This is a genomic window from Castellaniella sp. (genome assembly GCF_041675725.1).
Classification (GTDB): domain Bacteria; phylum Pseudomonadota; class Gammaproteobacteria; order Burkholderiales; family Burkholderiaceae_B; genus Castellaniella.
In genome coordinates, this window is the sequence record NZ_JBAYTI010000022.1 from 1 (window position 1) to 43,302 (window position 43,302).

35 protein-coding genes and 1 pseudogene are annotated in these 43,302 nt (G+C 64.6%); 24 read left to right on the top strand and 12 right to left on the bottom strand.

The genetic code is table 11. The annotated features are described in order from the left end of the window. From WCZ84_RS06300 to thpR, 13 genes and pseudogenes are all read left to right on the top strand, one after another. Positions 1-1,041: LuxR C-terminal-related transcriptional regulator (locus WCZ84_RS06300; protein WP_372685410.1), on the top strand; the 1,041-nt coding region annotated here is incomplete at its 5' end. 109 nt (positions 1,042-1,150) lie between these two features. Then, positions 1,151-2,233, top strand: a complete 1,083-nt coding sequence (locus WCZ84_RS06305) for a TRAP transporter substrate-binding protein (protein ID WP_372685411.1) — start codon at positions 1,151-1,153, stop codon at positions 2,231-2,233. Position 2,234: 1 nt separating this feature from the next. Then, the gene (locus WCZ84_RS06310; protein ID WP_372685412.1) at positions 2,235-3,545 is read left to right on the top strand and encodes a TRAP transporter large permease; all 1,311 of its coding nucleotides are present in this window, start codon (positions 2,235-2,237) and stop codon (positions 3,543-3,545) included. Positions 3,546-3,556: 11 nt separating this feature from the next. Beyond that, on the top strand, positions 3,557-4,099 hold the full coding sequence (locus WCZ84_RS06315) for a TRAP transporter small permease (RefSeq protein ID WP_372685413.1): 543 nt from the start codon (positions 3,557-3,559) through the stop codon (positions 4,097-4,099). Positions 4,100-4,103: 4 nt separating this feature from the next. Next, positions 4,104-5,150 carry a phosphotransferase family protein gene (locus WCZ84_RS06320; protein WP_372685414.1) on the top strand — a complete coding sequence of 349 codons (1,047 nt, stop codon included), beginning with the start codon at positions 4,104-4,106 and terminating at the stop codon, positions 5,148-5,150. A 25-nt stretch (positions 5,151-5,175) separates the two neighbouring features. Beyond that, positions 5,176-6,423, top strand: a complete 1,248-nt coding sequence (locus WCZ84_RS06325; RefSeq protein ID WP_372685415.1) for an acyl-CoA dehydrogenase family protein — start codon at positions 5,176-5,178, stop codon at positions 6,421-6,423. A gap of 11 nt (positions 6,424-6,434) precedes the next feature. Next, a complete protein-coding gene (locus WCZ84_RS06330) occupies positions 6,435-7,247 on the top strand; it encodes an enoyl-CoA hydratase/isomerase family protein (protein ID WP_372685416.1) in 813 nt (270 codons plus the stop codon). A 26-nt stretch (positions 7,248-7,273) separates the two neighbouring features. After that, positions 7,274-8,254, top strand: coding sequence for an NAD(P)H-dependent flavin oxidoreductase (locus tag WCZ84_RS06335; protein WP_372685417.1), 981 nt, complete (start codon positions 7,274-7,276; stop codon positions 8,252-8,254). A gap of 101 nt (positions 8,255-8,355) precedes the next feature. Then, positions 8,356-9,108 (top strand): annotated as a pseudogene (locus WCZ84_RS06340) (AMP-binding protein); the annotation flags it as partial. Between the two features lie 61 nt (positions 9,109-9,169). Further along, a complete protein-coding gene (locus tag WCZ84_RS06345) occupies positions 9,170-9,877 on the top strand; it encodes a class I adenylate-forming enzyme family protein (RefSeq protein WP_372685443.1) in 708 nt (235 codons plus the stop codon). After that, positions 9,874-10,677, top strand: coding sequence for an enoyl-CoA hydratase/isomerase family protein (locus WCZ84_RS06350; protein WP_372685444.1), 804 nt, complete (start codon positions 9,874-9,876; stop codon positions 10,675-10,677). Before WCZ84_RS06345 ends, WCZ84_RS06350 begins: the two co-directional genes overlap by 4 nt. Positions 10,678-10,697: 20 nt before the next feature. After that, entirely contained in the window at positions 10,698-11,690 is a 993-nt protein-coding gene (locus WCZ84_RS06355; protein WP_372685418.1) for an NADPH:quinone oxidoreductase family protein, read from the top strand. A gap of 19 nt (positions 11,691-11,709) precedes the next feature. Next, entirely contained in the window at positions 11,710-12,279 is a 570-nt protein-coding gene (thpR, locus tag WCZ84_RS06360) for an RNA 2',3'-cyclic phosphodiesterase (RefSeq protein ID WP_372685419.1), read from the top strand. A gap of 73 nt (positions 12,280-12,352) precedes the next feature. Here thpR and WCZ84_RS06365 read toward each other — a convergent pair whose 3' ends face one another. The 11 genes from WCZ84_RS06365 to WCZ84_RS06415 form a co-directional block, all read right to left on the bottom strand. Continuing rightward, entirely contained in the window at positions 12,353-13,369 is a 1,017-nt protein-coding gene (locus tag WCZ84_RS06365; RefSeq protein WP_372685420.1) for a histone deacetylase family protein, read from the bottom strand. 18 nt (positions 13,370-13,387) lie between these two features. Further along, positions 13,388-13,675, bottom strand: coding sequence for a cupin domain-containing protein (locus tag WCZ84_RS06370; protein WP_372685421.1), 288 nt, complete (start codon positions 13,673-13,675; stop codon positions 13,388-13,390). Next, positions 13,672-15,342, bottom strand: a complete 1,671-nt coding sequence (locus WCZ84_RS06375; protein ID WP_372685422.1) for an ABC transporter ATP-binding protein — start codon at positions 15,340-15,342, stop codon at positions 13,672-13,674. The genes WCZ84_RS06370 and WCZ84_RS06375 overlap by 4 nt, the downstream gene beginning before the upstream one ends. Before the next feature lie 9 nt (positions 15,343-15,351). Continuing rightward, positions 15,352-16,191 carry an ABC transporter permease gene (locus tag WCZ84_RS06380; protein ID WP_372685423.1) on the bottom strand — a complete coding sequence of 280 codons (840 nt, stop codon included), beginning with the start codon at positions 16,189-16,191 and terminating at the stop codon, positions 15,352-15,354. Further along, entirely contained in the window at positions 16,188-17,195 is a 1,008-nt protein-coding gene (locus tag WCZ84_RS06385; protein ID WP_372685424.1) for an ABC transporter permease, read from the bottom strand. Before WCZ84_RS06385 ends, WCZ84_RS06380 begins: the two co-directional genes overlap by 4 nt. Before the next feature lie 110 nt (positions 17,196-17,305). After that, on the bottom strand, positions 17,306-18,883 hold the full coding sequence (locus WCZ84_RS06390; protein WP_372685425.1) for an ABC transporter substrate-binding protein: 1,578 nt from the start codon (positions 18,881-18,883) through the stop codon (positions 17,306-17,308). 232 nt (positions 18,884-19,115) lie between these two features. Then, on the bottom strand, positions 19,116-20,375 hold the full coding sequence (locus WCZ84_RS06395; protein WP_372685426.1) for a Zn-dependent hydrolase: 1,260 nt from the start codon (positions 20,373-20,375) through the stop codon (positions 19,116-19,118). Positions 20,376-20,459: 84 nt separating this feature from the next. After that, entirely contained in the window at positions 20,460-21,239 is a 780-nt protein-coding gene (locus tag WCZ84_RS06400) for an SDR family oxidoreductase (protein ID WP_372685427.1), read from the bottom strand. A 31-nt stretch (positions 21,240-21,270) separates the two neighbouring features. After that, complete coding sequence (locus WCZ84_RS06405; protein WP_372685428.1) at positions 21,271-23,019, bottom strand: thiamine pyrophosphate-binding protein; 1,749 nt, start codon at positions 23,017-23,019, stop codon at positions 21,271-21,273. A 71-nt stretch (positions 23,020-23,090) separates the two neighbouring features. Further along, positions 23,091-23,849, bottom strand: a complete 759-nt coding sequence (locus WCZ84_RS06410; RefSeq protein WP_372685429.1) for a FadR/GntR family transcriptional regulator — start codon at positions 23,847-23,849, stop codon at positions 23,091-23,093. 135 nt (positions 23,850-23,984) lie between these two features. After that, positions 23,985-25,019 carry an AraC family transcriptional regulator gene (locus WCZ84_RS06415; protein ID WP_372685430.1) on the bottom strand — a complete coding sequence of 345 codons (1,035 nt, stop codon included), beginning with the start codon at positions 25,017-25,019 and terminating at the stop codon, positions 23,985-23,987. 211 nt (positions 25,020-25,230) lie between these two features. Between WCZ84_RS06415 and WCZ84_RS06420 the strand changes: the two genes are divergently transcribed. The 11 genes from WCZ84_RS06420 to WCZ84_RS06470 all read left to right on the top strand — a co-directional run bounded on the left by WCZ84_RS06420 (position 25,231) and on the right by WCZ84_RS06470 (position 37,941). Continuing rightward, positions 25,231-26,064, top strand: a complete 834-nt coding sequence (locus WCZ84_RS06420) for an ABC transporter ATP-binding protein (RefSeq protein WP_372685431.1) — start codon at positions 25,231-25,233, stop codon at positions 26,062-26,064. A 4-nt stretch (positions 26,065-26,068) separates the two neighbouring features. Next, complete coding sequence (locus WCZ84_RS06425; protein WP_372685432.1) at positions 26,069-26,953, top strand: branched-chain amino acid ABC transporter permease; 885 nt, start codon at positions 26,069-26,071, stop codon at positions 26,951-26,953. After that, positions 26,953-27,993 carry a branched-chain amino acid ABC transporter permease gene (locus WCZ84_RS06430; RefSeq protein WP_372685433.1) on the top strand — a complete coding sequence of 347 codons (1,041 nt, stop codon included), beginning with the start codon at positions 26,953-26,955 and terminating at the stop codon, positions 27,991-27,993. The genes WCZ84_RS06425 and WCZ84_RS06430 overlap by 1 nt, the downstream gene beginning before the upstream one ends. Before the next feature lie 22 nt (positions 27,994-28,015). After that, positions 28,016-29,188 (top strand): ABC transporter substrate-binding protein, encoded by a 1,173-nt coding sequence (locus WCZ84_RS06435; RefSeq protein ID WP_372685434.1) that lies wholly within the window; start codon positions 28,016-28,018, stop codon positions 29,186-29,188. A 4-nt stretch (positions 29,189-29,192) separates the two neighbouring features. Next, complete coding sequence (locus WCZ84_RS06440) at positions 29,193-29,999, top strand: ABC transporter ATP-binding protein (RefSeq protein WP_372685435.1); 807 nt, start codon at positions 29,193-29,195, stop codon at positions 29,997-29,999. Between the two features lies 1 nt (position 30,000). Continuing rightward, the gene (locus WCZ84_RS06445; protein ID WP_372685436.1) at positions 30,001-31,818 is read left to right on the top strand and encodes a long-chain fatty acid--CoA ligase; all 1,818 of its coding nucleotides are present in this window, start codon (positions 30,001-30,003) and stop codon (positions 31,816-31,818) included. A 12-nt stretch (positions 31,819-31,830) separates the two neighbouring features. Further along, positions 31,831-32,961, top strand: a complete 1,131-nt coding sequence (locus tag WCZ84_RS06450) for an acyl-CoA dehydrogenase family protein (protein WP_372685437.1) — start codon at positions 31,831-31,833, stop codon at positions 32,959-32,961. Positions 32,962-33,062: 101 nt separating this feature from the next. Beyond that, positions 33,063-33,608, top strand: a complete 546-nt coding sequence (locus WCZ84_RS06455; RefSeq protein WP_372685438.1) for a MarR family winged helix-turn-helix transcriptional regulator — start codon at positions 33,063-33,065, stop codon at positions 33,606-33,608. Positions 33,609-33,709: 101 nt separating this feature from the next. Further along, positions 33,710-35,179 carry an efflux transporter outer membrane subunit gene (locus tag WCZ84_RS06460; RefSeq protein ID WP_372685439.1) on the top strand — a complete coding sequence of 490 codons (1,470 nt, stop codon included), beginning with the start codon at positions 33,710-33,712 and terminating at the stop codon, positions 35,177-35,179. A 6-nt stretch (positions 35,180-35,185) separates the two neighbouring features. Next, positions 35,186-36,391 carry an HlyD family efflux transporter periplasmic adaptor subunit gene (locus WCZ84_RS06465; protein ID WP_372685440.1) on the top strand — a complete coding sequence of 402 codons (1,206 nt, stop codon included), beginning with the start codon at positions 35,186-35,188 and terminating at the stop codon, positions 36,389-36,391. Then, positions 36,388-37,941, top strand: coding sequence for a DHA2 family efflux MFS transporter permease subunit (locus WCZ84_RS06470; protein WP_372685441.1), 1,554 nt, complete (start codon positions 36,388-36,390; stop codon positions 37,939-37,941). The genes WCZ84_RS06465 and WCZ84_RS06470 overlap by 4 nt, the downstream gene beginning before the upstream one ends. A gap of 112 nt (positions 37,942-38,053) precedes the next feature. Here WCZ84_RS06470 and WCZ84_RS06475 read toward each other — a convergent pair whose 3' ends face one another. After that, positions 38,054-43,057: an autotransporter domain-containing protein gene (locus WCZ84_RS06475; protein ID WP_372685442.1), complete on the bottom strand. Its 5,004-nt coding sequence runs from the start codon at positions 43,055-43,057 to the stop codon at positions 38,054-38,056. Positions 43,058-43,302: the final 245 nt, after the last annotated feature.

Here is a 43,302-nt window from a genome sequence, read left to right on the forward strand (position 1 = left end):
CAGGCAGAGCCCATCTTGCGCGAAGCGCTGGCCCAGGCCGAAGCGGCGCTGGGCCCGTACAGCGAATCGGCTTGCAACGCGGCCGCCTATTTATCGGCTGTGCTGTATGAAACCAACGAGCTCGAGGCGCTCGATCGCCTCCTGGAGGGCCGGCTGGACACCATCGAGCGCGTCGTGCTGCCCGACGCGCTGGTCACCGTCACCCTGGCCTATGCCCGCCTGCGCTGCCAGGCAGGCAACCCGCTCGAAGCGCTGGAAAGCCTCGAACGCCTCGAGGACATGGCCTCGAGGCGGTCCCAGCACCGCCTGCTTGCGTTTGCGTTGCGGGAACGCTTGCGCTGCCTTCTGGTCATGCAAGACTGGCGCAGCGCCCACGACACCTTGCAGCAGCTGCTGTTGCTGGGTGGGCGGCATGCCGATGCGAACGGCGTCGTCAGCCGACGCATCCTGGGGCTGGCCCGGCAGGCAGAGGCACTGTATGACATGGCCACAGGCGACGACCAGGCCGCACTGGGCCCCTTGTTCAACCTGGAGGGTGCGCCTTCCTTTGGCCAGGACATCCACGGCGTGCGTCTACAGCAGGCTCTTCTGCTCGAGCGCCTGGGCCAGCCGCAGCGCGCACTGGAGATCCTCTATCCCACCCTGCTGCAGTGCCAGGCCCACGGTCTGGTACGCACGCTGCTGGACATGGGTGCGGCACTGCTGGGCCTGGCCCAGCGCTGCGCGCTGCATTATCGGGAACAGGATCCGCTGCTGGGCTACTATCTGGAACAGCTGGATGCGCAGGCCCGCCGCAGCGCCGACGCCCCTGCCATCCACCCGCCCACCCTCATCGAACCGCTGTCCGAGCGTGAACTCGACGTACTCGACGCGCTGTCCTACAGCATGTCGAACAAGCGCATTGCCCAGGTGCTGGGCGTATCGCCGGAAACCATCAAGTGGCACCTGCGCAATATCTACGGCAAACTGGGGGTCGCAGCCCGCGACGACGCCGTGGCCCGCGCGCGCGATCTCAAGCTGCTGAGCGACAGGATCCGCTGATCCGCCGACCCCGCGCCCGCCGACCTACCCGTTAGAGGGGGGGCATCTCTCCGGCGCGGACGATACCATCAGGCGCACCCCACTCAAAACAAACAACCGGAGACACATCATGCTCAAGCGCCTTGCCACAACCACTGCGGCTGCAGTCATCCTGGGCCTGGCCGGCCCGGCCCAGGCCACCGACCTGACCATTGCCGCCAGCCTGCCCGAAGTCCATTTCTGGGTAGGCAACTACCTGAATCCTTTTGCCGACGCGATGGAAAAGGAATCCGACATCGAATTTCAACGCTTCTACGCCGGCGCCCTGACCAGCGTCGGGCGCGAGCTCGATGCGCTGCAGGGCGGCACCATCGACGTCGCCGCCCCCCTGCTGGCCCCGTATCACGAAGGCCGGTTTGCACTCTCCGACGTGACCCAGCTGCCCACCTATGACACCACCTCGGTGATGGCCACCCGGGCATTCCAGAACCTGCTGGACTCGGACGCCAAGCTCAAGGACGGCAAGACCTTCTATGAATACGAAATAGCAGACAAGAACATCCACGCCTGGCCGCTGGGCGCAACGGGCGCCTATGCCATCTCGACCACCGGCAAGGCCCTGAAGTCTCCCGCAGACCTGCAAGGCATGCCGCTGCGCGCCGGCTCCGCGCTGCATACCATCGTGCTCACCGAGCTGGGCGCCACGCCGGTGACCATGCCTTCGGCCCAAGCCTATGAAGCCCTGTCGCGGGGCACCATCGACGGCATGGTCTCGTCGATCGGCGACTGGAAATCCTATTCGTTCCAGGAGCTGCTGAAATACACCATCACCGGCGTCTCTCTGGGTCACTGGGAAAGCTACCTGGCCACCACGGACGACGTCTGGAACAGCCTGTCGGAAGACGAACGGGCCACCTGGGACAAGGTCGCCCGCCAGACCGCGCTCGATAACGCCGCCGGTATCGACCGCCAGGATGAAGAAGTCAGGGCCGCAGCCGAAGCCGATGGCAGCGAATTCGTCGCGATCGGCGACCTGTCCGAAGCCATGCAGAACCATATCGCCAAGGCAGCCGCCGACACCTGGATCAAATGGATCGAGCAGACGGACGCCAAAGGCCACCCAGGCAAGGCGACCGCGCAGCTGTGGATGGATCTGATCACGGAACAAGGCGGCAAAGTGCCCGTAGGGGTTGCGGAATACCTGGCCAACTGAGATGGATCACTCCGTCATCCTCCTGCTGGTCGGGGGCTGGTTCACGCTGTTCCTGCTGCTCGGCCAGAACGTCTCCACGGTATTGCTGGGATCGGGTCTGGTGGGCATTGCCTTATGGACAGGGCCGCGCGTGTTCAATGGGATCATCGGCCCGGACATCTTTTTTACGGCGTCCATCTATTCCCTGTCCATCATCCCCCTGTACCTGGCCATGGCACAACTGCTGCTGCGTGGCGGAGTGATCATCGATCTGTTCCGGGTCGCCTATCGCCTGTCGGGCTACAAGCGCTTCCCGCTGGGCGTGGCGACCATCCTGACGGGCGGCCTGCTGGGCGCCGTCTGCGGCTCGGGCTCGGCGAGTGCCGCTGCCCTGGCCTCGCTGGCCGGAGACGAACTGGAGCGGGTCGGCTACACCCGGCGCTACGCCATCGGCCTGGCCGCCGTGTCGGGCTCGTTGTCGGCCATCATCCCGCCCAGCCTGATCGTCATCATTTACGGCTCGATCACCATGGTGTCCATCGGCCACCTGTTCATCGGGCTGATCATCCCCGGGCTGATCTGCATGGCCGTCTACATCGCCTGCCTGCTGTTCTACGCCGAAATCCGCCCAGGCGCACCCGACGGCATCCAGCCCGACGAAGACGAAGATCCCGCCCTGTTTCGCCGCAGCCTGCTGGCGTTCGGCTTCGTGATCGTACTGATGGTCGTGGTGTTCGGCGGCATCTACGGGGGCATCATCACGGTGGGCGAAGCCGGTGCCATCGGCGCCTTCACCGCCCTCGTCGGGATGGTTCTGATGCGTCGCATCACGCTGCGGGGAATCGCCCAGGCCTTGACCGACTCGGTGGTGGTCACGGGCATGCTGATGATGCTGGTGATCGGCGCCCAGATCCTGGCCCGCTTCCTGGCCTTTTCCCGCCTGCCCACCGAGCTCGTGCACCTGCTGCAGCCCTGGCTCGATTCGCCCACGCTCTTGCTGGTGTTCATCATGCTGCTGTTCTTTCTGGCGGGCATGATCCTCGAATCGGCCGCCGTGATCGTGCTGCTGGTGCCCATCCTGCTGCCTGTGCTGCAGGCCGCGCACGTCGACCTGCTCTGGTTCGGCGTCATGGCCTGCTTCATGATCTCGCTGGGGCTGCTGACGCCGCCGGTGGGGCTGTCGGTCTATGCGGCCGCCAGCGTGGTGCGCTACCCCGTGGGCGAAGTCTTCAGGCCGGCCCTGGTGTTTGCCGTGGCGGGCGCCCTGGTGGTCACGGTACTGATGCTGTTTTTTCCGGCCCTGGTCACCTGGCTGCCCAGCCAGATCCGCTGAAAGGAGGCCCCATGAGATTCTGGCACACTATTGATACGTTCGAGCGCCAGCTCACGGCCATCGGCGCGGGGCTTTCGCTGCTCGCCATGATTCTGATCACGGTACTCAGCGTAATCGGCCGCTACTGGCTGCAGACCGACCTGATTCCGGGCGCATACAACATGATCGAGCGTATCTCGTTTCCCTTGATCGTGTTCTGGGCCGTTCCCTATGCACACCGCAAGGGCACATTTCCGCGTTTCGACGCGCTCAGCAACAGCCTGGCCCCCGCCACGCGCCGCTGGGTGCAAGCCTTCGTGCTGCTCGTCGAACTGTTGATTCATGCGGTGATCATGTGGTATGTCATGCGCTATACCTGGAACAGCCTGATGCTCGGCCGCACCATGCAGATCGGCACGCAGTTCTGGCCCATATGGCCGGTTCTGGTCATGATGCCACTCGCCCTGGCCCTGCTGGTGCTCGAAATGTCGCGCCAGGTCGTCTGCGCCTTCAGGGGCCTGCCCACCGAGGCGCACCCGCAGCCCGAGGCTGATGTCGTCAACCCGATCCTGTAAAGCCATGACCCCGGACTCCGCTCCCTCCTCCCCGACACGACTGCCCTTCGACGCCGAACGCCTGGACCGCTTCATTCGCAGCCGGCTGTCGGGTCTGCAAGGCGACCTGCACGTCGATCCCATCCGCGGCGGGCAGTCGAACCCCACGTTCTTCCTGCATTACCGCAATCGATCCCTGGTGTTGCGCAAGCAGCCAGGGGGCGCGCTGCTGCCCTCGGCCCACGCCGTGGACCGCGAGTACCGGGTCATGGCCGCACTGGCGCGCACCGGCCTGCCCGTGCCCCCGGTCCTGCTGTATCACGCCGATGCCGACGTGCTGGACACCCCGTTCTACCTGATGGAAAAAGTGCCCGGCCGGGTCTTCTTTGCCAACGACCTGCCCGACATGGCGCCGGAGACCCGCCGGCAGATCTACCAGGCCATGGCCGATACGCTGGCGACCCTGCACCAGGTCGACTGGCAGGCGATCGGGCTGGCCGATTTCGGCCGCCCACACGGTTACTTCGAGCGCCAGATCCGGCGCTGGCAGAAACAATGGTCGATGACCGAAGGCGCCGACAACCCGGCACTCGACCGTCTGCTCGAATGGCTGCAGGCGCAGCCCTTCGAAGACGACGAAACCACGCTCACGCACGGCGACTACAAGCTGAACAACCTGCTCTTTCACCCGGTCGAACCGCGCGTGGTCGCCGTACTCGACTGGGAACTGTCCACGCTGGGACACCCGTTGGCCGACCTGGCCTTCAACACGATCGTCTGGCACACTCTGCCCCACGAGTACGGTGGCATCCGCGGGCTGGACCTCGCGGCGCTGGGCATCCCCGACGAAACCGAATATCTGCGGCACTACTATCGCCTGACCGGCCGCGACCAGCCGGCGCGGCAGGTGCAGCCACGCCACCTGGCCTTTGCGCTGATGCGCATGGCCGTGATTTTCGAAGGCATCGCGGCGCGCGCGCGAGCCGGCAATGCCGTGGCCGACGACGCCGCGACCATCGGCGCCATGGCAACGGCCATGACGCAACGCGGCCTCGAAGCGGCCGACCTCTGACCGAACCGCCCCCAAGGAGCCCCCCGTGGATTTCGATTACCCCCAGGAAACCCAGGCGATGCAGAACACCCTGCAACAGTTCATGCAACGCCACGTCTTGCCCCAATATGCCGCCTACGAAGCCCTGGCTGCGCAGGGCGAACATCCGCTGGCCATCCTCGAGCCCCTCAAGGCCAAAGCGCGCGAGGCCGGCCTCTGGAATCTGTTCCTGCCCGGCCTGAAAGACGATGAACCCGGCACGCGTCTGACCAATCTGCAGTATGCCCCCCTGGCCGAAATCATGGGCCGCATCCCCTGGGCGTCGGAAATATTCAACTGCAATGCGCCGGATACGGGCAACATGGAGCTGCTGCATCTGTTCGCCACCGAAGCGCAGCGCGAGCGCTGGCTCGAACCCCTGCTCCGGGGTGAAATCCGCTCGTGTTTTTCGATGACCGAACCCGATGTCGCCTCGTCGGACGCGACCAACATCTGCACCACGATACGGCGCGACGGCGACCACTACGTCGTCAATGGCCGCAAATGGTTCACGACCGGCGCCCTGCACCCGAATTGCCGCCTTGCCATCGTGATGGGCGTCAGCAACGAAGACCCCGATGCGCCCCGGCACCAGCGCCATTCGATGATCATCGTGCCGCTGGACACCCCGGGGGTCACCATCGAGCGCAACGTCGCCATCATGCATCATCACGCCACCGAAGGGCATTGCGAGATCAAATACACAGACGTCCGGGTACCGGTCGACGCCCTGCTGGGCCAGGAAAACGCCGGTTTTGCCTTGGCGCAGGCCCGCCTGGGGCCGGGGCGGGTGCATCACTGCATGCGCAGCATCGGCCAATGCGAGCTGGCGCTGGAACTCATGTGCGAGCGGGCCCTGAGCCGCAAGGCCTTCGGCAAGGCCCTGTCCGACTACGCCAACATACGCGACTGGATCGCCCAGTCGCGCGTCGAGATCGACCAGGCCCGCCTGCTGGTGCTGCGCGCAGCCTGGCGCATGGACACGCTCGGCAACAAAGCGGCGCACATCGACGTCTCGGCCATCAAGCTGGTGGCCGCCCGCCTGCAGACCCAGGTACTGGATCGCGCCATGCAGGTCTTTGGCGCCATGGGGGTGACCCCGGATACGCCCCTATCCTATCTGTGGTCCTGGGGCCGTGCGATGCGCTATTTCGATGGCCCGGACGAAGTCCACTTGCGCACCATCGCCCGCGACGAACTCGCCAGGGCGCGCCAATCGCTGGGCGCCACGGCCCCCTATTACCGCGTTTCCTGAGGTCGCCCGCCATGCCAACCACGTCCCATTCGGCAGATACCCACTCGGCATCCCCCCTGCGGTATGCCCTGGATGATCACGGCATCGCCCGGATCCGCTTCAACCGGCCTCAGGCCCTGAACGCCATCGACATCCCCATGGCGGACGCTTTCCTGCGGTGCTGCCGGGCGCTGGCCCAGGAAGCGCGGGTACGCGTGATCCACCTGAGCGGCACCGGACGCGCGTTCATGGCGGGCGGTGACGTGCAGGCCATGCGCACGGCACCCGAGGCCGTCGCCGCCGCCCTGATCCGCCACATGCACGACGCCTTGCGCATTCTGGCGGACCAGAATGCGCCTATCGTCTGTACCGTCCAGGGGGCCGTCGCGGGCGCCGGTCTGGGCGTGATGCTGAATGCAGACTTCGTGCTGGCGCAGCAAGACACCCGCTTCGGCGTGGCCTATCCGCTGATCGGCGCCAGCTGCGATTGCTCCACGTCGTGGCTGCTGCCCCGCATGGTGGGCCTGCGCAAGGCCACCGAGCTGGCTCTTCTCGGCGACATGATCGATGCCAATGAGGCGCTGCGCCTGGGTCTCGTCAACCAAGTGCTCGATGACGCCGCCCTGGCGCCCGCCACGGAACAGCTGCTGCTGCGCCTGGCACAGGGCCCCACGGTCGCCTACGGGCGCATGCGCCACCTGCTGCGCACGGCCCTGCAACACGACCTCGACGCGCATCTCGACAGCGAGGCCACCGGCTTCATCACGTGCACCACCACGCAAGACTTCCGCGAAGGGGTGGACGCCTTTCTCGAAAAACGCCCACCGCAATTCCAGGGCGCCTGAGCCGAACCCCAAGGAGAATAGAACCCATGAAGACCCGCATCACCGACCTGCTGGGCATCCGCTACCCCATCATTCAGGGCGGCATGCAATGGGTAGGCACCACCGAGCTGGCCGCAGCCGTCTCCAACGCAGGGGGCCTGGGCATCCTCACGGCGCTGACGCAGCCCAGTCCCGAGCATCTGGCGCGCGAGATCGCACGTTGCCGCGAACACACCGATCAGCCGTTCGGGGTCAATCTCACCATTTTGCCCACCACCAAGGCGCCGCCTTACGAAGCCTATCTGGATGCGATCCTGGACAGCGGGGTGCGCATCCTCGAGACGGCGGGCAACCATCCCGTGGCCCTGACAGAGAAGGCCCGGCGCGCAGGCGCCCGCATCGTCCACAAATGCACCAGCGTGCGTCACGCCCTGTCGGCCGAGCGCCGCGGGGTGGACGCCATCAGCATCGACGGTTTCGAGTGCGCCGGCCATCCGGGCGAAGACGACATCCCGGGGCTGATTCTGATCCCGCTGGCCACCCGCGCGCTGCGCATCCCGGTGATTGCGTCGGGCGGCATGGTCGACGGCCGCAGCATGGCCGCGGCGTTCGCCCTGGGCGCCGAAGGCATCAACATGGGCACGCGGTTTTGCGCTACGCTGGAAGCACCGATCCACGAGAACATCAAGCAGGCGCTGGTCAATGCCACCGAGCAGGAAACCCAGTTGATTTTCCGCAGTTTCCGCAACACGGGCCGGGTCCTGAAAAACACGGTCTCCGACCAGGTCGTAGCACTGGAGAACCGGCCGGGCGGCTGCGAATTCGCGGACATTCACCCGCTGGTCAGCGGCCAACGGGGGCGCGACGCCCTGTCGAGCGGCGATCTGGATGCCGGGCTGGTCTGGGCCGGGCAGGTCATCGGCCTGATCGACGACATCCCCAGCTGCGAGACGCTGATCCAACGCATCGTGGCCGACTGCCGGGCCGCGCTGCGGCAAGCCAGCCGGCTGGCCGACCCGGCGCCCTGAAACCCTACGGAGGCTGATTCATGTTGGCAACACGCAGAGAACAGCATTTTGGTCAGCGCGTGATCCTCTGCTTTCAGGACCGCCCGGCGAACCTGAACGACATGCGGCAGGCCGCGGCAGGCCGACACCCCGCACAAGACGCGTTGGTGCACGGCAACCAGCGGCTCAGCTGGCAGCAGTTCGATGACCACGTCATGCGCGTGGCCGCCGGGCTGCAGGCGCTGGGGGTCGGCGCGGGCGACCGGGTCGCGCTGTTGCTGTCGAACCGGCCGGAGTTCGTGCTGGCCTGTTATGCCGCCTGGGCACTGGGCGCGGCCGTGGTGCCCCTGAACATCCGCGAGCAGATGCCCGGCATCCGCTACATCCTGCAAGACTGCGAGGCCCGGCTGCTGATCCATGACGCCGAACTGCACACGCTGGTGCCGCCGGCCGAAGACACACCGGCGCTACAGCACCGGGTCCACACGGACACCCTGGCGGGCGGCGCCACACCCTGGTCTTCTTTGGTGCGGCACGCGCCGCTGCCTGCCTGTGCACCGGTGGCGGAAGAAGACATGGCGGCCATCCTGTACACGTCGGGCACCACCGGCTTTCCAAAAGGGGCGATCCTGACGCACTTCAGCATCGTGCACTCCGTCATGAACTATACCCAAGTTCTGCGGCTGGACGGGCCGGTCCGCGGGGCGGCCCTGGTGCCGCTCAGCCACGTCACGGGCCTGGTGGCCCTGATGGCCGTCGTGCTGGGCCTGGGGGGCACACTGATCATCGCCCCCCGGTTCAAGGCGGCCGAGTTCCTGGCGCTGGCCGAGCAAGAGCGCATGACCTACACCCTCATGGTGCCCGCCATGTATCGCCTGTGCCTGCTCCAGGACGACTACCAGCGCCACGACCTGTCTGCCTGGACCGTCGGCGGCTTTGGCGGCGCCCCCATGCCCCCCCGAAGTCCTCGACCAACTGCACCAGTGGCTGCCCGATCTGCGCCTGTCCAACTGCTACGGCGCCACCGAGACCACCTCGCCCGTCACCGTCATGCCGGCCCATCTCACGCACGACCACCTGGACAGCGTGGGCCCGCCACTGCCGGTGGCCGAAGTCCTCATCATGGACCCACAAGGCCGCGAACTGCCGCGCGGCGAGGTCGGCGAACTCTGGCTCAAGGGCCCCATGGTGGTCGAAGGCTACTGGCGCAATGCCAAGGCAACCGCAGACAATTTCATCGGCGGCTATTGGCGCAGCGGCGACGTCGGCTACATGGACGCGCAAGGCCTCGTGTACGTCAAGGATCGCTACAAGGATCTGATCAACCGGGGCGGCTACAAAATCTACAGCGTGGAAGTCGAGAACTGCCTCAGCGAGCATCCCGACGTGGTCGAGGCCGCCGTCGTCGGCACCCCCTGCCCCGTACTGGGGGAGCGGGTCCACGCCTTCGTCGTGCCGCGCGCCGGATCCGGCCTGTCCGCCGACGCCCTGCAGGCCTTCTGCGCCGAACGCCTGGCCGATTACAAGGTGCCAGAAACATTCACCCTCGAGACGGACCCCTTGCCGCGCAATGCCAACGGCAAACTGCTCAAGCGCCACCTGCGCGAGCGGGTCCGCCCAGCCGACCCGAAGGCGAACGCATGACCGACACCATCATCACCGAAACCCTGGCGCCCGGCCTGGCGCGCATCCGTATCCAACGGCCCCAACAACGCAATGCCTTGCGGGTGGCCGACGCCCGGGCGCTGCATCGCGCGCTGGACCGCGTGCTGGCGGACCCGAGCCTGCGCGTGCTGATTCTCACGGGCGAAGGGCCCGCCTTCTGCGCGGGGCTCGACCTGAAATCCCTGCTCGACGAACAGGGCCGCTATGCGCCAGACCCCGCCGAAGCCATGGCGCTGCAGCTGTGCTTCGCGGGGCTGATCGCGCGCCTGCGCGAATCCGGCACGATCGTGGTGGCAGCCATTCATGGCCCTGCCGTAGGCGCTGGCATGGGTCTGGCGTTGGCCGCAGACATACGCCTGGCCACGCCCGAGGCCAGTTTTCATATCGGTGCCGTCAAGCTGGGTCTGACGGCCGGCGAATGTGGCATCAGCTACCACCTGCCGCGCCTGATCGGTGCGGGGCGCGCCGCCGACATCATGCTCACCGGCCGCCCGGTATCGGCCCAGGAAGCGCTGGACATCGGCCTAGTCTCCGCATTATGCCCGCAAGAGGCCCTGCACGAAGCAGCCACTGCGCGCGCCGCCGACATCCTGGCCCTGCCGCCCTACGCCAGCGCACACAGCAAGCGCGTGTTCTGGCAAAATCTAGAGGCCGGCAGCCTGCAGGCCGGCCTGGAGCTCGAAAACCACGCCCAGGTGCTGGGCCTGATGACCGCCGACTTCCAAGAGGCCGCCCAGGCTTTTGCGCAAAAGCGCGCGCCGGTCTTCTCGACGTCCTGAACCCTTTCCCCGGAGTCCCGATGCAAGCGCTCGTCTGTCACCAATATGGCCCCCCCTCGACCCTGGTTCTGCAAGAGCGCCCCACGCCCGAGCTGCAGCCGGACCAGGTGCTGGTCGATGTCCTCGCCGCCGGGATCAACTACCCCGATACGCTGATCATCGAGAACCGCTACCAATTCAAGCCCACCCTGCCCTTCAGCCCCGGGGGCGAGTTTGCCGGGCGCATCCGCGCGGTGGGCGCACAGGTCGGCGGATTTGAACCGGGTCAGGCGGTCCTGGGCTTTTGCGGATGGGGCGCATTTGCCGAACAGATTGCCGTACCGGCCCAGGACCTTTTCAAGGTCCCCGAGGGGCTGCCCTTCGACGTCGCCGGATCCCTGCTACTGACGTACGGCACCGCCTATCATGCGCTGGTCGATCGTGCCCAACTGCAACCCGGCGAGACGGTACTCATCCTCGGCGCCTCGGGCGGCCTGGGCAGCGCCCTGACCGAACTCGCCAAGGCGCTCGGCGCGCGCGTGATCGCAGCGGCGTCCAGCCCGGAAAAACTACAGGCATGCCGTGCCAATGGGGCCGACGAGGTCATCGACTACCAGCAGGAAGACCTGCGCGCACGGCTCAAAGAGCTGACGTCGGGGCGCGGCGTGGACGTTGTCTGCGACCCGGTCGGCGGCCCCCTGAGCGAAGCCGCACTGCGCAGTACGGCGTGGCGTGGGCGGTTTCTGGTCATCGGCTTTGCCAGCGGCGAGATCCCCCGTATCGCGCTGAACCTGACCCTGCTCAAAGGCTGCGCGGTGGTGGGCGTATTCTGGGGCGATTACGTGAAGCGCGAACGTGCGGCGGCCCAGGCCGACGTCGACGTGCTCGCAGAATGGGTTCGGGCGGGCCGCATCCGGCCGGCCATCACACGCCGCCTGACGCTCGCGGAAATCCCCGCTGCGCTCGAAGCGATGCAACGACGCCAGGTGGTGGGCAAATGGGTCGTCCTTCCTGCCGGGCCAGCGGCATCCTGACCCGCCCCCTGGCCGTCCCATGAACGCAGCCTCCGGCCAGGAACCTGTCCGCCGCCTGTTCTTCGCCTTGTGGCCCGACGCGGACACGGCCGGGGTCTTGCAGGCCCGGGCGCAACAGGCACATGATGCCTGCGGCGGGCGCGTCATGCGCCTGGATACCCTGCACCTGACACTGGCCTTCCTGGGCGCCGTCGGCGGGCGCAGGATCCCGGCGCTGCGGGCCCTGTTGTCGGCGGGCGAGCGGTTCGGCGGCACGCTGGTGCTGGATCGCTTCGGCTATTTCAGGGGGCCGCGCATCGTCTGGGCGGGGTCGTCGGCGCCGGTATCCTGGCTGCACACCCTGCATGAGCGCCTCTGGGCCGACATCGAACCCATTGGGCTGGCCCGGCCCGCCGAACGCTTTCGACCCCACATATCCTTGTTGCGCAAGGTGGCGCATGGCACGCTGCCGCCCTGGCCTGCAGGCGGCGCCATCATCTGGCGCGCCCAGCGGCTGGTGCTGGTGGCTTCGACGTCGCAAGCCACGGGCGCCTGCTACGAAGTGCTGGGCGAACAGCGGCTGCCCATGACCCCGGAACCTGGGCGTTAAGCCCGCGCGCGCGTTGCGCCAGCGGGCCGGCCAGCGCCCGAAGCCACGGCCCGGATCGGCCTGTGCGGCCCCCTCAGCCCAGGAACCCCCCAAAGAAGCAGCCCAGGTTGTGATCCAGCGTATCGATGTGATAGCCGCCTTCCTGAACGATCAAGGTGGGCAGGTCCAGGCTTTGGATCTGCCGCCCCAACTGCTCGAAGCCCGCAGAGCTGACGGCGACCTTCGCCTGAGGGTCTTCGTGGTAGATGTCGAAACCCAGGGCCAGCACCAGGACATCCGGTTCGTAGATGCGGATGGCACTGAACGCCTGCTCGAGGCGATCGAAGAACACGCCCTCGGGCGAACCATGGGGCATGGGCAGATTCAGGTTGTACCCCCCGCCCGCCCCGACGCCACGCTCATTTTCGAAGCCGCAGACGACCGGGTAGAAATTGGTGGGATCCCCATGGATCGAGATGTAGAACACGTCGGCCCGGCCGTAGAAGATCTCTTGGATGCCCTGGCCATGGTGCATGTCGGTATCCAGCACCATGACCCGCGTGTATTGGTCGCGCAGGACCTGCGCCGCCATGGCGCTGCTGTTCAGGTAGCAGAACCCGCCCGCGCCATCGGCCCGGGCGTGGTGCCCCGGCGGACGGCACAGGGCATAGGCATGCCGGCTGCCGGAAAGCAGCGCGTGCGCACCGGCAATGGCCGATTGGGCCGACCCATACGCCGCCCGCCAGGTGTGCTCGCCGATGGGGCAGCTGCCGTCGGCCAGAAACCGGCCCGCTTCGGCGAGGATCCCGCGCAGGGCGTTGCCCTGGCGCACGAAGACGTTGGACATGACCTCGTCACCCCAGTCTTCCGGCACCGCATGCCAGCGCCGGTAGGCCGATTCGAGAAACCGCAGGTAGGCGATGTCATGCACGGCCAGTAAAGGCCTGCTGCCATGATCCTTGGGGGTGCGCACGGGAAAACCCAGTGTCTTGACGCCTTCGAGCAGGCGCTCGGCCCTGGACGGAATTTCTTGTGGCGTGCGCATCTGGCCGCGCGAAAAATAGCTTTGTGGCCGGTGCAGCAGCTGATCGGGATGAAAATAAGTATCCATGGTCCAGCCTTGGTTCGTTCACTTGATTTCGATTTCGATGAAGGCCACTTCGACGTCGCTTTCATTGATGACGTTGTGCTCGATGCCCGCCGCCCGCGCATAGGGCTGCTCGGCTGTCAGCGGCGAGGGCGTGCGCTGGCCGTCGCGGGTGTCGATCTGCAGGATGCCCGTGATGACCGGCACCACCACGTAATCGAGCTCGTGGCGATGCCAACCGGTTTCGGAGCCTGGCGGAAACGTCCAGCGCGTGACCCGCGTGAACTCGTTGTCGATGTGTACGGTCGGTACGGCCTGGGTTCGTTTCATGACTCGCCTCCTGGGGTGATGACGCTGAGGTCGGGATCCCAGTCTTTCCCGGGAATCGCGGCAATCAGCTCTTGCGTATAGGGGTCTGACGGATGGTCAAAAATTTGTGCGGGCTCGCCGTACTCGGCAAAAGCCCCGCGGTGCATGACGGCGACGCGGTCGCAGACCTGGGCCGCCACGCGCAAGTCGTGGGTAATGAATATCATGGCGATGTTCAGGCGCCGCTGGATGGCGCGCAGAAGTTCGAGCACCTGCGCCTGCACCGAGACGTCGAGCGCAGAAACGGATTCGTCGGCCACGATCACCTTGGGATCCAGCGCCAGCGCGCGCGCAATACCGACCCGCTGGCGCTGCCCGCCAGAAAACTGGTTCGGATAGCGATCGAAGGCGGAGCGATCGAGCCCGACCATGTCGAGCAGCTGATAGGCGCGCTGTTGCGCCTCGCGACGGCTCATGCCGTTCGCAACCGGGCCATCGCTGATGATCTTGCCCACCGTGTGGCGCGGATTGAGCGAGGAAAACGGATCCTGGAAAATCATTTGTATCGATTTGCGCAGCGGCCTGAGCTGCCTTTGCGACATTTTCGTGAGGTCGTGGCCATCGAACAGGATCTCGCCGCCATCGACGTGGATCAGGCGCAGCAGGCACTTGCCGATGGTGGATTTCCCGGATCCCGACTCGCCCACGATGCCCAGCGTCTCGCCCGCCTGGACCTGGAAGCTCACGCCGCTGACTGCGTGCACCTCGCGGCCGCTGGAAAACAGCCCTTTGCGGCCCATGCGGTACGTCTTGCGCAGATTGCGGACCTCGAGCAGCGGCGGCTCGCCCGATGCGGCGGCGGCCTGGGCGCGCGCACGCCGCCGCGGCACGGCCGCGATCAGGCGGCGGGTATAGGGCTCTTGTGGCTGGTTCAGCACCTGTGCGGCGGGCCCCTGTTCGACCAGCCGGCCTTTTTCCATGACCACCACCCGATCGGCGATCTCGGCCACCACGCCGAAATCGTGCGTGATGAACAGCACCCCCATGCCCTTCTGGCGCTGGATGTCGCTGATCAGGGCCAGGATCTGCGCCTGGGTGGTGACGTCCAACGCCGTGGTGGGTTCATCGGCGATCAACAGCGCGGGCTCGAGGGCCAGGGCCATGGCGATCATCACGCGCTGGCGCTGCCCGCCCGAGAGGGCGAACGGATACGCCTGGCCAAGCGAGGCGGGATCCGGCAGCCCCACGAAATTGAGCAGTTCGAGCACCCGCCGGTTGCGCTCTTCGCCGGGGTACCGATGGTGGGTGCTCATGACCTCGGCAATCTGCCGGCCGACCTTCATGACCGGGTTCAACGCCGAGAGCGGTTCCTGGAAGATCATGGCGACGTCTTTGCCACGCATCCCGCGAACGGTGTCTTCAGGCAGCTTGAGCAGATCGCGCCCCTGAAAGAAGATCTCGCCCGCCTGCGGCACCAGGTAATCCGGCAGCAGGCCCATGATGGTATTGGCCGTCATGGACTTGCCCGACCCGGATTCGCCCACGACGCAGACGATTTCACGCGGTTCGACATCGAAGGAAATATCGCGGATCGCATACGGGCGGTCGCCGCCCCGCGGCAGCGGGATCGTCAGGCCCCGGACGGACAGCAGCGCGTTCGCAGGATGATCGGAATCGCGTACGGACACATCGGGCTCCTATTCGTTGGGGCGGCGCAGATGCGGATTGAGCGCATCGCTGAGCCCGCCCCCGATCAGGTTGATGGAGAGCACCGTGAGCAGGATCGCCACACCGGGCCAGACGATCATCCACCAGGCCTGCTGGATCATGGTGCGCGCGGCGCCGATCATGAACCCCCAGCTCATGAGATTGCGATCCCCCAGGCCCAGAAACGACAGGGCCGCTTCGGTGAGGATGGCCGTCGCCACCATGAACGAGGTGGACACGATGATGGGCGACATCGCATTGGGCAGGATCTGCGACCCGATGATGCGCCCGGGATGCTGGCCGATCACGATGGCCGCCTGCACGAATTCGCGCTGCTTGAGCGACAGAAATTCGCCGCGCACCAGGCGGGCCGCCGGCGGCCAGGCCACCAGGGCGATGGCGGCGAGTATCGAATAAATGCTCGGGCTCAGCACGGCCACCAGGACCACCGCCATGGCCAGCTGCGGAATCGTCTGGAAGAATTCGGTCAGACGCATGAGAAAGTCATCGATGCGGCCGCCGTAATAGCCGGCGATCGAACCGACCAGAATCCCCACCAGCAGGGCAATGACCGTGGATACGATACCCACCAGCAACGAAACCTGGGCCCCCCAGGCCAGCCCGGCGGCGATGTCACGGCCCAGCATGTCGGTGCCGAACGGGTAGTCGGGGTCGGTGAACGGCGGAATGAGCGGGTCGGCCACCATCATCCAGGGGGAGCCGGGATACAGGATGGGCGCCACCAGCGCCAGCACCACCACCAGCAAGAGGATGATCGTGCCGGCCAGAGCGCCGTAATTGCGCGCAAAGCGCCACAGGAACCCGCTCATTGGGCGCCTCCGGGCTGTGCGCCGGCCGCGATGCGCGGATCCACGAACCGGTAGACGACGTCGGTGAGCAGATTGAACACGACGACCATGATGGACGTCACCAGGAACACCCCGAGCAGCAGTTGGTAGTCACGTTGCAGCAGGGCATCGAACATGAGGCGCCCGATGCCGGGCCAGGCAAACACGGTTTCCGTGAGTACGGCGCCACCTGCCATCTGACCCAGTTGGATACCCGCAAAAGTGATGACGGGCAGCAGCGCATTGCGCAGCACGTGCCGACGGATGATGGTGTTGGGCGCCACCCCCTTGGCGCGCGCCGTCTTGACGAAATCCATGTTGATGACTTCGAGCATGGAGGCACGCGTGAGCATGACGTACATGGCCATGAAGAAGCAGCCCAAGGTAACGGTGGGCAGTACCAGGTGCAGGGCGATGTCCTGAACGTAGGCCCAGCCGGTGAAGCCTGCGCCGACGGTTTCCATGCCGAAGCCCGGCAGCCAGCCCAGCACCACCGAAAACAGCAGAATGGCCATGAGGGCCAGCCAGAACAGCGGCGTGGCATACAAGAGCAGCGACACCGCCATGACGGTGTTGTCGAGCCATCGCCTGCGCCGCCTGTAACGGGCATTGGCGGCCACGACGCCCAACAGCACCCCCAGCGTGACGGAAAACAGGAAGGCGCAGAACATCAACAGCAAGGTGGCCGGGATGCGCTGTGCGATCAGCGTGAGCACCGGCATGTTGTTGCGGTATGAATAGCCCAGATCGAGCCGTGCCACGCCGGACAGATAGACCCCGAGCTGCACCAGCACGGGCTTGTCGAGGCCGAATTCTTCGCGCAGCTGCTCGACGTAGGCGGGATCGCTGGCCCCCGACTGCCCGGCCAGGACGGCCGCCGGGTCTCCGGGTGCCAGCCGGATCAGGAAGAAATTGATGATCACGACACCCAGCACCACGATCAGTGCCTTGATGACCCTGGATGTCAGGAAACCGAGGAATTTCATGCCACCTGCCCCACGCCGAGACGACCCGATCGTGACCGGTGGTGTCGCCCGGCACCGCCCTGGGCGGTGGCGTGGGCGCGCCACCGGTCACGCGTCACGACAGCTGGATACTAGTTTTCGAAATGCACGTTGTCGAAACTTTCATTCAGGCCAATGGCCGTCGTGACCAGGTTCTTGATGTTGCTGCGATAGAGCGTAGCGAACTCCATGTCGACCAGGAACCCGTTGCCGACCTCTTCGACCAGTGTCTTCTGGATCTCGGAGTACAGTGCCTGCCGCTCTTTGGGATCGGTGGAGGCCGATGCCTTGGACCACAGCGTGTCGAGCGCAGGATTGTTGTAGCCCTGGGCGTTGGCGAAGGGCGAGCCCTTGACGATGTTCCGGGCCACGTACAAGCGTTCGACCCCCAGCGCGGGATCCCCATACTGATACGAATAGGTGGTGGTGATGTCGAAGTCCCAGTCGCCCGTACGGGCGGCCCAACCGCCGCCATCCGTCGATTGGAGATCGACCTTGAAGCCGAGCTGCTCGAGTGTCTGGCGGGTGTATTCGTCGAGACGATCCCAGGTGGAGCCATAGGGGAAGCTGAGCAGCCGGATGGTGTGGTCGGCCGGGTTGATGCCCGATTCCTTGATGAGTTCGCGCGCCTTCTTGGGATCGAATTTGTAAGGCGGCAGGTTCGGATCGTAATACAGTTCGGTGGGTACGAAGGGACCGTTGGCCACCTGCCCCAGGCCAAAGAAAATATTCTTCACGATGGCCTCGCGGTTCATCGCGTACATCATGGCCTGGCGCACCTTGACGTTGTCGAAGGGCGGCTTGCGCATGTTGAAGATGAGGTAGGCCAGCGGCGAGAACATTTCCCAGCCCTTGGTGGTGTACGTGACCCCGTCGATCTCGGACAGGCGCTTGATGTCGACGTTGTCGACGTCGCCGCCGTACAGGACGTCGATCCGGCCGTTCTGGAACGCCACGGCGCGAGAGGAGGAATCCGGGATGACGTTGAAGATGAGCTCATCCAGATAGGGCATGTCCGGCTTCCAGTAATGCGGATTCCTGACCAGGTGGATGAAGGAGCCGCGCTGCCACTCTTTGAACATGAACGGGCCCGTGCCGATCGGGTGCTGGTTGGCCGGGTTGGTCATGTAGTCTGTGCCTTCGTAGACATGCTTGGGCAGCATGGGCGCAAACCCGGGCTCGAACATCAGCATGACGGCGGGGAACGGCGCCTTCAGGTTGAGGCGCACCGTGAGATCGTCGATCTTGTCGACCGACTTCGCGTGCGTGTTGAGAATCGCCCGGGCGCGGGCGTGCACCTTGGGCAGCATGTCGGCCAGTGAGAAGACGACATCATCGGCCGTGAACGGATGGCCATCGTGCCACTTGACGCCCTCTTGGAGGTGGAAAGTGACGCTCAGGCCATCGGGGGCGACGTCCCATGACTTGGCCAGGCCGGGCCTGGGTTCGAGGTCGAACGTGTAGGTCAGCAGGCTTTGAAACATCTTGCCGCTGACATATTGCGTGGGGGCCTGCTGGTTGAAAGCCGCGATCAGAATGGGGGGCTCGGGCTGGATGATGAGCTGCAGTACTTTCTTGTTTTCAGCCTGGGCCCAGCTGGGCAGGGCGAGTTCCGTGGTGATCGCACCCATGGCCGAAGCGCCCGTGATCATGAATTTACGTCTGTCCATCGCTGTCTCCTTGTATTTTTGATGACCGTCGAAACGAAGGCCTGAGGCGTTTCCTGCACGGCAACCCACTACGATCAGCCGCCTGCCGGTTTTGATGCAAACTTGGATGGCCCGGCAGACACCCGCCCGACTACACCGCAGAATGACCTTTCAGCGTATGGACAAAAGGTCAGGTGGCCTGACCGATAATTTAAACACCTATGGATGCCGGTGCAACGATCCACATGGATTTCTAGGGTAAACCACAAGCCCCGGCACGCTCGAGCACGGCCCCCAGCAGCACATTGGCCCCCGCTTCCAGATGCGCGGGTTCGGCATATTCGGCCTCGTTGTGGCTGATCCCGTCCCGGCAGGGCACGAACACCATCGCGGTGGGCACGACCGTGGCCATATAAACGGCGTCGTGGCCCGCCCCAGTGACGATATCCCGGTGGCTGTAGCCGCGCGCCTGGGCCTGCGCACGCACCAAGCCGACCAGCCCGGCATCGAACGGCGTGGCCGGGAAGTTCCAGGTCTCGGCCAGGCTCACCTGCACCGGATAGCCCACCGTGTCGGGCAACTGCTCGCAGACACGCTTGAGTTCGGCGTCCATTTCGCCCAGGCGGGCCGGATCTTCATGACGCAGATCGACCGTAAAGCGCACCGTGCCTGGGATGACGTTGGGCGACCCCGGGCGGACCTCGACAATGCCGACGGTGCCACGCCCTTCAGGGGCATGGGCCCGCGCGATGTGGACCACGGCCTGCATCAGGTGCGTGGCCGCAAATAGGGCGTCGTGGCGCAAGTGCATGGGCGTGGGGCCGGCATGGGCTTCGCTGCCGGTGACGGTGACGTCATACCAGCGCAGCGCCAGCGAACCGGTCACGACCCCGATCACCTGGTTTTCGTCTTCCAGCACCGGGCCCTGTTCGATGTGGGCTTCGAAATAACTGTCGGGCAGCACGCCGGGCACGGGTATCGAACCGGCATAGCCCGAGCGGGCGAGTTCATCGCGCACCTTCTTGCCGTCGCGGCCCACCGTCTCGAGCGCGGACTCGAGCGCAATGGCCCCACAGAACACGCCTGAGCCCATCATGGCCGGCGCAAAACGCGCGCCTTCCTCGTTGGTCCAGATCATCAGCTCGAGGGGCGCCCGCGTCTGTACCCCCTGGTCATTGAGGGTGCGCATGACTTCGAGCCCGGCCATCACGCCATAGCAGCCATCGAAGCGCCCCCCTGTGGGCTGCGTATCGATGTGGCTGCCCATGGCGACTGGCTTGAGGTCTGGATCCTGCCCCGCGCGACGGCCGATGATGTTGCCGATCTGGTCGACGCGGATGTCCAGCCCGGCCTCTTTCATCCACCCGGTGACCAGATCCCGGCCTCGGGTGTCCAGATCCGTGAGCGCCAGGCGACAACTGCCCCCCTTGGCCGTGGGCCCGATGCGGGCCAGATCCATGAGCGATTGCCAGAGGCGGTCGCCATCGATGGTCAAAGTCATATTGCGTGTCATGGTGTCTCCTTGGTTCAGGCCTGCGCCCCCGGCACAGGCTGGGCGGCGCGCCTGGCGTGTGTCGGCCGGACGGCGCATCGACCCCTAGAATGTGCCCGGATAGGCACCGCCATCCAGAAGCAGGTTCTGGCCCGTGATGTAGCCCGCCCGCGGACTGCACAGAAACGCACAGGCATCGCCGAATTCGGCCGGGTCGCCGAAGCGGCGCGCCGGAATCGCCTTGAGCCGGTCATTCTGGACCGCATCGAGCGTGGCCCCAGTGTCTTCTGCCACGCGGCGCGCCGTTTCCAGCAGACGCACGGTGGCAAAGGCCCCGGGCAACAGGTTGTTGAGCGTGACGTTGTGCTGCGCCACCTGGCGCGCCAGCCCGGCGACGAAGCCGGTCAGGCCACTGCGCGCGCCATTGGACAGCCCCAGGATGTCGATGGGCATTTTCACGGCACTGGACGTAATGTTGACGATGCGGCCGAAACCGCGCCCGATCATGGGGTCGATCACCGACTGGATCAATGCGATCGGACTGACCATATTGTTGTTGAGGGCAGACATCCAATCGGCCTCGGTCCATTCGCGAAAATCGCCGGGCTTCGGCCCGCCGGCGTTGGTGACCAGGATGTCGGGCGCACCGGATGCCGCCAGCGCGGCCTGGCGGCCCGCTGCCGTCGTGATGTCGGCGGCCACCGCGCGGACATCGGCGGCACCCGCCTGGCGAATGCGCTCTGCCGCCTGGGCCAGCACGTCGGGGCGCCGTGCGACCAGGGTGACCACAGCCCCCTCGAGGGCCAGCGCCCGGGCGCAGGCAAAGCCCAGGCCCTGACTTGCGCCACACACCAACGCGATCTTGCCCTGCAATTGCAAATCCATCCGAATCCCCTGTGTAACGGTTGGCGAAAGGCTACTTCGGCTGGTTGACGAAAGGCGGCGGCCGCCCCGACCCCGCGACGGCCGACTGGGCCGCTGCCAGCGCCTGGCTGCGTATGGCACTGAGCGTTTCGCCCGGTGCGATGCCTTCGGGCGCGTATCGGATCTCGACCAGGGCCGGCAGACGCCGTTCGCGCGCGAAGGCCCGGGCGCGCTCGAACGCGGCAGGAAACGCCTCGGTGCGGTCGACGACTTCGCCCTGCCCGCCATAAGCCTGTACGATCTCGCAGAACGCCGGGTTGGAAAAATCGAGCGCCACGCAGCGGTTGGGGAACTCGCGCGCCTGGTGCGCCTTGATGGTGCCCCAGCAGCCATTGTTGAACAACAGAATGACGATGCCCAGGCCATATTGCATGGCCACGCCCAGCTCTTGCATGGTCATCTGGAAACAGCCGTCGCCCGCGTAGCAGATGACTTCACGCTCGGGCTGTTCGAGCTTGGCCGAGAGGGCCGCGGGCAGCCCGTAGCCCATGGTCCCCAGGGTAGGGGCCAGGCTGGTGCCCGGGCCACGGAACTGGCGATACCGATGGGGATACAGCGCATAGTTGCCGGCCCCCACCGTGATGCAGGCGTCGTCCGGCAAGACTTGATTGACGTGCGCAGACAGCGCGTCGAGGCTGAGCGGCCCGGGCGCCGGCAGGGGCTCGAGCGACTGCAGGTATTCGGCATGCGCCTGCCGCGCAGCCGCCATGTCGGGGGCCGTGTCTGGGGCCAGCTGCGCCGCGGCCTGTGCAAAACAGGCCACGTTGGCGGCGATCCCCAGGGCCGGCACGAACACGCGCCCGATTTCGGCGACATCCGGGTGAACGTGCACCAACCGTTGCCGCGGCTGTGGGCTTTCGATCAGCGAATAGGCGATGGTGGTGGCTTCGCCCAGGCGGGTGCCGACGGCCAGGATCAGGTCGGCCGCACGCACACGCGCCTCGAGGGCGCCGTGCATGGCCCAGCCCACCTGGCCGGCAAAATGGGCATCGCTTTGATCGAAGCACTCGAGCCGCCGCCAGGCCACAGCGACCGGCAGGCCGAAGCGATGCGCAAAACCCGCGATGTCCTGAACCGCCCGGACCGACCAGCCACTGCCCCCCAGGATCATGAGCGGCCGCTGCGCCTGGGCCAACAAGGCCTTGAGCGCCTGCAGTTCGGCCCACCCCGGATGCAGCAAGACGCGCGGGTACGGCGGCAGATCGGGGACGTCGGCCCGCCCCCAGAGCGTATCTTCGGGCAGCACCAGCACCACCGGGCCGGCCCGCCCGCTGGTGGCGACGGAAAAAGCGCGCGATACGTACTCGGGGATGCGTTCGGTCTGGTCGATCTGCGCCACCCACTTGGCCACCGGCCCGAGCATGCGGCGGTAGTCGATTTCCTGGAACGCCTCGCGGTCGAGAAACCCCGTGGCCACCTGGCCCACGAACAAAATCATGGGGGTGGAATCCTGAAAGGCCGTGTGCAGCCCGATGCTGGCATTGGTAGCGCCCGGGCCGCGCGTCACGAAACAGATGCCCGGCTCGCCCGTGAGCTTGCCATAGGCTTCGGCCATATAGGCTGCGCCACTTTCCTGGCGGCACACCACCGGTTGGATCGCCCCGGCGTGATCGTTGAGCGCGTCGATGCGGGGCAGGTAGCTTTCACCCGGCAGCAGGAACACCCTGCGTACGCCATGGATCCTGAGCTGCTGCATAAGGATCTGGCCACCGTGGCGGCCGTGGTCGGTTGTATGTGCCATGCATTCATCCGGTGGCGTGTTCCTGGCGCCTGCCCAGCCAGGCCCCCCTGTGGAATCGAACCGGCGCCATGTCAGACCCCGGCCTGGGGAATGGCCTCGGTCTGGCCGACCACACTGGCGGGGTCGTCGAAGTCGCGATGCAGGCGCATCAGGATGTTGGCCAGATGCGCCTGCATCGCCGTCCGTGCCTGTTCTGCGCTGCGCCTGCGCAGTGCCGCGACGATTTGCCGGTGCTCGAGTATGGCAAGGTCCCAATCCTGCGAGTTCACGAAGTGCTCGTCCAGGCGGCGAAAGACTTGATTGTCCGCGCTCAGCTGCCAAATGTGCGTGATGGCGGACTCGAGGGCCGCATTGCCACAGGCCCGTGCGATGGCCAGGTGAAATGCCTGATCGTGGGCCTGGTACGGTGGGCCGCTATCCATGCGCTGTTGCGCCTGCTCGATGTCTTCGATCTGCTCGCGGGTCGCGGCGACCGCGACCCGGGCGGCGGCTTCGGGTTCGAGAAGCAGGCGGGTTTCGAGCAGGTCGAACGGCCCGACTTCGACCTGCTGGCGACCCTGTTGCAGCAAGGGCTCGACCACGCGCGGGCGGGGTGCGCGGTTGCGCACGAACACCCCGGCGCCCACGCGGACGTCGACGTAGCCCTGGAGTTCGAGCGCAATCAGGGCCTCACGCACGGACGCGCGGCTGACCCCCAGCTGATCGGACAGCAGCCGTTCGGCGGGCAGGCGCTCGCCCACCGGAAAATCGCCCGACTCTATTTTTGCGGCAATCCGGTCTGCGATGATGCGGTACAGGCGCACCGTCGAGATGGTATCAAGCTGGTTCATGGTGGCATGTGGTCTGACGGTCTGAAGGCCTGACCAATAATGTAAAGAGTTTGCGGTATCGTCGCAAGAAATCTGCTCCAGGACAGGGGTAAACCCTAGCCCGACGGCCGGATTCTGGCCGATGGCCTTCATCCGTCATCCCGCAACCGGACGTTTTGCATTCGCGGGCCGCTTGCGATAGGCCCCCGGGGCACTGCCCGTCCAGTGACGAAAGGCCCGGTTGAAAGCGGCAGGATCCTCGAACCCGAGGCTGTTGCCGATGGCGGCCACCGGCTGAGCGGTTTTGTTGAGCAGCTCGATGGCCATGTCGCGCCGCAACATATCCTTGATGCGCTGGAAGCTGGTGCCTTCGGCCGCCAGGTGGCGCGCCAGCGTGCGCGGCGAGGCATGCAGGGCATCGGCCACGTCCAGGATGGTGAGCCGCTCGTGCAGGCGTTCTTTGAGCACGTTGCGAACCAGGTGCGTACGCGGCCGGTTGCTGTCCGAAAAATAGAACCAGTTCAGGGGCACGTCTTGCAGGAAATGATTCAGCGCGGCCTGGTCCTGCCGAATGGGTTCATACAGCCAGGCCGCATCCATGTGCAGCGCGGTTTCGGCCTGGTCGTACTGCACGGGCCCCGGATACAGGTATTCGTAATCGGATGCATGCGCAGGCTGCGGGAAGGGAAAGGTGATGCAGTGAAATGGGATCTTGCGCGCCACCAGCCACGACGCCACCCCCTGCACCAGCATCAGCATCAATTCCAGGGCCAGCAGCCGGGTGGCCCCCAGATCGGCGCGCTCGTGCAAGACGATGCGCACCTGCCCCCCGTTTTCCGGGCAGATCTCGAAGAGCACGTCATCGTTGACCAGGCGCATGAAGTTGCGGAAGCGGTTGAGGGCCACGCGCAGCTCGGGCGCGTACAGCATGAGCATGCACAGGTACTTGAGCGTGCCATTGCGCAGCGGGCGCGAGAACAGGCCCAGGGTCTCATCGTCGATGGAAACCGCGATGGTGCGGTACAAATTTGCAAATTTTTCCAGGGTGATCCGGGCCCCAGGCAATCCCAGCAACTCTGGAGCCAAGCCGTGGCGCATCAGCCACACTGGATTAAACCCTGGTTTATCAACCACATTCGACAACAAGTCATTGACGAACCGGATCGACAAGGTCTGGATGTCTCGATTCATGGATTACCCAACACAGTGGCAGTTTTTGCAAAGTTTTCGTCATGCCCTGTCATTTAAAAGCAGGGGGCCCTTTCCTAGAATATCCCTTGAACGGCCAAATACAAGGCCGCACGCCCAGCTGTTCGGTGCAGGCTCTCATTTTCAGCGCAGGGCTGCCTATAAAGACAGATAGCAAAACATACGCGTGGTGTCCACACCACCAGGAGACACAGTGAAGCCTTCGGTTTCGGCCCCTATCCTGGCGATCGAAAATCTCACGCTGTCCTTTGGCGGCGTGCGGGCCCTGTCCGGGGTGGGTTTTCAGGTCGCACCCGATACGATCACCACCGTGATCGGGCCCAACGGCGCCGGCAAGACGTCGCTGTTCAATACCATCTCCGGCTTTTATCGGCCGCAGGCCGGGCGCATCCTGTTCGACGGCCAAGACATCACGCAGCTCCCCGCCCCCAGGCGGGCCCGCCTGGGGCTGGCGCGCAGCTTCCAGAACATTGCGCTGTTTCGCGGCATGACGGTGCTCGACAACATCAAGCTGGGCCGCCACGCCCATCTGCGCACCCACATCCTGGATGCGCTGTTCTATGTCGGGCGGGCCCGCCGCGAAGAAATGCAGCTGCGCCGCGAGGTCGAAGAACGCATCATCGATTTCCTCGAAATCGACCACATCCGCCACCACCCGGTGGCCGCACTGTCCTACGGCCTGCAAAAGCGGGTCGAAATGGCGCGTGCGCTGGCCATCCAGCCCAGGGTTCTCATGCTCGACGAGCCCGTCGCCGGCATGAACCGCGAAGAAACCGAAGACATGGCGCGCTTCATCCTCGACGTCCGCAAAGAATGGGGCATCACCGTTCTCATGGTCGAGCACGACATGGGCATGGTCATGGACCTGTCCGATCACGTGGTGGTCCTCAACTTCGGCCAGGTCATCGCCCATGGCACGGCCGAGCAGGTCCAGGCCAACCCCGAGGTCGTGCGCGCCTACCTGGGCTCGGGCGACGTCGCCGACCTGCGCGAAAGGCTGCGCCAGCCTGCGCCCGCCGGGGCCTGACGCCATGGAATTCGATTGGCTGTTCTTCGCCGAAATCACCCTGGCCGGGCTGGGCACGGGCGGGCTGTACGCACTCACCGCGCTCGCATTCGTCATCATCTTCAAGAGCACCGGGGTGGTGAACCTGGCCATCGGCGAAATGCTCATGCTGGGCGCTTATCTGTGCTTTGGCTTCGCCGTCGATTTCGGCCTGCCGATCTGGCTGGCCATCCCCGCGGCCATCGTCGTGGGCGGGCTGGCGGGCGGCCTGATCGAACGCCTGACCATCCGGCCGATGGTCGGTGAATCCCCCATTTCCACCTTCATGATCACGGTGGGGCTGGCGGCCGTGCTGGTGGGGCTGGTCGAGCTGGTCTGGACCGCCGCGCCGCGCCGCATGCCGGCCTTCCTGCCCGACGAGGCCATCTTCATCGGCGAGGCCTTCGTGCCCTCCAAGGTGTTCTATGGTTTCTTCGTCACCGCGCTGCTCATTGCCATCGTCCTGCTGGTGTTCCGCTATTGGCGCGGCGGGGTGGCACTGCGCGCCACGGCATTCGATCAGGCGGCGGCCTACTCCATGGGCATCAACGTGCCCCGGGTGTTCTCGCTGTCCTGGATCGTGGCCGCGATGATCGCCACCATGGCCGGCATCCTGGTGGGCGCGGTGGGCGGCATTTCACCGTCCATGGGCATCTTTGGCCTGTCGGTCCTGGTCGTGGTCATCGCCGGCGGCCTGGACAGCGTGCTGGGGGCGCTGGTCGCGGGGCTCGCCATCGGCCTGATCGAAGCCTGGGCCAGCGGTTTTCTGGGTGGCGAATTCAAGATCGTGGCCACCTTCATGATCCTGATCGGCGTGCTGATGATACGGCCCTACGGGCTGTTCGGCACGCGCGAAATCGAGAGGCTCTGATGCGCATCGGCACCGCAAAGTTCAGCTATCGGCACGACGAGGCCCTGTTCGACAGCCGCACACAGTATGCATGGCTGGCCATCCTGGGTCTGGGCCTGGTGGCGTTTCCATTTGCCGTCAACGAATACTGGCTCTACCTGGCCTGCCTGATGGCCATCAACATCGGCAGCGCCGCCGGCCTGAACATCCTCACGGGCTATACCGGCCTGGTCAGCCTGGGCCACGCGGCATTCATGGGCGTGGGGGCCTATACCGTGGCCGTACTGCAGGGGGCCGTCGATCTTCCGGTCCTGCCCAACCTGCTGGCGGCCGGCGCCGTCACCATGGTCGCGGGCTTCATCGTTGGCATCCCCTCGCTGCGCGTCAAGGGCCTGTACCTGGCCATCGCCACCATCGCAGCCTCCATGATCCTGCACTTCGTCTTCTCCAACTGGCAGCCCGTCACCGGCGGCACCGCCGGGCTCATGGTGAACCCCGCGCGCATCCTGGGCATAGACCTGGACACCTCGTTTCGCTTCTACTGGATGGTGATGCCCATCACCCTCCTGATGCTGCTGGGTGCCGCCAACCTGTTTCGCACCCGTATCGGGCGCGCCTTCATCGCCATCCGCGATCGCGACATTTCGGCCGAAGTACTGGGTATCCCGCTGTTGCGCTACAAGCTGCTGTCGTTCGGCATCTCGTCGTTTTACGCTGGCGTGGCCGGCGGGCTGTGGGCCTATTTCTTCCGCATCATCACCCCCGAAAGCTTTCCGCTGTCCATGTCCATTTTCTTCCTGACGGCCATCATCGTGGGCGGGATGGGGTCGTTGCTGGGCAGTATTCTCGGGGCCGCCTTCATCACCATGGTCCCCGAGGCGCTCAAATTGATCGTGGGCTGGCTGCCCATTTCAGCCGACGCCACCCTGATCCTCTCGCCGGTGCGCACCATCGTGTTCGGCCTGCTGATCATCGGGTTCCTGATCTTCGAACCGCTGGGTCTTCAGGAAATATGGCGACGTACACAGCGTTTTTTCCACCTCTGGCCATTCCGGTCATGAACCAAGGCAACCAGGAGACACTATGAACATCCATACAGTGAAACATTGGCTGGCAGGCGCGGTCGTTGCCAGCATGCTGGGCGCTGCAGGCATCGTCCACGCAGACGAAAAAGAAATCGTCATCGGCGGCTCCATCCCCATGAGCGGGGTGTTTTCCTTCGCCGGCATCGGCATCCATGCCGGGATCCAAGACTACGTCAGCATAGTCAACGAAGCCGGCGGGATCGACGGCCACATGCTGCGCTACGTGCCCGAAGACAGCGGCTACAAGGTCGATGCCTCGGTGGCCGCCTTCAAGAAAATCACCAGCCAGAACGACGTCGATTTCTACTATGGCGATTCCACCGGATTCAGCAAGACCATCAACAACGAGCTCAACCGCATGAACAGCATCCTGATGTCCGGGGCTTCGTTTGCAAGCGAGCTCAACGATCCCGAAAAATACCCCTACCAGTTCCTGGTCGGGCCCGACTACACAGAAATGTTCGGCATCCTGCTGCGCCATATCGCCGATGAATCACCAGGCGCCAAGGTGGCTTTCGTCTATTCGGATTCCGAATTCGGCCGCGATCCCATCGAGACCAGCCGCAAGACCGCCGAAGACCTGGGCCTGAAGGTCGTGGCCGAGCTCATGACGCCGCCGGGCAGCGTCGACGTCTCCACCGAGATCGCCAAGATGCGCAGGGCCAGGCCCGATTACGCCATCTTCCATGGCTACATCCTGGCGCCCATCCCCGAGTTCATCGAACAAGCCCGCAAGATGGGCATGGACACGAAATTCATGGGCACTTTCTGGACCATGGACAACTCCACCGTCATGCAAATGAAAGACGTGGCCGATGGCTTCATGGGCGTGATGCCCTATCGCTACTACTACGATGATTCCGAGTCCGCGCCCATGCTGGAAAAGATTCGTGAAATGCGCCCCGACTATCAAAACGTGCCGTACATCCAAGGGTTCCTGTCAGCCATGCTGTATGCCGAGTCCGCCCGGCGCGTGCTCGCCGAAGGCAAAGAAATGACCGCCCAGAACATGAAAGCGGCACTCAATTCGCTGGAAAACTTCGATACGGGTGGCCTGATCGGGGTGCCCATCACCATTCGCGGCAACTCGATTCCCGTCGGGCGCATTTACCAGGCCGACGTCAGCCAGGGCAAGATGCTGCCGGTGTCAGACTGGATCATCCTGGAGTAGGCGCATGGCCGCCACCGTACTCGAGCTCAACAACATCGAAGTGTTCTACAACAAGAGCGTACAGGTGCTGCGCGGCTTGTCGCTGCAGGTCCGGCAAGGCCAGATCGTGGCCTTGCTGGGGTCCAACGGGGCGGGCAAGAGCACCACGCTCAAGGCCATCTCGGCCCTGCTCCCCCTCGAGGACGGCGAACTGACCGAAGGCACCATCCGGTACGGTGAAATCGACATCAAGACCCGCCAGCCACACGACCTGGTGCGCGCCGGCCTGTTCCACGTCATGGAAGGCCGGCGCGTCTTCGAAGACCTGACGGTCGAGGAAAACCTGCTGGCGGCCACGTACGCCCTGGTCGGGCGCGCCGGGGCGAAGCCTGATTTCGACCTGGTCTACGAATACTTCCCGCGGCTGTTCGAGCGCCGCACCAGCCTGGCCGGCTACCTGTCCGGCGGCGAGCAACAAATGCTGGCCATTGGCCGCGCCTTGATCGCACGCCCCGGCCTGATCCTGCTCGACGAACCATCGCTCGGGCTGGCGCCGCTGCTGGTTGAAAACATCTTCCGCATCATCGCCCGGGTCAATGCCGAACAAGGCGTATCGATGCTGCTGGTAGAGCAGAATGCATCGGTCGCGCTGGCGGTCGCCCACTACGGCTACATCATGGAAATGGGCAAGGTCGTCACCGACGGCACCGCCGACTTCCTGGCCAATGACCCAGACGTGCGCGAATTCTACCTGGGCGTGGGGGGCGCCGGCGAAGCCCGCAGCTTTCGCAACGTCAAACATTACAAGCGCCGCAAGCGCTGGCTGTCCTGACATGCATGCGCACTCGATTCCGGACCTGACACTGCCCCAGATGCTGCGCCAGCGCGCCCAGACGCACCCCGAGCGCGTGGCCCTGCACCAGAAAGACTATGGCATCTGGCAACCCCTGAACTGGCACGCGTACTATCAGCGCGCAGGCTGGTTCGGTTTGGGGATGCGGTCCTTGGGTCTGAGACCGGGCGGGCACGTCGGGATCATCGCCGAGAACCGCACCGAATGGGTGCTCGCGCAAATGGGTTGCGGCCTGGTCGGCGCAGTCACGGTCGGCGTGTACCCCACCAGCCCCTGGCCCGAAGTCGCCTACGTCGTCAACCACGCCGACGTGGAAGTCGTGGTGTGCGAAGACCAGGAACAAGCCGACAAGATCGCCGAGGCCATCGAACAGCTGCCCCAGCTGCGGCACGTCATCGTCGTCGAACCAGACGGCTTTCGCAACACCGACCCGCGCATCGCGGCCATCACCCTGCTGTACGACGAAGTCGAGGCCCGGGGGCGCGAATACGAACAGCAACACGCCGATCTGATCGCCTCGGTACTCGACGCCCAGTCGATGGACGACATCGGGCTCATGATCTATACGTCCGGCTCCACAGGCAAGCCCAAGGGCGCAATGATCAGTTATCGCAACATCCACGGTGTTTCGCCGGGCATCATCGCGCATCTCGAACTCACCCCCGAATCCAGCCACTTGTCCTATCTGCCGCTGTGCCACGTGGCCGAACAGATGCTGACCACGTTCGTCCCCATCTACCTGGGCTCGACCGTCAACTTCGGCGAATCCATCCGCACCGTGCAGGAAGACCTGCGCGAGATCGCGCCCAACCTGTTTCTGGGGGTGCCGCGCATCTGGGAAAAGCTGCATTCGTCCATCATGATCAAGATCGCCGAGACCGGGCGCTTCCGGCGCTGGCTGTTCCACCGGGCGCTCTCGGCCACCGAACCGCTTGCGTACGTCCAGCACGCGGATCGCAGCCTGGCGCAACGCCTGGTCTATGCATTCTGGTATTGGATCATCCTGCGCGCGCTGCAAAACTTCACAGGCCTGCGGCGCTGCCGCGCGGCCCTGACGGGCGCTGCCCCCATACCGCCGGCCGTGGTCCGCTTCTTTCGCAACATCGGCGTGCCGTTGGTCGAAGTCTACGGCCTCACCGAATCCACCGGCATGGTCACCGGCCAACCCCTGTCGAATCCCCACCCAACCTCTGTGGGCACCGCCATCCTGGACGCCGAATGCCGCATCGACCCCGCCACGGGCGAGCTCCTCATCCGCGGCCCCATGGTATTTGCGGGCTATTACAAGAACGACGCCGCCACGCGCGAGACCATCCGCGATGGCTGGCTGCATACCGGTGATCTTGCGGCCGAGCGCGATGGCCAAATCTACATCGTCGATCGCATGAAAGACATCATGATCACCGCGGGCGGCAAGAACATCACGCCATCCGAAATCGAAAACGTGATGAAAGGCAGCCCATACATCAAAGAATGCATCGTCATCGCCGACGGCCGGCGCTTCGTCTCGGCGCTCATCCAGATCGATTTCGAGACGGTGGGCAAATGGGCCGAAAGCCATGGCATCGCCTTCACCCACTTCCGCTCGCTGGCCAGCCACGACCAGATCAAAGCGCTGGTCCAGGCCGAAATCGATGCCGGCAACGCCACGCTCGCGCCGGTCGCCAACATCCGGCGCTTCCACGTACTCACCAAAGAGCTCGACCACGACGACGGCGAAGTCACCGCCACCATGAAGGTCCGGCGCGCCAGCATCTATGAAACCTACGCCCAAGAAATCGAGGCCCTGTACGCCTGACCCGGGGACGCCATGCAATTCGAACTTTCCGAACAACAGCGCCAGATCCAGGCGCTGGCCCAGCAGTTTACCGAACGCGAGATCCTGCCGCGTGCGGTGCAGGCCGATCGCGACGCCACGTTTCCCATGGAAGTCCACGACCAGGCCGTGCGCCTGGGCCTGGTCAACGCGACCCTGCCCGAATCCCTGGGCGGCCCGGGGCTGGGCTGTCTCGAACTGGTCCTGATCACCGAAGCCCTGTGCTACGGCTGCCTGGGGATCGGCGCTGCGCTGTGCATCAACGCCCTGGCCGCCGAGCCCATCCTGATCGCTGGCACGCCCGGGCAGCAAGACCGCTACCTGCGCCGCCTGGCCGAGGGCGCCATGGCCAGCTTCGCCCTGACGGAACCGCAGGCCGGCTCCGACGTGGCCGGCATACGCAGCCGCGCCGTGCGCACGGCCGGGGGCTACCGGCTCAACGGCAGCAAGATCTGGATCTCCAATGCCAATCTGGCCGAATTCTTCGTGGTGTTCGCCAAGACAGACCCCGGCGGGGGCTATCGCGGGCTGTCCGCTTTCATCGTGCCCGCGGACAGCCCGGGCCTGACGGTCGGCAAACCCCTGTCCAAGCTGGGCCAAAAGGCGGCCCCCACCACCGAGGTCTTCTTCGATGACGTCTTCATCCCCGACAACCATCGCTTGGGCGACGAAGGCGGGGGGTTCGGCCTGGCCATGAAGGTCTTCGACCGCTCCCGACCCATGGTCGCGGCCTTCGGCGTCGGTCTGATCCAGCGCTGCATGGATGAATCCCTGAATTACGCCCGGCGGCGCGAATCCATGGGCAAGCCATTGCTCGAGCACCAGGCGATCGCGCATCGCCTGGCGGACATGCGCCTGCGCCTCGAGGCCGCGCGCCTGCTGACCTACCAGGCGGCCTGGCGGCTGGATCGGGCGCAGCGCAACACGCTGCAGGCCTCCATGGCCAAGGTCTACACGGCGGATGCCGCCATCTGGGCGGCCACCGAAACCATGCAGATATTCGGCGGCATGGGGTATTCCACCGAATACCCGGCCGAAAAGCTGTTTCGCGATGCCAAAGTATTGCAAATCTACGAAGGCACGTCCGAAATTCAGCGCAACATCATCGCACGCGAACTGGCCTAACGGGCCGGTCCTGGCGCTCCTCGTCCCCCTGCGCGAAGCGCGCCCGGTGGATGCCCCACAATTGGTTGCCTAGTCAGATAGTGCAGCGCTAAAATAATGCCATGCAGGCACCAACTCCCCCGCTCTCCTCTTCGAAAACCCCACCGGCCGGCCAGCCCAGCGGTGGGTTTTATGGCAGCGCGCCCGCCGATCTGGCGGCCGATCGCAACGTCGGAATCCTGGTGCGGCACCTGCATGGGCTGATCCACAAGGTTATCGATCTGGACACCCTGCCTTTGGGCCTGACCGCCAATCAGTGGCGTCCATTGCTGCTCATCAAGCACAAAGGCACCGACACGCCGGCCGAGCTGGCCCGTGTCATGAACGTCGACACCGGTGCCATCACCCGGATGCTCGACCGGCTCGAAGCCAAAAAGATCCTGCGTCGTGAACGCATCCCCGAAGACCGCCGTGTCGTCAAAGTCGTCCTGACCGACAGCGGCCACGCATTGACCGACCAGATCCTGCCCATCGTGGCTCAGGCGCTGAACCAGCATCTGCAGGGCTTTTCCAAAGACGAAGTGCGTATGCTGCTGGCGCTGCTCAAGCGCATGATCGCCAATGGCGAGCACAAGCTGCAGCAGGCGAGCGAGGTCACGCTGGAATAGATCCCCGCCGACTTTTCCCATCACCCGAACCGTGGCGACGCTCATTTACGACATATATCTGTCTGGTCAGATAGCGACCCAATCAACTATTCTCCACCCCCATGAAACCGCTGCTTTCCCTCGTGCTGATCCTGGCCGTTTCAGCTTGTGCGCCGATGGATCCGGGCACGCCCGCTATCCCGGCGCTCAGCGCCGACGACCTGGCGCTGGCACCGGACTCAACCGACGTCGACTGGCCCGAAGGGCACTGGTGGACACGTTATGAAGACCCCCAGCTCGACCACCTGATCGAGGCCGCCCTGGAAGGCAACCCGGACCTGCAGGCGGCGACGGCCCGGGTGCGTACGGCACAGGCAGCGGCGCTGGGCGCACGCGCCGTGCAATGGCCACAAATTGGCGCCCAGTATCAGCTCACCCGCGAACGCCTGAGCGAAAACTACATTTATCCGCCGCCGCTGGGCGGCTCCTACCAGACCGATACGGCGCTGACCGTGCAGTTGCACTTCAATCCGGACCTGTGGGGCCGGCAGCGGGCGCTGGCGCGCGCAGCCGGCCAGCGCGCGGCCGCCACGCAGGCCATACAGCGCCAGGCCCGCAACCTGCTGGTGTCCGCTGTGGCACAAGCCTATTTCCAGCAGCAGGATGCCCAGACCCAGGCTCAAGCCATCGCGGACATCGTCGGCAAACTGGAGGACGCGTTGGCCATCACCCGGGCACGCTATGACAACGGCCTGGGCACGCAGGTCGACGTAGACCAGGCGGATTCGGCGGTCTCGGCCGCCCGGGTGCAGTTGGGACAGGTGCGCAACAACACGGTCCTGCTGCACCATCAACTGGCCGCCTTGCTGGGCAAGGCGCCAGACCAGCTGCCCCTGCCGGTCGTGCATCCGTATCGGGCCATCCCAGCCGGTGTACCGGCACACCTGCCCATGGCCTTGCTGGGGCGGCGGCCCGATATTGCAGCGGCGCGCCTGCAGGCCCTGGCCGCAGGCGCCGACATCTCTGCAGCCAAAGCCGATTTCCTGCCCAATATCGACCTGTCAGCCGCAGTCGGCTACCTGTCGTTGGGCCTGGATCAGCTGCTGCGCGGCAGCAGCCGCAACCTGAGCGCCGGCCCGGTCATCACCCTGCCTATTTTCAATGCCGGCGCGCTGAACGCCCAGCTGTCCGGACGGCGCGCGGCACGGGACGAAGCGATCGCGCAATACAACCAGACCGTCGTCAACGCCATCCGCGAGGTGGCCGATGCCAGCGCGTCCATCCAGGCCCTGCAGGCACAGATCCAGCACCAAGAGGCCAGCCTGAAATCGATCACGTCGGCCTACGACGTGGCCCTGCAGCGCTACCGGGCCGGGTTGGGCAACTTCATCCAGGTACTCCTGGCCCAAAGTGAAGTCCTCAAGCAGACCGTCCAGACCAGCGATCTGCATGCCCAAGCCTACATCCTGGACGTGCAGCTGGCCACGGCACTGGGCGGCGGCTACCAGGCGCCCGAGACCGCCGAAACAGGGCGGGCCGCCGCCGAACCCCTGGTGACGTTCCCGCCGAACGCCGGCCATCCTTCCCCCTGACGCACCATGACCGAAGAAAGCAGCAAAGTGACGGGCTCGACCCGCAAACGCCTGATGTGGACCGCGACCGGCGTGTTCATCCTGATCGCCCTGTTATATGGGGTCTGGTGGAAGGTGTTCATTGCACATTATGAATCCACGGACGATGCCTATGTGCATGGCAATCTGGTGACGGTCAGCGCGCAGATTCCAGGTACGGTAGTGGCCATCGCCGCCGAAGATACCCAGACCGTTGCGCGCGGTGCGGATTTGATTACGCTGGATGACAGTGACACCACGATCGCCCTGGCCCAGGCCAGGGCGGCTCTGGCGCAAACGGTGCGTCGTACCCAGACGCTGTTCGCCCAAAACAAGGCCCTGGCCGCCAACGTAGCGGTGGACCACGCCAATGTCGAACAGGCCCAGACCCAGCTGAGCAAGGTGCAGAACGACTTGCAGCGCCGCAGTGCCCTGCGCAGTTCGGGCGGGGTCAGCGGTGAAGAGCTGCTGCATGCCCAGGTAGCCGTCAAGTCGGCCGAGGTCGCGCTGGCGCAGGCGCGAGCCGGCCTGGCGGCGTCCGAGGCACAGCTGGCCACCAATCAGGCGCTGACCCAGAACAGTACCGTCGCCACGCATCCGGATGTCGTGCACGCGGCCGAGCAGGTGCGCCAGGCCTGGCTGGCGCAGTCGCGCACGCACGTCCCCGCTCCCGTGGACGGCATGGTGGCCCAGCGCGCCGTCCAGTTGGGCCAGCGCATCCAGCCGGGCACGCCGCTCATGACCATCGTGCCGCTGGACCGCCTGTGGGTGGAAGCCAATTTCAAGGAAACCCAGTTGCGCCACATGCACCCAGGCCAGGCCGTCACGCTAGTGTCGGACCTGTATGGTGACGAGGTCACCTACCACGGCACGATCGAAGGCGTGTCCGCCGGCAGCGGTGGTGCTTTTGCCCTGCTGCCCGCACAGAATGCAAGCGGCAATTGGATCAAGGTGATTCAGCGCGTCCCGGTACGCATCCATCTCGATCCCCAGGAACTGCAGGCCCATCCGCTGCGTGTCGGGCTGTCGATGACGGCCAAGGTAGACCTCTCCTCCACGCCTGAACCCGGCCAATCACCGCCAGCGCCATCCAGCGGGTCGGACACGGTGCGCGACACCCCGGTCTACCGGCAGGATCCGGCAGCCAGCGATCGGCTGATCCAGCAGATCATCGACGCCAACCTCGCGACATGAGCGCCCCCACCCCGCAAGGCGATTATCCGCCGCTGGAAGGCAGTGCCCGCGCATTCGGCACCATCGCCCTGTCGGCGGCCGTGTTCATGAACGTGCTGGACTCGTCGATCGCCAACGTTTCCATCCCGACCATCGCCGGCGACCTGGGGGTGAGCACCACGCAGGGCACCTGGGTGATCACGTCGTTTGCCGTGGCCAATGCCATTACCGTGCCCCTCACCGGCTGGCTGACCCGGTACTTCGGGCAAGTGCGGCTGTTCCTGATGGCGACCCTGCTGTTCGTACTGAGCTCGTGGTTGTGCGGTTTTGCCTGGTCGTTCGAATCGCTGGTGTTCTTTCGGGTGCTCCAGGGCGGCGTGGCCGGGCCCATGATCCCGCTGTCGCAGGCGCTGATGTTGGCCAGCTATCCGCGCGCCAAGGCCGGCATGGCGCTGGCGCTTTGGTCCATGACCATCCTGGTTGGCCCAATTGCCGGGCCACTGCTGGGCGGCTGGATTTCAGACAATTATGCCTGGTCCTGGATTTTCTACATCAACGTGCCCGTCGGCCTGCTGGCCGCCTGGGGATCGTGGCAGATCTACAAGACCCGTGAGTCCACCCGCAGCCGCCTGCCCATCGACGGATGGGGCCTGGGGCTGCTGGTGGTCTGGGTGGGCGCGCTGCAGGTGATGCTCGACAAGGGCAAGGACCTGGACTGGTTTGCCAGCCCATTGATCTGCATACTGGCCGTCGTCTCGGCCATCACCTTCGTGTATTTCGTCATCTGGGAACTGACGGCCCGCCACCCGGTGGTCGATTTGTCCCTGTTCGCGCTGCGCAACTTCACCGCGGGCACCGTGGCCTTGTCGGTGGCCTTCGGCGTGTTCTTCGGCACGGTGGTGCTGCTGCCGCTCTGGCTGCAGAATACGATGGGATACACTGCCACCTGGGCCGGCGTCGCAGCGGCGCCCGTGGGGATCCTGGCGATCGTGCTCTCGCCCGTGGTGGGCAAGCTGGTGGCCCGCCACGACCCGCGCCTCATCGCCACCGCGGCCTTCCTGATCTTCTCGCTGATCAGCTGGATGCGCGCACAATACAACACCCAGGTCGACCTGTACGGCGTGATGCTGCCCACCTTCATCCAGGGCGCCGCCATGGCCGCATTTTTCATCCCGCTGACCACGATCTCCCTGGCGGGACTGAGCCCCGAGCGCATTCCGGCCGCAGCCGGGTTGACCAATTTCTTTCGGCTGGTCTGCGGTGCCTTCGGCACCTCGATCACCACCACCCTGTGGGATGACCGCGCGATCCTGCATCACGCACGCCTGACGGAAATCGCGCGCCCAGGCGAGCCGGCATTCGACCAGCTGATGAACGGCCTGCACAACCACGGGGTGGATCCACTGCGGGGCGCGGCGCTGGTGGATCAGGTGATTCACCAGCAAGCCTATACGATCTCCGCCACGGACTTCTTCCTGGCTTCCACCTTCATTTTCCTGTTTTTGATCGGCCTGATCTGGCTGGCCCGACCGTATGTCCGACAACCTGCCCGGGCGGATGCAGCGGGATAGGCCCAACACACGGATTGTCGGCCCGGGCCACCGATGGCTCACCCATCGGGTACCGGTACACGGTAGGGCGAGACGCGGGTGATGAAAACCGTGCCCCGCGTCCTGGATTGCTCTACCAGGTCTTACGAATACCCAAAGTACCGGACACCCCTTCCAGGCTATGCCCGCCAAACGTCGTCGTCGCCTTGGCAAAGCCGCTCCAACCATTGGCCTTGCCAAAGAGATCCACACCCAGGGCAGCCGTGCCATAGGTGCCGTCGCGATCATACGTCACTGGCACGTCCCAGCCATCACCCGACAGCGCGACCGAGGGATGCTTCTTGAACTCATGCCACAGCGACAGCTCGACCCAAGGCTCGATCAAAGTGTTGGCGGTGGCAAACTGGGTACCGACCCGTGCCCCAAGGCGGCCACGTACGCTGTTGCCGCTGCCGAAATCCAGCTTCGTACCGGCCAGCTTGGCGTCGTCATAGCGCGTATGGACGTAGGCCAGAGTGGCCTTGGGTTCGACAAACCACTTGCCGGCCGGCGAGTAACGGTAGCCCGCATCGACGGTCGCCCCCACCGAGGTGAAGTTGTTGTTGAAATTGCCGAGATCCCCGCGGTACTTGATCCGCCCGAAATCCGCCTTGATGGCGCCATCCACGAACAGGCCCCCATCGATCCAGGTGGTATAGACACCCACCGAGGTGGCGTCGTAATCGGCCCGCGTGGAGGCCTCCGAGAACCGCAGGCGGCTTTCGGTGTAACCGGCCATCACGCCAGCGTACAGCGACTGCCCGGCATCGGGACGCGCCGCGCGGAAATCGCGATCAAGCCCGATCATGACCCCTTGATGTGTGCGCTTGAGCTTGTCCGAATACTTGTGATCGGGCCCCAGCATGCCACCCGGCGCCCCCGAGGTGTTGTCGAAGCGACGCTCGATGTTGCCTCCGAAGAGCTTCATCCAAACCCCCGCCTTGGCCCGATTGCCCGACGCCGTGGTCGTGCTCTGGCCCAGCCGCAGATCGGAGCTGCGCTCGCGCCAGGTTTCCATGGAATCGTGCCACAGATCCTGGGCCGCGGAGGCGATGACCGGCAGTTCGTAGGCGCTGCGCCCCGGGGTGGAGGCCAGGTACCACTCATTTTCACCCAAGGCACCCCCATTGGGTTTGAGATAGGCGTCGTACCGGAAGAGCCCTTTGTCGATCCCGCCATTGGTGGTGAAATCACCCACTGCTGTGTCACCCGCCACGGTGGCGAACAGGACTCCGTTTGGATCGTATTGGCCGGGGCCACCATCGAGATCGTTGACCACCAATGCCACCTGGCTGCCTTCCGCACCATAGACATCGCCGCCAAAATACAGCTGATCGCCGAGGCCACCCGGCCGCAAATCGGCATCCATGGCAAAGCTGCCGCCACGAACGAGACTGCTGTCGGTGAAATGGAATCGATCGCCCGCAATGCTATTCATAAGGTGGATTTCACCACCTGGGCTGTTGTCGAAGGTCTCGAGCCCGTCGAAGCGCACGATCTGCGGTGAGCCACGCAGCGGATCCATGGTCAGCGTCCCCGCATTCGAGAACAGATCCTGGTTGCCGGCACCGAAATCGCTATCGCCGATGGCGACGAAGGTCCCCCCCTCATTGTTATAGAAGCGGTCGTTGCCACCGCCCATGGAAACCCGACCGATGACGACCCCATTGTTCTGCGTCTCGGAGGCATTGTCATCGTTCACGATGGCCATGCCATTCAGTGCGGTGATCAAGCCGTTGTTGACCAGCAGCGCACTGTGCCCCCCACCGAAGGCGACGCCTGCGCCATCGCTTCCGGAGCCCCCCAGCACAAGACTTTCAATGAGGACTTGCGTATCGCCCTCGGCGCTCATGGCGAAAATGCCCCGCGAGTTCGGGCCGACGGCCGTGACGGGATCGTTGGCCCGCACGTTGACCGAGCCATTGTATGTAGAGGCAAAGATGCCGTCGGAATCGCTGCCCAGGGTACCGATATACCCGGCGTCGACGTTGACGTCGCCCTGCTGCGAGACGGCCCGTATGCCATCGGAATCGCTGCCGACCGTACCGACCGCATCGGCCCGCACGTTTACCGAGCCGTCACTCGAGAGGGCGGCGATACCCGCTGAATTACTGCCCACCGTACCGACATAGCCAGCATCGACATTGACATTGCCAGCCAGCGCCGTGGCCCGGATCCCGTCCGAATCCTGACCGACCGTGCCCACCGCATCGGCCTGCACGCCGACCGAGCCGTCGCGCGAAAAGGCCGATATGCCGGTTGAATCGCTGCCCGCGGTGCCGACCAGAAGCGCATTCACAGCGACGTCGCCCTCGAGTGCCGCCGCCCGGATGCCTTCGGAGTGGCTGCCTGTCGTACCGACGGCGCCTGCCTGCACATTGACCGAGCCATGATTGGAGAAGGCAGAAATGCCTCTGGAGTGATCGCCTTGCGTGCCGACGGCGCCGGCCTGGACGTTGACCGAGCCATCGTCGGAGGCTGCCCGGATACCGGTCGAGTGGCTGCCTTGCGTACCGACCGCAGCGGCGTAGACATCCACATTCCCCACGCCCGAAGTGGCCTTGATGCCGCTGGAATAGTCCCCTACGGTCGTGGCCAGCAGGCCCGCCACCAGTACGTCGCTGCCAGGATCGTCGGCCACCACGGCCGGAGAATAGTCGCCGGCCGTGGACACCGTGCCAAAGATCGTCGTCGAGGTGCCGTTTGCCGTATTGATGATGCCGGCACTGTGATCACCAAGCGTGGTGACACTGCTGGCCACCACATAGGCCGAGCCGTTGTCGGCGTTGGCCCAGATGCCAGTGGAATCATCTTCGACTGTCGTGACGGGCCCCAATGCGGCCACACCGGCGAATGTCTTGCCGTCGACCTGGATGCCGGTGGATTCGATGCCGGACGTACTGACAGGGCCAAAAGCCACGGCGCCGGCGATGCCATCGGGCGCACTGACCTCGATACCCGCAGAGTTCTGGCCCGCCGTTTCAACCTCGTTGGCGATGGCCACGGCCACACCCCCCGAGACGGCATCCAGGGCGCCGTCGGCCAAGCCGGCCAACGTATCCCCCGTGCCTTCGGGCAGGATGCCCGACCCGGCCCCCAGGCCTGACAACAAGGCATCCAGCCCTTGATCGATGAGACTACCCAGGTCACCGCCGCCTCCGGTACCCACCAACTGGCCCACACTGTTGATGATGCCGGTGAGATCGCCCATGTCGCTTGCTGTCACCGACACACCCGCCGAATCGTCGCCCTGAGTGGACACCTTGCCCAGCGCCACAGCCCCGGCAAGGCCCCCTGCTGACACATCAAGGCCTTTTGCATGACTGCCGCCTGTGGTTGTGACATCATTGGCCAACGCGAACGCAAGCCCTGTACCGACGACCTGGGAATGGATGCCCGTACCGGCGCTGTGGACATTGCCCGCCAGGGCCACCGCAGCGCCCAGACCGGCGCTGGCATCGATGCCTCCCCCAGTCTGCGAAGTGACGTCACCCACATTCACGTAGGCTACCCCTACCCCGTTTTCGAGATCACCCAATTCTGGAATGGCCCCCTCCAGCAAATCGCTCAGGCCGCTGAGACTGCCAAGATGGTCGCGATTGACTTCGGCCTTGACCGCCAGCCCGCTGGCCGATACATCGCCCGCCGTGATCGCGGCCAGGCCCAGGCCTGTCTCGGCCGAAATGCCATCGCCGCCCGCATCCACATTCCCGGCATTCACCGTGACCAGGCCCAGGCCGGTTCCGGCAGTGATGCCGTCAGACCCTGCCGAAACATTGCCGGCATTGACTGCGACATTGCCAATCCCGGGCACACCGTAGTCGCCTATGCCCACTCCTTTAATAACTGCATAGATGCCGCTCCCACCCGTAGCTGTGACATCACCCACATCGACACTGACACCCGGCGCCAGAAGCGCGGCTGGATCCAGGCTACCGAGATCGGCGAGATCCGGGAGAACATCCAGCGCAAAACCGCTTTCTGCATGAACGCCCTCCTTTTGGGCAGTGACGTTACCCGCCCGAATGCCGACGGTGCCGAAGCCCGTTTTAGCGTAAATGCCGTCCCCCTGTGTAGACGTTACGTTATTGGCCTGCACATCGACCCCGCCCAGGCCCGGAATAATCCCCGATACGGCGTCGACTTGGGCGCGAATACCTGTGTTTTGGCTTAAAACATTGCCCGTCTCGATGGTGATGGCTGAGCTGCTCAAGGCAGGACCAACGTTACTGAGAAGGTCGAATAAATCTACATTGACGCTGGAAACACCAGTCGCGTTGATGCCCATGCCTTTTTCGGCCTGGATGTCACCTGACTTGATCGTGGTCGTGCCGATGACTGTCTTGGTTTCGATGCCGTCCCCGTCCCGGGAAGTGATATCACCGGTTTGAACAGCAATGTTGCCGTTGGGTAGAAGATTCAGAATAGATCCAATCCTGGCACGGACACCCGTACCTTGGCTATCGATTGCGCCACTCTCAATATGAATGTCGCCGTTGTTATTGGACGCATCAATGCCAGGCCCACTCTGCGTAACCACCTTTCCGACCTGAATGAAGGTATTACCGGTCGCAGAACTATTGGTTTGTACGCCAGTACTTGCACTATGGATGTCACCAGCGATGATGTCGATCTTGCCGGATGCGTTGGATGCATCGATACCGTATGACTTAGAACCTGTCGTTGTATTGATGTCTTCTGCGCGGATCGTAATGTCGCCGTCTGCCGGTTTGGTGCCAATGGGCCAGCCTAATACAATAATATCCTCGGTGCGTTTCGCCGAAATACCCGGGGCATTATTTCCTTGAGTGGTAATGGAGCCCGTCGTCGTTACCGTGATGGAGTGGGTCCCACTAGTTTTATATTCTGCTTTGATCCCTGGCTCACCATTTGCATTGATGTCCTCGTCATAAGAACAAGCCATCTCAGTGCCTGAAATACCACAGGTCTTGCCACCGGCGGCCAATGCCAGCCCAGGAACAGCAGCTACGGCGAGCGCCGAGCCCGCGACGCCGAGTACCAGCCATCGATGATCCCAGCTTTTTGCAATGGCCTCCGAGAGCGTATTTCTTTTGGACGGCATCTGTTTTATTGGCATGGGCGTTCTCCTGGGCTGACGGCAGACCTTGGGCAGGGAAATGAAGGTGACAAACCTGGCATGACCGGGGTCGCGCCAGTTTTTCTCTGAATTGTTTTAATTAGCGGCCATGTTAGCCGATTTGGCTCTCCATCACGAACGGGGGACAGCGACATTCATTAGACTTGTTTTTGCGAAGAACACGTTTAATGGAGTCAATGCCGATGTCCCCAATCGATTCTATCCTAGGAATGGACGGCCTGAGC

Coding starts and splice junctions, on each gene's coding strand:
- WCZ84_RS06305 (WP_372685411.1), top strand. CDS start 1,151: ATGCTCAAGCGCCTTGCCACAACCACTGCGGCTGCAGTCATCCTGGGC.
- WCZ84_RS06310 (WP_372685412.1), top strand. CDS start 2,235: ATGGATCACTCCGTCATCCTCCTGCTGGTCGGGGGCTGGTTCACGCTG.
- WCZ84_RS06315 (WP_372685413.1), top strand. CDS start 3,557: ATGAGATTCTGGCACACTATTGATACGTTCGAGCGCCAGCTCACGGCC.
- WCZ84_RS06320 (WP_372685414.1), top strand. CDS start 4,104: ATGACCCCGGACTCCGCTCCCTCCTCCCCGACACGACTGCCCTTCGAC.
- WCZ84_RS06330 (WP_372685416.1), top strand. CDS start 6,435: ATGCCAACCACGTCCCATTCGGCAGATACCCACTCGGCATCCCCCCTG.
- WCZ84_RS06335 (WP_372685417.1), top strand. CDS start 7,274: ATGAAGACCCGCATCACCGACCTGCTGGGCATCCGCTACCCCATCATT.
- WCZ84_RS06350 (WP_372685444.1), top strand. CDS start 9,874: ATGACCGACACCATCATCACCGAAACCCTGGCGCCCGGCCTGGCGCGC.
- WCZ84_RS06355 (WP_372685418.1), top strand. CDS start 10,698: ATGCAAGCGCTCGTCTGTCACCAATATGGCCCCCCCTCGACCCTGGTT.
- thpR (WP_372685419.1), top strand. CDS start 11,710: ATGAACGCAGCCTCCGGCCAGGAACCTGTCCGCCGCCTGTTCTTCGCC.
- WCZ84_RS06365 (WP_372685420.1), bottom strand. CDS start 13,369: ATGGATACTTATTTTCATCCCGATCAGCTGCTGCACCGGCCACAAAGC.
- WCZ84_RS06370 (WP_372685421.1), bottom strand. CDS start 13,675: ATGAAACGAACCCAGGCCGTACCGACCGTACACATCGACAACGAGTTC.
- WCZ84_RS06380 (WP_372685423.1), bottom strand. CDS start 16,191: ATGAGCGGGTTCCTGTGGCGCTTTGCGCGCAATTACGGCGCTCTGGCC.
- WCZ84_RS06385 (WP_372685424.1), bottom strand. CDS start 17,195: ATGAAATTCCTCGGTTTCCTGACATCCAGGGTCATCAAGGCACTGATC.
- WCZ84_RS06390 (WP_372685425.1), bottom strand. CDS start 18,883: ATGGACAGACGTAAATTCATGATCACGGGCGCTTCGGCCATGGGTGCG.
- WCZ84_RS06395 (WP_372685426.1), bottom strand. CDS start 20,375: ATGACACGCAATATGACTTTGACCATCGATGGCGACCGCCTCTGGCAA.
- WCZ84_RS06400 (WP_372685427.1), bottom strand. CDS start 21,239: ATGGATTTGCAATTGCAGGGCAAGATCGCGTTGGTGTGTGGCGCAAGT.
- WCZ84_RS06405 (WP_372685428.1), bottom strand. CDS start 23,019: ATGGCACATACAACCGACCACGGCCGCCACGGTGGCCAGATCCTTATG.
- WCZ84_RS06410 (WP_372685429.1), bottom strand. CDS start 23,849: ATGAACCAGCTTGATACCATCTCGACGGTGCGCCTGTACCGCATCATC.
- WCZ84_RS06415 (WP_372685430.1), bottom strand. CDS start 25,019: ATGAATCGAGACATCCAGACCTTGTCGATCCGGTTCGTCAATGACTTG.
- WCZ84_RS06425 (WP_372685432.1), top strand. CDS start 26,069: ATGGAATTCGATTGGCTGTTCTTCGCCGAAATCACCCTGGCCGGGCTG.
- WCZ84_RS06430 (WP_372685433.1), top strand. CDS start 26,953: ATGCGCATCGGCACCGCAAAGTTCAGCTATCGGCACGACGAGGCCCTG.
- WCZ84_RS06435 (WP_372685434.1), top strand. CDS start 28,016: ATGAACATCCATACAGTGAAACATTGGCTGGCAGGCGCGGTCGTTGCC.
- WCZ84_RS06440 (WP_372685435.1), top strand. CDS start 29,193: ATGGCCGCCACCGTACTCGAGCTCAACAACATCGAAGTGTTCTACAAC.
- WCZ84_RS06445 (WP_372685436.1), top strand. CDS start 30,001: ATGCATGCGCACTCGATTCCGGACCTGACACTGCCCCAGATGCTGCGC.
- WCZ84_RS06450 (WP_372685437.1), top strand. CDS start 31,831: ATGCAATTCGAACTTTCCGAACAACAGCGCCAGATCCAGGCGCTGGCC.
- WCZ84_RS06455 (WP_372685438.1), top strand. CDS start 33,063: ATGCAGGCACCAACTCCCCCGCTCTCCTCTTCGAAAACCCCACCGGCC.
- WCZ84_RS06460 (WP_372685439.1), top strand. CDS start 33,710: ATGAAACCGCTGCTTTCCCTCGTGCTGATCCTGGCCGTTTCAGCTTGT.
- WCZ84_RS06465 (WP_372685440.1), top strand. CDS start 35,186: ATGACCGAAGAAAGCAGCAAAGTGACGGGCTCGACCCGCAAACGCCTG.
- WCZ84_RS06470 (WP_372685441.1), top strand. CDS start 36,388: ATGAGCGCCCCCACCCCGCAAGGCGATTATCCGCCGCTGGAAGGCAGT.
- WCZ84_RS06475 (WP_372685442.1), bottom strand. CDS start 43,057: ATGCCAATAAAACAGATGCCGTCCAAAAGAAATACGCTCTCGGAGGCC.